We start from the raw sequence: 56285 nt of genomic DNA on the forward strand, positions 1-56285 counted from the left end.
TGACAGCGGTGCCGAGTGCGAGGCAGGGGTGAGGAAGGACGGCCTCTCGCTCGCACTCGAGTCCCTCGCCGCCGGTACCTCCGAGACCGACACCGAACTCTCACCCGAGACAGTCGACGGCCTCGTGCTCACACCCGATACCGTGGCTGATCGGGCAGGCGTCGTCGACGGGGCTGAGGTTGCAGACGTACTCGGGGAACTCGAGTAGCGCCGCGGTCGCTATTGGGCAGTCGTCTCGGCTGTCTCGCCCGTCCCGTGTGTCCCGCCTCTTTCGTCGGCCTCGGTCGTCTCCGTGGTCTCGGCGGCCCCGTCACCCTCGGCGGATTCGTTACCCTCGGTGGTCTCGGACACCGACGCTCGCTGCGTTTCGACCACGGTCAGTCGCTCGTCGACGTACAGCGCGAGTACGTCGTCCTCGAGTTCGACGACGACGCGGACGGCAAGCGGGTCTTCGGAGAGCACTGTCTCGGCCCACTCGTGGCCGATGTTCCAGAGGGGGCGCTCGCTAACAGCCTGCCCGTGTTCGTAGTAGAACGAGACGACGGCCGGATGCGAGAGCAGTGAGAGCGCGACGGGCGACCGGAGCGTTGTTCCACAGCACGAGCAGGTAAACTCGGCCTGAAGGTGTGTGGCGTGTTCTGCAGGGAGTAAATCGTCTGTCGCCGGCGACGGCCGCACGAGTCTGGCGTCGACCTCGCCGCTGCAGGCCGGGCAGACGCCGTCACGAACGAGTGAGAGTCGGTGTCTGTGGTAGCGGTCGAAGGCCGTGGGGAACGATTCGCCGTGGGACTCGAGTCCAGCCGGCGGGAGATCGAGTCGGAGCAGGCGGCGTTCACAGTGCCCGCAGGCGACGGTAACCCGGTTGTCGCTGGCCCGAGCTGTGAGCGAGTCGTGCTCGCAGAACGGGCAGTCGTCCTCGAGTGGGACCGGCGGGTGATCGACGCGCTGGGTGTACGTGCCGGTCGCGATGGCGCGTGCAATTTGCTCGCCGGCGTAGGTGAGTTCGTAGCCGTCGGCACCGGGATCGGCGTCAGCGTCGGCTGTCGACGCATCGTTCACCTTCCGGAGATACGGCCCCACGAGCTCATCCAGATGGTAGGCGAACCCGGCTGACGTGTCGACCGCCGAGGCTTCGAAGAGCATCGAGAACGACGGCGTTGCTCGATCGGATTCGACAGCGCCGTCCGTCCACTCGAGCATCGTCTCGAGTATCCCCATCCTGACCTCGTTGCCGAGCGCCTGGAAGGCGTCGCTTGGGTCGGAGACGCGGTCGCTCGGCTCGGGCGCGGCGACGGGCGGGTCCTCACCGTCCTCCGTGGACATGCCAGTCAATTCGTGTCGGACGAAAAAGTAGGTTTGGCTAGAGTTGGCGCTATGTCTGGCGCTTTTCCTTCTGCACCACGCGCACGTTCTCGATTCCTGTCTCGGGGTACTGACCCTCGTCGTCCTTCTCGACTGCCTTGACCATATCCCAGACGACGTTCAGACCGGTCGTGACGCCCTCGAGCGCCTCCATCTCGCAGCCGGTCTTCCCCGTCGTCTCGACCGCGACCTGGAACTCGACGCGATCCTCGGCCAGCGAGAAGTCGGTCTCGACGTTCGTGATCGGAATCTGGTGGCACATCGGGATCGTCTCCCAGGTGTGTTTGACGGCCTGCACCGCGCCGATGCGGGCGGTCGCGAGCACGTCGCCTTTGCCGATTTCGTCCTCGCGGATGGCGTCGACGGTCGACGCTTGTAAGCGGATCTCACCCGCTGCGACGGCCCGGCGTTTGCTGTCTGGCTTGTCCCCGACGTCGACCATCTGTACGTCGCCGTCGTCTGTGGTGTGGGTGAGGTCCTCGGCGGTGGCATCGGCGTCTGTCTCCGCTCCACTGTCGTCCCCGTTCCCCCCGTCCGTCGAAATCGGTGTCTCGCTCATTCGTTCTCACTCCCCTCACTCTCCCACAGTACCTTGGGGATTTCCTCGAGTACCTCGGAGGCGAGATAGCCGAATCCGTCGTCCGCCGCGAGCCGTTCGCCGGCGAGTCCGTTGACTTGCGCAGCCGCCGCGGCCGCGTCCAGCGGCTCGGCGTGCTCCAGTAAGGCGGCGACGATACCGGTGAGCACGTCGCCCGTTCCACCGACTTTCATACCCGCCGTCCCCGAGCGGCTGAGCCGTGTTCGCTCGCCGTCAGTGATCACGTCCGTCGCCCCCTTTGCGAGGAGGACATCGACGTGCTCCAGCTCCGCTGTGAACGCCTCGATCTCGTCTGCAGCCTCCTGCAGGTCGTCCACGTCGGGGCCGCCCATTCCTGCGAGCTCGCGCCGGTTCGGCGTACAGACCAGGGTCGCCTCCGTCTCGAGATCCGGCACCGTCTCGAGTGCGTCCGCATCGACGACCGCCGGGCCAGTATACGAGGTGAGAAACTGGCGGGCAGCCTCGAGTGTCTCGTCTGCAGTGCCGAGTCCGGGGCCGAGGATCACTACGTCGTCGTACCGTTCGGCGGTGTCGACGAGGTCGTCTACCTGGTCAGGTGTGAGGATCTCGCTCTCGTAGGGCTGGACGATCAGGTCCTGGGCGTAGCTCTGGATCTCGCCGGAAACGGTGTCGGGCGCGGCGACGAACGAGAGCTCCATGCCGGCTCGGAGGGCGGATTGGGCGGCAAGTGCCGGCGCGCCGGTGTAGGGGCCGCCGCCGATAACGAACGCCCGGCCGGTTCGGTCGTCGGGCCGTGCGAGTTGTACGTCACCGGGGCCGACGAACCGCTCGGCGGCAGCCGGAATCCCGATGTCGGCGACGGTTACGTCGGCGTCGAGGTCGTCGAGGCCGGGTTTGGTGTCGTGGAAGGTGACGATGCGGTCGGCCTCGATGGCGTTCGAGGCGAGCAGGTCACCGGGGTCGCCAGGGTCGTCACCGGCGGACGAACCGCCAGCGTTGGCGTCGAAACCGGATGGAACGTCCACCGAGACAACGGTCGCGTCGGCGTCGTTGATCGCCCGCGCCGCGGTGGCTGCAGGTTCGCGGAGGTCGCCGCTGATCCCCGTGCCGAGCATCGCGTCGACGATCACGTCGCAGTCGGGGAGAGCGAAGTTTTCGGAGTCGGTCACCTCGCGCGTTTCGTAGCCCGCGTGCTGGAGCGCGTCCCAGTTCTCGCGAGCGATTTCGGTGCCGATGGTTTCCGCGCGGCCGAGCAAGAGCGTCCGGACGTCGTAGTCGTCCAGAAAGCGTGCGGCGACGAACGCGTCCCCGCCGTTGTTTCCGCGGCCGGCGACAACGGCGACGGTTGCACCCGGCGCTGTGACCTCCCGGACCGTGCGGGCGATGGCGTTCCCACTCGACTCCATGAGTTGCTTTTGCGGGACGCCAAGTGCCGCGGCGTTCGCGTCGACGGCGGCCATCCGTTCGCCTGTAATCATACGCGAGCGTTCGACGGGCCAACCGTTGAAGATTGCGGACGATAACCTCAACAGCCTCGAACACCTATGCCCCTCGTGAACGTCTTCTGGCTCGACGAGGACCCGCGGCTCGCAGCGCGCTATCACTGCGACCAGCACGTCAACAAGCTGCTGTTAGAGGCCGCGCAGGTCCTCTGTACGGCGGCCCGGGAGAACGGCTACGAGGCCGAGTTTCTCTACCAGCCGACCCACGTCAGCCACCCCGTCACCGAGTGGGCCACCGAATCGCGAGCGAACTGGCTACGCCTGCGCGAGCACGCCGAGGCGCTCAACGCCGAGTTCACCGAGCGCTACGAGAAAGACGAGGACGAGACCCACGCGAGCTGGGAGGTCATCGACCAGATCGACCCTGACCTGATCGACTTTCCATCTGCGGAGCCGACGCCGCGGCCGCAGGCGATGCCCGACGAGTACCGGTGTCCGGACGATCCCGTCGCGGCCTACCGCGCCTACTACGCCGGCGAGAAGGCCGAGTTTGCGACGTGGGAGTATACCGAGGAGCCACCGTGGCTCGCGGAGTATCTGGTCGAAACCGTCTGAGGATTCTCGAAACAGCTCGCAGCCAGTCAGTACCGAATCTCGAACCCGCTCTCTCCCCCGGGCACCTCGAACTCGGCCTCGACGTTTTCGACCGCCGCCGCCGGACTCCCCGTGTGACACCACTCGATCATTGACTCGACGGCCTCGTCGGGGCCCTCGAAGACCGCTTCGACACGGCCGTCGTCGAGATTTCGCACCCAGCCGTCGATTCCCTTCTCCTGAGCCGTATCGCGGGTATTCGCCCGATAATAGACGCCCTGCACGGTTCCCGAAACGAACACGTGTGCACGCGTTCGGTCTGACTCGTCTGCCATACGCGAGCACTCGAGTGCGACCGGCAAAAATCCCGGCCTCGGCGCGCCAGCGTCCGTCACACTACCGGCTTACTCCCCACGCTCGAATCGCCGCGACCCAACGATCAGCCAGCCCGTGAGCGCGAACACCACGATCAGAAACCCGATCCAGGCAGCGTCGGTTGCTGCACCGTCTGCCGGCTGGGTGAACTCGAGTACCGCGAGCGCGAGCAACAGCCCAGCGATGACGAGGATGTTCGTGCCGACGAACGAGGCGAGTCCCGCCTCGTCGGTGACGGTGTCGGGGTCGTAGCCGGCGATGAGTTCGGTGTGTCCGAAGTATTTGATCGCGATACCGAGTCCGCCGACGAAGATGGCGCTGGAGAGCAGGATGGCAGCTGCGGGGCCGTTCATACGCATCTAGTGGCAGTAATACTACAAATAAGTGCCCGGCGAGTTCCGTTGGCTGGATCGATCATCACGAGCGGAGAGAGTGAGAGAGTGAGAGTCTGGACCGAACTCGAGTTCAGGCAGTCAGACGGCGACGGATCCACAGTTCGATCCAGGCACTCACCAGCATCAGTGCGAGTCCGGTCGGTGCCGTCACAAAGACGAACCCGATAAGTGGGTCACCAGGGCCTGGATCCGCCTCTGACCAGACCCAGACGCCGATAGTCAACACAGCGACGACTGCTGGCGTGAGCACTCGGTTCCGAACGAGAAGGAATGCCGGCAGCCCACCGAGAGCGAAAAAGACCGCACTCGGCAGCAACTGGACTGGGTGCTCGAACGCGATCAGCGGGTAGTTCAACCCGGCGGCGTACCACGAAAGCACCGCTGCGCTCACAGCACCGCCGAGGACGAACGCGCTGACGGCGGACCGACGGGCGGTTTCCATGACGTGATAGTTGCATGCACAAAAGTTTAATCTTTTGAACTGTGTTGACGGCCGATATAGGGGCCAGTACAGGAGCGTCGCTGCTGTCGCCGGGAACGTGGGAGACAGTGCTGGACTGAACGACGACTCGTTTCGACGGCCCGCCTCAGTCGCCAGTCCGCAGGTGATGAAAGACGTACGTCTGTGCATAGCCCGCGTACTCGTCGCCGAACTCCTTGCGGAGCGCTCGCGACGTTTCGGTGTACGAGCCACAGTCACAGTGGGGATAGTGCTCCTCGATCGCCGTCTTGAGCCAGGTGTCGAGGGGCACCGCCTCGTCGAACTCGAGTGCAAACAAGAGCACGCAGTCGGCCACCTTGTCACCGACGCCGACGAACTGACAGAGGTGCTCGCGGGCGGCTTCGTACTCGAGTGGCCGTGCGTCGTCAGGGTGGGCCTCGCCGCTGGCGACCATCTCGGCGGTTCGGACGACGTAGGGGGCGCGGTAGCCGAGGCCAAGGTCACGGAGTTCGGCTTCGGTTGCGCTCGCGAGTTGGTCGGGCGTCGGGAAGGCGTGATATGTGTCGCCGTTCAGGGAGACCTCGTTGCCATACTCCCGCGCGAGTGTCGAGACCATCGAGTGGATGCGGCTGACGCGCATCTGGGCCGAGCAGATGAACGAGATGAGCGTCCCAAACGAGGGGTCCGTGACGAGACGCATCCCACGGTGGGCCTCGTAGGCCTCGTCTAACAGCGGGTCGTCGGGTGCGGCGTCGACGATCGCCTCTAGATCGTCGTCCAGACGAAGGAGGCGTCGAATAGTCGACTCGGCGTCCGTCGTGGACTGCCACTCGAGTACCCCGTCGACTGTCCGCGCGCGGATCACGTCGCCGTCGACGACGGTGACGTACCACTCACCGGGGGCGGGCGTCCCGCTGTACATTTCGCCGTCTGCGCGCCGCCAGAGGTATGTCTGGCCGCTTTCGAGCGTCCGATACAGATCGAGCCCGCCGGAGAGGTCCTCGAGGCGGATCGTCCCCGTTTCCATTCGGTGATCCCTACGGGGGCGTCGGCTTGGGCCTTTCGGACTGGCGTCTCTGCCTCCTCAGGCCACCTCGCGCTGTGTGTTACCGGGGCGAACCTTCATACTGCATGCGACACAATGTGTGTGTATGAACTGCAGGGTTGTCGTCGAAGCTGCAGTGCCGGTATTCGACGTCGAGACAGAAGATGAGGCGATTCGCATCGCCATCTCGAAGACGGGCGAGATGCTGAACCCTGACCTAAATTACGTCGAGATCAACATGGGCGAACGGACGTCCCCGTCCGGTGAAGAGTTACCACCTGCGTTCATCGCAGCCGACGAGGCGCTCGTCGCACTCGAACTCGAGATGACCGTATTCAACGTCGAGCGCGAGGAACACGCCTCCCGGATCGCCCGAAAGGAGATCGGACAGCGACTCGAGAACATTCCACTTGAGGTCGAGCAGGTGGAGGTTATCGAGGATGAGGATGAGGGCGAGGAAGAAGCTGACGATGAAGCGACAGACGATGCGGCGGATGCTGACGCTGACGACACCACGGTCGACAATGACGACGCGGACGGACGTGACACGGAGCCGTCAGAAACGGACACAGAATCGGAGTCGTCCAGCAACGGAGACGAAACTGACGGGGGCGAAAACACGCGAGTCGACGACGACACAGACGAGCAAACCGACGAAGAAATTCTCCCTGAGTTTGAGGATCTAGTCGAGTAACAGATCCTTACGGACCTGGCCAGATGCTCTGTTCATGCTGATAGCCAGTGCAGCCAAATAGTGTGGCGCAGGTGCGCCGGAGCGAAGCCTGCCAGTGTGCTCCACTGGGTCGGTAAGCAGTTCCTATCACAACAGTCGATCACAGTTCAGGGCACTTTCGGCGTTCTCCCGGTTGCCGGAAACAGGACGCAAATCCGAATCTCGGGCGTCAAGAGGCGGCTGTCGAGGCAGTCATCCAGCGATCAGCGGTTGACAGTTCGTTCAGCCGAGTTCAAAACCGAGCGTCTGACTCCGAACAGAGCGAGATGAACTGAGGCAGATCCATGCTAACGAAGGGGGGACTCGAGTTCCACACCAGCGGAGGGCAGCTGGCCTGAGATCAAGTCTCGCCAGTAGCATGCTTGTGTACCTGAGAGGAGACTTCGTGCGACTTAGTCTGCGGTAGCGGCGACGGCTTCCTGTTCGCCCTCGCGCATGTTCATCGTGATTCCGCCGGCGAGTGCAAAAACAGCAGCCTTGTGATCGGTTTTCGATTTGTGAATTGATGTCGGTCGAATACCAAGCGATTCGTATTCGTCGAGGTCAATTTCGCAGTTATCCCACTCTGCGCACTGGTTCGATACCTCCGCAAGAAGGCCGTGAAGGTGAATGAGCTCCTGTTTCTTCATAACCATGCAATCCTATCCACTGCAGGGTTATATTATTATCTTGAGTCGCGTTACCATGGGTCCTGACTCAACAGACGTGAAAATCAGTTAGAGACACTATTCGAAAACAGCACCTAGGGAGCTGAAACAGTTCACAACATTTCGTTGGTTCGGCTGTGGCGTCCGAAAGCTGCTGTTACGGCTGCACTGTTCGGCCGACAGAATCATCTGTTCGTCGCATCTGAAGCGTTTTCGGTGGAAACGGATCACCCTAGCTGTTTGAGATTCTGAAGGTCACGATCGGTTCGCATAAACTCGGCCGTGCGTCGGGAGGCGTGACAGTTTGGACAGTGGAACATTTCCGTCGAGGAAGGAAGTGAGCCAGGTGAAGTCTGCCAATCTTTTGCACACTCAGGACACAATAGTTGCACGGTCGTCTCGTCCATGTCACGCTAGTACACACCATGTGTGAAAAAGCTTGTCTCGGCTGGTATGCAGTTGTTACTGGATTTGAGACACGTAATAGACGAGTCGGCAGGAATGACGCAGGCGAAGAACACGCACACAGTCGTGCATGCAGTTGTAAGCGACGTCGCCGGCGGCGTCATGGACGTCGTCGTCATCGCCACCGTTACCGTCGGTGAATCGCTTAGGCTTAGGCCGGTGCAGCGGTGTCCGAGGCTTCGAGCAGCTCCTTGTAGCGGTTTCGGATCGTGACCTCGGAGATGCTTGCAACCTCGCTGACCTCGTTCTGGGTCACCTTCTCGTTGGTCAGCAGTGCGGCCGCGTAGACGCCTGCTGCGGCGAGGCCGACCGGCGACTTGCCGCTGTGGACGCCTTCCTGGCGAGCCGACTCGAGTAGTTCGCGGGCCATCCGCTCGGTCTCGTCCGAGAGGTCGAGGTCGCTGACGAACCGGGGGACGTAGTGTTCCGGATCAGCGGGCTTGACCTCGAGTCCGAGTTCGCGGATGATGTAGCGGTACGTGCGGGTGAGCTCCATCTTGTCGACACGGCTGACGGCCGAGATTTCGTCGAGGCTGCGCGGCGTGCCGGCCTGCCGGGCCGCAGCGTACAGCGACGACGTCGCGACGCCCTCGATGGACCGCCCTGGAAGCAGGTCCTCCTCGAGTGCGCGGCGGTAGATGACCGACGCGGTTTCGCGGACGTTCTCCGGCAGTCCGAGCGCGGAGGCCATCCGGTCGATTTCACCGAGTGCCTGCTTCAGGTTGCGCTCCTTCGAGTCGCGGGTGCGGAAGCGCTCGTTCCAGGTGCGAAGACGCTGCATCTTCTGGCGCTGGCGGCTGGAAAGGGACTTGCCGTAGGCGTCCTTGTCCTGCCAGCCGATGTTTGTCGACAGGCCCTGGTCGTGCATCATGTTTGTCGTTGGTGCGCCGACGCGGGACTTCTGGTCTTTCTCGGCGGCGTCGAAGGCGCGCCACTCGGGGCCGCGGTCGATCTCGTCCTCTTCGACGACCAGACCACAGTCCTGACAGACCGTCTCTGCGTGTTCGTCGTCCGAGATGAGCCGACCACCACACTCCGGGCACTGCTCGCGCTCCTCGGAGCGGGCTGTCTCCTCCTGTTCGGTTTCCGTTCGCTCCTCGGTACGCTCGCTCGAGTAGGTTCGAAGGTTTGTATCAGTCATGGTGTATCGGGTTGGTTACTCGGGGCTCCCGGGTGGGGTAACCAGAAGAAACCCGGTCGCCTCGGCTAACATATAGTTAGGTCGTAAGGCATATAAATGTTTCGTCCGATTTATAAACTAATCGGGTTTCTGTTTATATGCGTTTCGGATATATACTCATTAATCATGTCCGTTAGCGTCGGTCCGCTGAGCTACACAAGTATCCAAGATGGCAACACATCCGAGTTCTCTCTACCCGGTGTCGATGTCGAGTTACGCACCCCTGTAGGAGGGGACTACATGGTCGAATACTTTTCGACGATGCGCGTAAATGATCGGCTATGACCGTTCGATTCAGTGCGCTCACCGTCGATTGGCTCGGTCTCGCAACCGTCCGCCTCGAGGGGCAAACGGGGACCGTGATCTACACCGATCCGGGGCCCGAACACTACGGAGTACTCGACACTTACGAGCCACGAGACGGTGATCTCGTGCTCGTCTCCCACGGCGACCACTACGACCCCGACTCGATTCGCCGCGTCGCCCACGAGGATGCGATCGTTATCGTCCACGAATCCGTCGACGCCGAGGTACTCGAGTGGACCGACGAACAGCCGGAAGCGCTGCCGTATGAGGTCGAACGTGTGGGGGCGAACGAGTCGTTTATTCTGGGGCCGCTTGATCTCTCGACGACGCCGGCGTACAACGAACCGGACGGGCCACACACCGACGAGCAGGGCCGACCCTATCACCCCGAGGGAGAGGGCTGTGGCTTTCTCGTCACCGTCGACGGCGTGACGGCCTTCTGGCCGGGCGATACTGACGCGCTGGCAGCGCACGAGGATCTCGTCGTTGACCTCTTCTTGCCACCAATCGGCGGCGGAACGACGATGGATCGCCACGAGGCCGCGACGCTGGCAGAGCGACTTACCCCGGATCTGGTTCTGCCGGTCCATTACGACACGTTCGACGCGATCGCGGCCGACGAAGAGGCGTTTGTCGTCGATGTCGCAACCCGTGGCGTCCCAGTCGTCACCGACCCTCAATAGTAGCCAATTCTGAACATTCAGGAACAAATCCGTACCTATAAGTGACGAGTCGCGAATCCTCTGACGAGAAACCGTGATGGGTATTGACAATCGTACATTTTGGGGTGAGTGGCGGTGACACCGAACACGACACAACAGTGTCGGACCGTAACACGTGGTGAGCGCTGTGAGTACTGAGACGGGACCGGATCCAGGACCAGGGCCGGGACAGGGATCGGGTTCAGCGACGGGTATGGATGTCGAGAGCGACGATCTCACCTATCCCTCGCGCAACTGGCGGGACTTCTTTACTGATCACTTCGGTCCGTCGATGCTCTGGGCGCTGATCAGCATTGGTGGCAGCCACATCGTCCTCGCACCGACGCTCGGCGGGACGTTCGGCCTCTTCGCTATCTGGATGTTCGCGATCATCTACCTCGCGAAGTATGGTGGCTGGGAGCTTGGTATCCGGTACAACTACGGCGTCGGGGGCAACCCGGTCGAAGCCTACGATCAGCTTCCGGGTCCGAAAAACTGGATGCAGTGGTTCACGGTGGGCGTCTTCACCATCATGTACACCGGAATCACCGCCGCAGTCGGGATGAGCACTGCCTCGTTCGTCCAGGCGATGACGCCGCTGTCGTTCCAGCAGGCGTTCGTCCTCTTCGTCGGTTTCGCCGGCGTACTCGTCTTGTTGACGCGCTACAGCTTACTCGAGAAGATCCTCATCGGCTTTACGGTCGCGCTGGGATTCCTCGTCGTCCTCGGCGTGCTCGTCGGTCCGCCGTCGGGTGAGGTCGTCGCCGCCACGACGTTCACCGCACCGGACATCACCGGACCGCTGTTCATCGGCCTGTTCGCCGCGGCGGCCGGCTTCGCACCGACTGGCTTCAGTACCAGCGTCCTCATCGGCAGCTGGAGCATGGCCAAGGGCGAGGGGGCTGGCGAACTCCGTGAGCGCGACCTCGACCCGAACGACGAGCGCTATCACGACTACATCCGTGCGTGGATCCAGACCGGTCGCCGTGACTTCAACATCGGCTACGCGTTCAGCTTCGCGCTGATCGTCGCGATGGTGATTCTCGCCTCGAACGTCCTCTATCCGAACCCGCCCGAGGACGCTGATCTCGCCGTCACGATCGGCAACATCCTGAGCCAGTCCTTCGGCGAGTGGTCCTACTACGCGATGATTCTCGGTGCGTTCGCCGCGCTCTACTCGACCGTCATCACGCTCCTCGACGGCGCAGCCCGTGCAACGGGCGACGTGCTCCCGATGGCACTCGAGCGCGACGACCTCGACAGCGAGCGGATTCGGAAACTCGTCGTGGTCGGTATCGTGGCCGTCAGCTGCGGGATCGTACTCACGCTCGGTGCCGTTCCGGTCACGTTCCTCATCTGGATCTCGGCGATCCTCGCAGTCACCGAGATCCTGTTCTACCCGGCGAACTGGTACGTCGTCAAAGAAAATCTGCCCGAGGAGTTCCAGCCCTCGCGGACGTGGGTCATCTACTACGTGGTCAGCCTCATCGCTGTCACCATCTTCGGCCTCATGGGTGCTGCCTACGAGTTCGGCTACATATAGACGGAGTTAGCTCGGACTAGACGCGATCTCCTCACTTCTCGTACTCTTCTTCCGCAACCGAGCAAGCCGACGCCCGAGCGGCGGCCGACTCTTGAACACGACCCAGCGGCCACCATCGACGAGTTCGAGGTTCTGTTCTTCGGCGGCGTACTCGAGTGCGCGGACGAGTTCGTCCCGCCCGACCACAGCCGCTGCGTAGTCGTCAGCGCGGTAGAACGCCCGCCGGGCGGCCCAGAGCGTGGGCAGGGCAAGCACCACGACGAGGAGGATAAAGAGAGTGACGAGCGTCCCGGAGCCGAAGAGTAACACACCGACGCCAAGTGCGAGATAGCCGAGTAGGGAATACACTGCGTAGCCGCGGTAGTGAGCCCGTCGCTTGCCGGCGTGAACCGCGAAGATCGCATCGAGTGTCTCGTCGTCGAACGCCTCCAGCACGCGTTCGGTGACGAATAGCTGTCGACGGCTGGGAACGCCGTAGACGTGGATTTCTGCCGTCTCGGGCATGTCGTCGAGGATCACGATGGACGAGGCCGAGAGGCCGCTGCGGTCACACCGTTCGCGGAGGCGTTCGCGCTCGGCCGGTGTTGGCTCGCGGGTGTCTCGAAAGACGTGGGCCAGTACCGGGTTGGCGAGTGCGAGCGCGACCATCGCCCCGAGCAGGAGCAGCCAGTACACCGTGGGGCCGCCCTCAGCGAGTGCCCGGATGAGAAGGGCGAGCACCGCCGCGAACAGGACACTGAGCGCGAGGGCGTACCGACCGAGGCTTCGAAGCGCGGTTCTCATCGGGAGGTCGATCTCCTGGACGTCTCGGATCGCCGGCACGAGCGTCGCGTAGACAGCGAGGGTCACGGCCGCAGTAGTGAGCGCGGCCGTAAGCTGGACGACGAACTCGGCGGCGAGTGAGCTGTCGGAGATCGGCGTCGCCGCTGCGAGTGTCGTTCGTACGACCAGCCCGTGGCCAAGCGTAAACAGGGTCGCGTACGTGAGCACGGCGACGCCCCACAGTGCGACGAGCAGTCGATGGATCCAGCGCGTCGGGGTCGACGAGTGCAACGCACGGCGAGATGCGAGCCAGAACGCCGGCGCGAACACCAGCAGGAGGGCAAGCACGGCGTTGGCGATAGTTACGGGTGACATATTTTCAATGTGTTCAGGAGAGGCACATATATTCCGCGATCTTCTCGGTACTCGAATTCGCCACTCCCCGTTCCCGGGTTGTTGGCAGACAATACAACGTTCTCAGAACACTGACTGACTAATCAGTCAGCTTAAGGCCGTCCAGCCGTTACCCTGATTCGGGAGGATGGAAACACAACGACCAACGCTGCGAGAAGACCTTGGACGAGCGAGAGAAGAGAGCGCGGTTCACCTCTGGGGAGCGATCGGGTCTGCAATCGTCTCGATGTTCATTCCGATTCTCGGGCTGATCACGGCCTACAGCGGCTACAAACTGACTGACGTAATGAGCCGGCGCTGGTTCGGACTTCTCTTCGCAGCGTTTGGACTGGCGAACGTGATCTCGTGGATTCTGTGGCTCGCAATGCTGGCTGGCTACATCTAAACGTCAAAGAAAGCCGGTGAGCGGTTCGAACCAGACGGCGGCCACGAGCACCGCCAGAAAGACGTACGAGCCGCGAATGAGGAGCATCGTTGCGAGATCTGGCGGTGCTCGTGCAGCGATCATGGCGACCACGGCGAACGCGAGTCCTGCAACCACTGCTGTCGGTGGAAAGTGTTGTGTGACGACGAATCCGACGACGACGAGCAGTGCTGTCGCCATCAACCCGTAGGCGACCGTGTACGCCCGCTGTGGGCCGAGGGTTACTGCGACAGTCCGCTTCTCGATCGACCGATCGTAGTCGTAGTCCTGTGCGTCGTCGATTACCTTGATTCCTGAGAGCAGCAGGAGGAAGACGAGCGCGAAGCCGAGGGGGACGGCCGCGATTGTCGTCGCCTGAACGTAGAAGCCCCCGAGCAGTGACAGCGCGATACCGAGCGGGTAGCCCGTCGTCGCCGTCACCGGGTTCATATCCAACTGGGGCGCGTGTTGGTAGGCGATGAGCCACGTCGGCACCGTCAGAGCGACGGCGATCCAGTTGACCAGCAACGCCAGCAGGAGACAGCAGAGAGCGAAAACCGTCGTCGAGAGGGCGAGACCGAACCGACAGCCCCGCTCGGTGAGCGGGTGGTCGTCGTCCTCGTCGCGAACGTAGAAGTCGACGTAGCCATCCTTGATGTGGGCTGTGTAGACCGCGGCGAACATCGCAACGACGTGGATCGCTGCGAGCACCGGGTCGACGGTCGTCGCGAGCAGCGCACCGAACAGCGACGCAGCCAGCGGCGGCAACATGAACACTGGGTGCACCTGCGACAGATACGCTCGCGTCGTCGCCTCGGCACCGGCACCGCGTCTCGCGAGGGCCATGGCATGAGGGACACCGAACGGCCCTATAATACCCGGCCCGGCGTCACACCGGCTGTGAGCGCACGCGTTGGATGAGATACATTGGCTGCGTAGAACGGGGATTGGCTGCGTAGAACGACGGAGGATGGGCAGGCAAGATGGGGAAGCAGACAAGATGGGCAAACTGGAAAGCACCGATAGATCAGCTAGTCTGCACTGTCAGAATCGCGAACTCCAATGTGCGGCACCGCGAGGCCGGAACGACCGGAACACACAGTTTGATGTGGCGTCCCGTACCACGAGCGACCATGACAGACACAACCAAGTACACCGGTTCCGACCTCTTCGTCGACGCCCTCGAACAGTACGGCGTCGACTACCTCTTTGGGAACCCCGGCACGACCGAACTGCCGCTCATGGACGCCGTCAGTCAGAGCGAACTCGAGTACATCCTCGGATTGCACGAGGACGTCGCTGTGGGGATGGCCGGCGGCTACGCCCAGACGCGGCGATACCATTCTCATCATGACGAGTCGATTCTGCCGGTCGGTGTAGTGAATCTGCACATCGCACCCGGGCTGGCCCACGGGCTGGGGAATCTCTATGCCGCGAGCATCACCGGCGCGCCGCTGGTCGTGACGGCGGGCAACCACAGCACGGACTTCCGACACGAGGAGCCGATTCTCTCGGGCGACCTGACCGAAATGGCCGACCAGTTCTGCAAGTGGTCCGACGAGGTGCTCGACGTCGAGGCACTGCCGACGATGCTTCGGCGGGCGTTCCGCGTTGCGATGACGCCGCCGACCGGCCCCGTCTTCCTCGGGCTACCGCTCGACGTGATGCTCGCCGAGACGGACGCCGAGCCCGAACGGCTGGGGCCGATCCCGAACGGTGGGAGCGGCGATCCGGCGCAACTCGAGCACGCCGCCGAGTTGCTGGCCGAGGCGGACGACCCGGTGCTGGTCGTCGGCGATCACATCGCGCGCTCGGGAGCGGACGCGGTCGCGGCGGCGGTCGACCTCGCGGAGACGACGGGGGCGCGCGTCCACGGGGAGATTCTGGCCTGCGAGGTCGACTTCCCGACAGATCACGAGCAGTGGGTGTCCTACATCCCGCCGAACGACAGCCTGGCGTCGATGCTGATGGACACGGATACGATCGCGTTCGTGGGCTGTTCGACGAACACGACGCTGACGCGCTACGAGGAGACGCTGGTCGATCCGGAGACGACATGTATCCACGTCGGCGACGATGCCTGGCAACTCGGGAAGAACCAGACAGCGGACGCGGCGGTTATCGGCGACCCCGGGCTGGCACTACAGGAACTCGACGAGCGCGTCTCGTCGAAGGTCTCCGAGGAGACAGTTTCGGAGCGACTCGAGTCGGTCGCCGCAGTCAAGGAGATGGTCGACGCCAAGATGGCCCAGATGGGCGACGGCGACGCGGAAGACGACCCGCGGGCGTCGAAGGCCGAACTGGTCGACGAGCTAGAGCGGGCGGCCGGTGACGCCTACATCGTCGACGAGGGAGTGACCTCGAAGTACGCCATGCTGACTCGCTGGGAGCTCGCGCCGGAGCAGTACATCTCGAACAAGGGCGGCGGGCTGGGCTACGGATTGCCTGCGGCCGTCGGGGCTGCTGTGGCGGAGGGCCAGCGCGATGAGCCACGGGAGGTCGTGGGCTTCATCGGCGATGGCTCGTACCTCTACTATCCGCACTCGATTTACAGCGCGGCGAGACACGACCTCGATCTGACGGTGGTGGTCTCGGACAACCGAAACTATCGGATTCTCAAGGACAACACGCTGGGACTGCTCGGCGGCGAAGAGGAGGAGTACGACTTCGTCGGGATGGACTTCGAGCCGCCGGTAGATATCGTCCGGAACGCCAAGAGCCACGGGGCGCGGGCGGAACTCGTGGAGACGCCCGACGAAATCGAGGACGCGGTGTCGGCGGCGATGGAGCGCGAGGGGACGGACGTGCTAGACGTGCTGGTGCACGACTGAGGATGAGGTGTCAAGCTTTTCGACGATGTTCTTACGAGCGCCGCAGCCGTTGATTCCAGAAGGTGTCTCGTCGTGAGTACGGAGATGTGGCGTCTTGAGGGTATGTGCGGGGATGTTAGTACGTGTCCTGGGGCCTCATTCTGCGCACTCTTCCACGACTTCGGTCTGGGCTGTTCTCAGTCCAACGTACAAGCACAACCCCAACACACAGTAGCAACACTCTTCTTACTATTCAACGGTAGAGATAAGTCACTACAAGTCAACAATTAGAGCGGAAGCCACAACGGGGTACGAAAGTGCCCCGGGTGCTGGCACACCCGAGACGTGGCTTCCAAACGCAGCTCGCGTTGAAGCCATGATTCCATACATCCGACTGGGATATAAACGTCCCGCACGACACCCGCCACGAAGCGTCCAACTACCCGCTGGACTGCGATTCTCTCACCGCCTCGGAGCTGATCTGCGTGAGTGACGACGATTCGAACGCCGGATCCGAGGCTGATGGTGGGAAGGACACTGACACTGTTTCTAACGCTGACACAGCCACCACCAACGGTGATCCCGCTACCGACGACGCCAGAAACGGCCACAACGTAGCCACCAACGAATCTGCTGACTCCAGCAACCAACTCAACACCACTCGCGACCTCAGAGTCGCCCTCGGCCTCGACCCCGACTACACCCCCGACCCAGACACCACCTCGCTGCCCAACTGTCCCCGCTGTGACCACCCCGTCACGCGAACCAGTATGACCAGCCCCACGGAAGCCATCGCCGGCCCCTGCGGCTGTCGCGTCTCGCCTGGCTTCGCTCGCCGAGCCCAAGACCGGCGACACACCACTCGAGAAGGCTCACAGTCCGATTCCAACTCTGAAGCCGGTGGCGGTTCTCCTAACAACACCAGTAACACCAGCACCGGCAACACCAACACCAGCAATACCAGCACCGGCACCACCAACACCACCGGCACCACCAGCACCCAAAACACCTCACAAACCCAATAATCTCCTCCACTCGAGTACCCACACATCTCCCACTCGACCCTCACAGTCGACCGACGCTAAAATCGAGCAACCCGACCCGACGTAACCCGGCGGGATTTGACGTCAGGTAACTCGAGGCGGGTCGATTCGAGTGGACGTGACTCGAGTTGCGGCGGGCCACTGGGTGGGTATGGGCGTGAGTGCTGGTGTGTGTCGGTGGCGACGTGCTGTCAGTGTGGCAGTCGCGGTGCTGGCAGTCTCGGGGTGGCGACACCTGGGGGTGGCGTTCCCGATTCGACTGTCATTGCCATTGCCATTGCCATCGCCATCACTGTCGCCGTCGCCGTCGCCGTCGATCTGACTGGCTACTCGGTGCGCCGTGGCGACCGACCACCGAAACCACCACCCACGCGCCAGACACCAACCGACGGCAACCACTCCGACTGGCACGCCCACCGTCTCACGCCGGACACTCACACCCCCACATCGCCCGCATGCCACCCAGTCCGAACCCGCAACTCGAGTACCGGCCCTCGTGACCTCGACATGGTGGATCTATTAATACTGACAATACCTCCTAAGACGGAGGGATGCCAACGAAAAATCAAGCAGAAGATGGCGAGAACCCATTTGATGACAAACTAACTGATCTCGTCGAAGCGCTCAACGACCACGGCTTCGATGATGTAAACATCATGCGAGACTGGCTCGAAGCTGCGGAAATCGAGCACATCATGGTCACGTTTGGGACGGAACTCGAGGGCCTACCCGATAGCACTGCCAAACGAGGCGGGTTCGAAGCGGGCGAACCTGCGGCAGCGGTCACGATACGAAGCAATTTCGACGAGTACGGTATCACGGTCGGGTACGGAACCGAACGCGGATACGAGATTACAGAACAGTACGCCGTTGCGGACTCGTTGGAAGAAACGATCGAGACCGCAACACACTGGTTCGAAAACGAAGCGTGATCGACGAGCACCACTCACTGTCGCGCTGTTCGTGGTAATACCCCGTGCTCTCGACCCACCGTCCAGCACGCCGATTGGACACCTCTGCAGCCACACGGGACGATTACGCGTTGCCACACGATTAACTGGATGCGTGACAGTCTCCCCCTATGCACACAGCCGAGTCAGTCTGGGAATTTGCGATTACAGATCGAATCAAATTCGGCACGGGAGCGCTCGACGAACTGGGTTCCGAACTGGAAGCGAGAGCGATCAACAGCCTCGTCGTCGTCACGGATACGGAACTCCGAGACGCCGGCATCGTCGACGACGCACTCGAGTCGGTGCCCGACACAATCACGGTCACCGTCTTCGACGGCGTCGAACCCGACCCCGACGTCGAGATCTACAGAGCTGCGATAGCCACGGTTGCCAGCCACGACCCCGACGCCGTGGTCGGAATCGGTGGCGGAAGCTCACTCGACGTCGCAAAAGCGGCCGGTGCACTCGCCGGTTCCGATCAGGACGTACTCGAGTACGTCGCCCCACCAATCGGTGAGGGAGAACCGGTCCCTGCGTCCGAGACGACCGTCATTGCCGTTCCGACGACCGCAGGGACTGGTTCCGAGAGTTCGCCAGCGGTCGTCGTCTCGCTCCCGGACCGGGAACTGAAGGTGGGCATCTCGAGCCGGCATCTCTACCCGGAGCTGGCAGTTGTCGATCCGCTAGTGACCGTCTCGCTCCCGCCGGCGATCACCGCAGCCTCGGGAATGGATGCACTCACTCACGCGATCGAAGCGTACACGACCCGGCGCTACGACGCAAAGGCTGACCCCGACAGCGCCGGGCAGCGGCCCGATTACGGCGGCCGGACGCCAGTGACCGATCTCTACGCCGAGAAAGCGATCGATCTGATCGGACAGAACTTGCGTCGGGCAGTCGACAACGGTGTCGACGTGGAGGCCCGGCGGGCGCTATCGCTCGGCAGTCTCCTCGCCGGCATCGCGTTCACCAACGCGGGTCTCGGGGCGACTCACGCGATGGCCTACCCTGTCGCCGGTGAGAATCACACACCACACGGCGTCACCGTCGCCGTCTTGCTCCCGCACGTGATGCGCTACAACGCCTCGAGTGCGTTCGAACGCTACGCACATATCGCCGAACTGCTCGGCGAGAACACCGACGGGATGAGTGACCGGGACGCTGCCGACCGGGCCGGGGCTGCCGTCGAAGCGCTCAGTTCCGATATCGGCCTTCCCGACGGACTCTCAGAACTCGGGGTGGCAGAAGACGACATCCCGCACCTGGCCGAGAAGACGACCGATATCGAACGATTACTCGTCGGAAACCCGCGCCGTGTCGATCAGGCTGCTCTCGAGGAAATTTTCGAAGCTGCGCTTTGAGTCGGTCGCCGCTACCACCAGTTGCGACTCCACGTGACGGCAGGGACGAGACGAAACTCGAGTACGGCCCGAACCGAACCAGGTCAGAGCCACGCCGAACGACACTCGGACTCCAGCCCCACCGTCGTACGATTGACAACGGAGCTGTGGCTGAGCGAGAGCAATCCCCTCCTCAGCGGCCGCCGTACTCCGCGTGAAACGTCTCAACGAGCGTCTTCGTCGCTCGCTTCTTCTCACCGTCGGGGACGAACACGAACGGAATCGGCGTGTCGAACGCCCGCTCCCCGTACAGTCCCCAGTCGCCCACCGAACGGGTCGTCCCGCCGTAGGCGATCGGAATATCCCGCAACTCTCCCGGCTCGTACTCCGGAACGTACGAACGCTCGATCCAGACCTCGTGGGTCGGCACGTCCAGTTCCGACGCGAGCAACGCCTCGAGTCGCGTCGCGTTCCCGACGAGCCACTGGCCGAACGCCTCCCGGTCTGCATCCACGCGGTCGGCGTAGGCGATCCGGTGCTTCCAGCAGGTTTTGTGAAATCGCCGCGCCCGGAAGCGATCGTACAGCGCCGCAAGCGTCGACTCCGGCTGTTCGCGAGCCGTCTTTCGGAGGCGCTCCATCAGCGTGTTGTCGTCGATTTCCTCGTCGATCACCTGGTCGATCGTCACCGGGCGTACCGCCGTGATCGAATCCAGTTCGGCCAACATCTCCCGAAGCAACACGTTCGCGTACACCGACTTGTGGTGCTGAGTGACCCACATGTACAGCGCGATCCGTCCCTCGAGATAGTTCCCGATGGTGCTCAGGGCCTTTTCCGAGAGCGCGAGCCCTTCCTCCGGGTGGGCGGTGTAGGCGTCGACCATCCGACTCGTATCGAAGCTCAGCACGTCTGCGCCGGTCATCCGATTGTCCCGCGTGATGTAGTCGAGCCGGTCGACGTCGATCGGCGAGTGCAACAGTTGCGCCCCGAGACCGTACTGCCAGGGGCCGCCACGTTCGAAGACGAGACTGTAGCCGAGCACGTAGCCACAGACCTCGTACGGATCCACGCCGAGTGCCTGTAGCGCCTCGCCGAACTCCTCGATGATGATGAGACAGCCGAGCAGTTCGTGCGAACTCGCCGTTCGAATCGCTCCCTCGTCGAGCCCCGCTTCCGCAAACGCACCGACGAGTCCCGCATCCTCGAGTCGGTCGTACAGCTCCTCCCGGTCGAGGAACTGCTCCGCCAGATGCGAAAACGGCGGGTGGCCGACGTCGTGGAGCAGGCAGGCGCACTCGAGTGTCCGCTGGATTTCGTCCAGACTGTCGGTGTCGGTGTTGCGGGTGAAGTACGACTGGCCGCGGAGCTTTTCGAAGACGGTGCGCCCGAGGTGGTAGACGCCGAGGCTGTGCTCGAAGCGGGTGTGATTCGCGCCGGGGTAGACGAGGTGAGTTGCCGAGAGCTGGCGGACGTAGCGCAGGCGCTGGAACGCGCGGGTGTCGACGATGCGGTCGACCAGCGGCTGGTCGAGTTCGATGTAGCCGTGGACTGGGTCTTTGATCTGTGTGGCCATAGGTGGTGAGCGTGCCGCTGGCGGGACAACGGCGAGAGATGTGGAGACAACGTGGGCGCCCTTTCTGGCACTTTCGGTCTGTGTCAGTACTGCGGTTGTGGTGTTGTGATGTGGCGGTGGTGGTGTTGTGATGTGGCGGTGGTGGTGTTGTGATGTGGCGGTGGTGGTGTTGTGATGTGGCGGTGGTGGTGTTGTGATGTGGCGGTGGTGGTGTTGTGATGTGGCGGTGGTGGTGTTGTGATGTGGCGGTGGTGGTGTTGTGTTGCTGCGGAGGTGGTGTTGTGATATGGCGGTGTGGTAGTGTCGTGGGGGAGGGTGATAGTGACGTGTTGTAGGGTGATAGTGTTGTGATGTTGTGATATCGTGACCAGACGTTACCGGTTGCCCTGTCGACCCAGGTGGTGGACCGTCGGGAGACTCCAGCTGTACGTCACCGCAGCCAACCGAGTCACGACGGTCACTGCCGCACAGGCCACGGCGGCTAGCCCTTCGGCACCACCGACCGTTCCGACGAGCCAGTAGGCGCTGCCGCCCAGAACCGCACAGCTCGCGTAGAAGTCCTCGAAGAGGATGAACGGGGCGCGATCGAGGAGAATATCCGCGAACGCGCCGCCGCCGACGGCGTTGATCGTTGCGATTGCGACGACGCCGAACGCAGAGACACCGGCCTCCGTCGCGACGATTGCACCGGTCGTCGCGAAGGCAGCCAGCCCGATCGCGTCGGAGACGATGGTGATTGGATGTTGTTCGGGCGACGACAGAACGACGCTCAGCGCGATTGCCAGCCCAACACCGAGCAGGCCCAGACCGATTTCTATCGGTGACTGGAGCGCCAGCGGGACGCGTGTGACGAGCAGGTCCCGGGTGACGCCACCGGCGAACGCCATCGCCAGGCCGACGATGGCGATTCCAAACACGTCGAACTCCTCACGGATCGCCTTCGACGAGCCGACGAGGGCGAACGCGACGAGTCCGATCGTGTTCATGACGGCGAACGGATCGCCGAACAGTACCGTGATGGCGTCCTGACTCACTGCGCTGGCTTATGGGGGAGAGTGTCTTGAGTGCTCCGTCTCTTGGCTTCACCGCGAGCAGTGTAGTCTCCAGAACGCCTACCGACCCGCTTCCTCGTCGCTCTCCGCTGGGAAAACCTTCCCAGGGTTCAGCGTCCCCGTCGGATCGAGTGCCCGCTTGACCCGACGCATTGCGTCTACCCCACCAGCTCCGTGCTCGGGCTCGAGATACGCCTGCTTGCCCTGGCCGATACCGTGCTCACCGGTCGCCGTACCGCCCATGTCCAGCGCGAGTTCCACGAGCTCTCGGTACGCCTCCTCCCCACGTTCGACGAACCCGGGGTCCTCGGGGTCGACGAGGACGGTATAGTGGAGGTTCCCGTCACCCGCGTGGCCGAAGCAGGGGATCAAGAGGTCCGTCTCTCCCGCGATCCGCTTGGCTTCGCGGACGATTTCGGGGTAGGAGCTGATCGGTACCGTCACGTCACCTGGATGGATCGGCGTCAGCTCCGGATCGTAGTTCACCTCGGCGTAGGCCAGTTCCCGGCGTACTTCCCAGAGCTCGGCCATCTCGGCGTCGTCCGAACTCAGCTCGAACTGCACCACGTCGTGGTCCTCGAAGATCATTTGACAGAGATCGATCTCCTCCTCGATGCCGTGATTCGCGTGGAACTCGAGAAAGACCATCGGCGCGTCGGGCAAGTCCGAGCCGAGATACTCGTTTGCCATGTGGGCACTCAACTCGTCGACGAGTTCGATCCGCGCCACGTCGACGTCCGTCCGAATCGCGTCGAAGATAGCTTCAGCCGCATCGTCAAGCGTCTCGAAGATGGCTCGCCCGCCGCGAATCTGCTGTGGCCGGCCGGCCAACTCGAGTGTGGCCTCGGTGATGACGGCGAGGGTGCCCTCGCTCCCGACGAGCAGGTCGGTGAGGTTGTAGCCGCTTGAGGTCTTGCTCGCCCGCGAGCCGGTCTGAATCACGGTGCCGTCGGCGAGGACGGCCTCGAGTGCGAGCACCCAGTCGGCTACCTCGCCGTACTTGACGGTCTGCATGCCGCTCGCGTCGGTCGCGATCATGCCGCCAATCGTCGAGATGTCGCCCGAGGAGGGCAGCGGCGGGAACCAGAGGCCGTCGCCCGCGACGTACTCGTCGACGGCGTCGCCGATGATGCCCGGCCCGACGTCGATCTGGAAGTCGTCCGGTCGGTAGTCGATCACGTCGTCCATTCGCGTCAGATCGAGGCTGATGCCGCCCTCGGCCGGAACGGCGTTGCCCTCGAGTCCCGTCCCCGCCGCGTAGGGTGTGACCGGGACGCCGTGTTCGGTGGCCGACTCGAGTACGGCGGCTACGTCAGCAGTCTCTTCCGCCCAGACGACCGCGTCCGGAACGACGCCCTCGTCGGTCTGCTGTGCGCCCCAGTCGGCTGCGTGCGTCTCTCGTCGTCCCGTCGCGAACGAAACCTGGTCGTCGGCCAGGGAGAGGTCCGCGAGAAACGAGCAGTCGTGTGTCATACGCTCGCATTAGCGACGAGCCGTATCAACGTTTCTTCCGCGGTGGCGCTTACGGGGTACCGCGGCGACCCTGTCGGGAACGCTGAATTTTATGCCAATCGGTCACGCGGTAGGTGGTGATGGGAGTACTCGTGCCACACGAACCGACTGAATCGATCGAACGACGAGCGCGGAGGGGACCAGCGTGACAGAACACGTAGACGCCGAACTCGACCTCCTGATCGGGCTCAACGACTACGAGCGGCCACAGGACGTGGCCGACCGCGCCGTCCAGGCCGAAGAACTCGGCTTCGACCGGATCACGACGGGCGAGACGACGGGCTGGAACATCGTCCCGCCGCTGACGCTCGCAGCCGACCGGACTGACGTACTTGGCCTCTCGAACGACGTAGTCTCGCCGTACGGGCGCTCGCCTGCGATGCTCGCCCAGACGGCGCTCACGCTTCACGACGCCTCGGACGGGCGCTTCCGCCTCGGAATCGGGCCGAGTTCGCCCGCGATTACCGAGCGCTGGCACGGAGCCGAGTTCGACCGCCCGCTGCGTCGTACCCGTGAGACCATCGAAATCATCCGCAACGTCTTCGAGACCGGCTCGCCCGCCTACGAGGGCGACATCTTCGACATTCCCGGCCTCGACTACGAGCGCGACGTTCCCGACACGCCGCCGGCGATCGATGTCGCCACTCTCGGCCCGAAGGCAACCGAGATGGCCGGCCGCTTCGGTGACGGCTGGGCACCGCAACTGTTCACCGCGGACGGCCTGCGAGACCGTCTCGAGGACTTACAGCGCGGCGCGGAACTCGCGGACACGAGTAAGAGTCTCGACGACCTCCGTGTTGCGCCGATCGTCCGCGGCGTCGCCTCCGAGGACCGCGAGCGGGCGCGCGACCTTGCCCGCAGCACGACGGCGTTCATGCTCGGGGCCTACGGCCCCTACTACGGCGATTCCGTCGCCGAACAGGGCTACGAGGACGTCGTAAGCGAAATCCGAGCCGCCTGGGAGGACCGCGACACGGACGCGATGGCCGCGGCGCTCCCAGACGACGTACTCGACGACCTCGCGCCGGCCGGCACCCCCGCGGAGGTCCGCGAGTGGGTCGAAGCGTACGCCGCCATCGACGGCGTCGACGCGGTCCGCGTCGGCTTCGTCAGGGGTGTCTCCGAGGAGGAGAAGGTGACGACGATGGAGTCAGTCACCGGCGCACTGTAGCTGAGCGCCGATATCTGATCGTACCACGTCGCGCCAACGTCCCGACCCCAATCCGAACGTTGATTGCCCACTGGTCGGAACCACGCCGCCATGGACATGGACATGGACATGGACATTGACATCTACTTCGCCGGCTCCATCCGCGGCGGCCGCGACGACGCGGCCCTCTATCGTGAGCTCATCGCACTACTGGAGTCTCACGGCACCGTTCTCACTGAACACGTTGGAACCGACGGCGTCGAAGCAAACGAAGCTGCTGCGAACCTCACCGACACCGACATCTACCAACAGGACCTGGCATGGTTGCGTCAGGCCGATGTCGTCGTCGCCGAAGTCACCACTCCCAGTCTCGGCGTCGGCTACGAACTCGGTCGCGCCGTCGCCCTCGAGAAACCCGTCTGCTGTCTCTACCGCCCGGACTCGCCCCACGAGCTTTCGGCCATGATCCGCGGCAACGACAGCATCCGGGTACTCGAGTACGATTCTCCCGACACAATCCGACCGGAACTCGAGGCGTTTCTGGAGCGCGAGGGCTGAAGCGAGCTACGGTGGTCCGGACCCGGAGTTTTATTCGCCACGCACGCCCAGTCAGAGCAGATGCGATTCGTCGAGGTGACCGTCGAGGGAGATGACTGGGGCGAGGAGAGTGCTGCTGAAGGCGACAACGAAAGCGGGGACAGTGAGGAGGACGAAACGACTCCCGCAGACACCCGCTCGTTCGACGCGCGGATCGCCGCCGAAGACGCCATCGTCCGGGAGGAACTGCTCAACTGGCGAATGAGTCGGAACGACGTGCTCAACCAGCTCCTGTTCGTCGTCGGCGACCGGACAGTGTACGAGGCGGCACTCGAGTCGGCTCCCGAAATCGTCGGCTACGAACTCAAAGCGGTCGACGACGAGCGGTTCTACGCGTACGTACAGGAGGACTCGCCCGACGCCGACCAGTCGTGGTGGGCCGCCTTCTTCGGCCACGACTTCATCCACGTGCCGCCCGTCGTCATTGAGGACGGCGTCGTTCGGCTGACGCTGCTCGGCGAGTTCGAGGCGCTGCGCGAGGTCGTCGACGACCTCTCGGCAACAGTCTCCGTCGAAATCGAGGAGATCGGTGACTACCGCGGTCGCGGGCCACGGGTTACGGATCAACTGACCGCCAGACAGTACCGGGCGCTTCGCCAGGCCGTCGACTGTGGCTACTACGAGATTCCGCGCGAGGGGAGTCTCGCCGATATCGCGGCGGCACTCGAGTGTACCGAGAGTACGGCCTCGGACCTGCTTCGACGGGCGGAGCGAGCGGTGATGCAGTCAGTGCTATCGTAGCGCCGGCAAGCGGTCGACGACAGCAGGGTGACAGCCGACACCATCTTCACAGTCCCTCAGCTCGCGAGGACAGCGATCACGACGTAAGCGTACAGATTATTGAGCAGGTGCAACAGCCACGCCCCCGCGAGGTTGTCAAACCGGAAGCGCAGAATTGTCGGAAAGATAGCCCAGCCCGCGATGGCGAAGACGCCCGCGACACCGAGCGCAAACACGTGGTAACCCGCGAAGAGGCCGACCGACACTGCTCCAGCGAGCACGACGGAGCCACGGGACTCGAGTACCGCGCCGACGAGTGCGCCCCGAAAGAGCAGTTCTTCGGCGAGCGGTGCGACGAGAACAGCACCGAGGACGACACCCAGCGCGGTCGTGGGGTCGGTCAGGTCGTACGCGTAGAACGTGGGGAGGTCGAAGCCGAGCAGCGCCGCGACCTGCTCGCCGGCGAGAAAGCCGCCGATACCGAGCGGCAGGAAGACGAGCGTCCAGCCGAGTTCGGCCCGACTGGGTCGCGAGAGCGGGAACGCAGCCCGCCGCTCTGCCGCATCGAACTGCCACCAGCAGAGCCCCACTCCGGCAAGTAAGCCGACCGCGCTCGCGCCGTAGATCAGACCCGGGGCCGGTTCGGCGGACGGACCGCCCGTTACACCTAGTGCGATGGTAGTCGCGATCAGCATCGACGTGACCACCACGACGAGCGCGCTCGCACCGAGAACGAGCCACAGTCGCTCGTCGAGTCCGGCCGTCGGCACGCGGACGTCCCATCTGGTTTCTGCGCTACTCGAGTGGCTGCCAGTGTCAGTCGCCATCAGTAGCACGTACGCCTCAGCCGTCGATGGCCGTTCGTACTGCACAGTTGGATCACTTATATACTCGCGAAAAGTGGACCGGACCGAACGGAAGCCAGCGTGTCGCTACCGAACTGCGCTCGTCGCGTCGTCCATGATCTCGAGTGCGTCCTTCAGGTCTTCCATGCTGGTTGCATACGAGAGACGGGCGTAGCCCGCGCCGTTCGCGCCGAAGGCGTCGCCGGGGACGACGACGACGCCGCGGTCGAGCACTTCCTCACACCAGCCGTCGGGGACCTTCGGCATGGCGTAGAACGCACCCGACGGCGTCGGGACCTCGAGACCGGCGTCCACGAGGCCGTCAACGACCACGTCACGGCGTTCTTCGAACGCAGCGACCATCTCGTCGACCGGATCCTGTGGCCCTGTCAGCGCCGCCTCAGCGGCGAACTGCGCCGGGGCGGAGGCACAGGCCTGGGCGTACTGGTGGATCCGAACCATGCGATCGATTCGGTCGCCGGAGCCGACGAGCCAGCCGAGTCGCCAGCCGGTCATCGAGTACGTCTTCGAGCAGGCGCTGACGACAATCACGTTGTCCGTCTCGGCGAATTTCAGCGGTGAGTGGTGCTCGCCCTCGAAGACGATGTGTTCGTAGACCTCGTCGGAGATGCAGAGCACGTCGTGTTCGTCGGCGATCCGCGCGAACTCCCGCATGTCGGCTTCGCTCTGGACGGCCCCCGTCGGGTTCGACGGACTGTTGACGATGAACGCCGCTGTCTCGTCGGTGATGGCCTCCTCGACGGCCGCCGGATCGAGAGTGAGGTCCTCGCGCAGTGAGAGCGGTTTCGGTGTGCCACCGGCGAACCGCGTCAGCGCGTCGTAGGAGACGAAGCCGGGATCTGGGAAGATAACCTCCTGGCCTGGATCGACGTGGGCTTCGAGTGCAAGGTGGAGTGCCTCGCTGCCGCCCGAGGTAGCCATCGTATGCTCAGGGTCGACCTCGATGCCGTAGTCGCGGTCGTACTTCGTTGCGATGGCTTCTCGAAGTTGGCTGATCCCCTTGTTCGACGTGTAGGCGTCCACCTGCCCCGATTCGATAGCCTCGATCGCCGCCTGGCGGACGTGATCCGGCGTCGGGAAATCGGGTTGGCCGATGCCGAGATTGATCGCGTCCTCGCCCGCGGCCTCGAACACTTCGCGGATGCCACTGATCGACACGTCCTCGACCCGGGTTGCAAACTCGGTCATACCTACATGGGTGCGGGCGACCCCGATAACTCTTGATGTGTTTCTCGGTCACACGATAGCGATCTTTCGACCGGGGCTAGCACTGGGTTCCACTAGCCACTATCCTGAATTATTCGAAACGCGGACTGAACGGTGATTCAGGGCCTCACACCGGACCACAACGACTATGGTGTTGGTTTCGAACACTGTGATGATGGCTGATTCGTCACCGAATCGTGACAGTCACTCGTCCAGTACGGACGTGACTCGCGATTCTACGCGCGCCTACGACGACAGAGCAGCGACAGTACGAGCAGAATCGTCGACGAGTACCCCTTCACGGCGGTCGCTACTCGCCGCAGGCGCCACCGCCTCGCTCGCACTGACCGCCGGCTGTCTCGACTTCGCGCTCGGCAACGGTCCACTCGAGTTCAGCGCCGACAGAGTCGCCCCCCACGACGACGCACTCGAGGAGACCGGCTACGCTGAGGAGTCCGTCGAGGAGCAGGCACTCGAGGAGTCCGTCGATGTCGGCGCGGGTATCGAGCGTGAGATCCGGGCCGGCTTCTGGCAGTCGACGTACGTGAAAGATGTCGACCTCGCTCCCGTCGGTGAGGAGGAAGCCGCGCTGTTTACGGCACTCTCGATGCCGGCAGTCGAGATTCTGGGTCGGTCGTTCAACCCGCTCGAGGATCTGGGGAACAACGAACTGGTCGAGCGCCTCCTCGAGGAGGTCGACAGCGAGGCGGGCCAGATCGAGGACATCGAGCACCGGGAGTCGTTCGGCCTGGAGATTCTCGGCGACGGCCGCGACGTGGACACGTTCGTCGGGGAGTCGACGTTCGACGGCGAGGAGATCGAGATCGAACTAACGCTGACCTCGTTCGTCAACGAGGACGACCTGCTCGTCTTGCTCGGAACACACCCCGAAATGCTGGCCGAGGAGTCGGCGAATATCGAGGAGTTACTCGAGTCGGTCGACCATCCGGTCTGAGTTGTTCGCGTTGTCGCTGTCTGTAGCGGTGTGCTGAATACAGCGCGCGGTATATCACATATCGCTAAGAAAACCGATCAAAGGGGTAGACTACTCCCTTTCTTCTACTCGCTCGGTGGTATCCATTCCGACCACCCCATTGATAGGGCACTTTTGCGTCGCCCCCGTCACCAGGAGAATAATTCCAAGGACGAGTGCCACAGCGCCGGCAATGGGACCAACGGCCCAGAATCCACCGAGAGCGGCTATGCCAGCGATAGCTAGAATAGCACCGATGAGAAGCCGCCCTTGACGATCGATACCGCCTACGTTCTTTTTCATGATTCTGTCACCCCATGTCATTCATTTGCACCCTACTACTGTTAATGATGGGGTCACAACTGTAGGATAGTCTTCATGAACAGAGAGGGCGAATTACAGATTTTCCTGTGAAACAGTTATCATGTTGATCGGCGTGCGTAGTGGTGCATGTCAATGAAAGCGTTCGTAATGGACGGGATCGGTGAGACTGGGCTAACGGAAAAAGATCGCCCCGAGTTCGGGCCCAGTGACGCGATCCTCAAGCCCACGAAGGGCCTCATCTGTACGTCAGACTGCCACACGGTTCACGGTGCAATCGGGGATCGGGAAAACCTCACTCTTGGGCACGAAGTAGTCGGTGTCGTTGATACAGTCGGCGAAGCTGTCTCTGATTTCGAACCGGGAGACCGCGTGGCTGTCGGTGCGATTACGCCGGATTGGAGCTCCGAAGCGGCACAAGACGGCCATCCATCCCAGTCAGAAGGCGCGTTGGGCGGGTGGAAGTTCGCAAATGTAAAAGACGGGACGTTCGCGGAGTACGTCCACGTGAACGACGCCGATGGGAACCTTGCACACATCCCTGATGAGGTAAGCGATCACGAGGCGTTGTACACGACGGACATGATGACCACCGGATTCGCAGCGGCGGAAAACGCAGCCATCCCAATCGGTGGGACAGTCGCGGTATTTGCGCAGGGGCCGGTTGGGTTAATGGCAACGAAAGGGGCGTCACTACAGGGAGCAGGAACGATCATCGCCGTCGAAACCGTTCCAAAACGACAAGAACTCGCTCGAGAGTACGGTGCCGACCACGTCGTTGATTTCGGAGAAACAGATGCGGTAGAAGAGATCATGGAGATGACTGATGGAGTGGGCGTCGATGCCGCTATTGAAGCACTCGGCAGCGATACAACGTTACAGGATGCGATCAAGGTCGTCAAACCAGGTGGCACTGTCTCAAACGTCGGCTACCATGGTGACGGTGAATATCGACATATTCCACGTGAGGAGTGGGGAGTTGGGATGGCCGAAATCGATATCGTGACCGATCTCTGTCCAGGAGGGCGATTGCGTATCAAGCGGCTTCTGCGACTTCTGGCAAACGACCGCGTTGACCCAACGAAGATGACGACACACGAGTTCGAGTTCGACGAGATTGAGGAGGCGTTCGAAATGATGGACGAAAAAGAGGACGATATAATCAAACCGTTAATTCACTTCGAGTAACCGCTGACCGCCGTGGGACGGAGGGCGGCTGACCGCAGTCGCAGTTAGTAGAACTCGCGGACGAGATCCATCGCGTCCTCAGGAGCGCCGTCCGGAATGTCGGACATGTCCTCGGTGACGCCGTGCTGTTCGTGGTACGGCACCGAGTTTTCGTCCTGATACATGACACCCTGGAACTCCTTATCGCCGTCGAGGATGACCTCCTTGGCGTCCTCGTAGTCGTGGCGGTCGTGGTCCTCGTCTTCTTTCAGGTCAACCAGCGAGTCGCGGAAGTAGTCGTAGGTGTCGACGTCGTTGAACGTGACACACGGGCTGAAGACGTTGACGAAGCCGAAGCCGTCGTGCTCGATGGCCTCCTGGATAATCTCCTGGTGGCGCAGTGCATCCGAGGCGAAGGACTGCGCGATGAAGGTCGCACCCGAGGCGAGTGCGAGCGCGAGCGGGTTGACCGGCGGCTGCTGTGGCCCCTCCGGCGTCGTCGAGGTCTCGAAGTCAGAGCGCGAGGTCGGCGACGCCTGGCCCTTCGTCAGGCCGTAGATGCGGTTGTCCATGACGACGTAGGACATGTCGACGTTCCGGCGAACGGCGTGAACGAAGTGACCGGCACCGATCGAGTAGCCGTCACCGTCACCGCCGGCGGCCATCACTTCGATGTCCGGGCGCGCCATCTTGACACCGGTTGCGACCGGCAGTGCGCGGCCGTGGACCCCGTGCAGCGCGTAGCTGTGCATGTAGGTCCCGATCTTACCGGAACAGCCGATCCCGGCGACCACGAACGTGTTGTCGGGGTCGTTGCCGGTCTCGGCGAGGGCTTTCATCATGCCGTTCATCGTCCCGAAGTCACCGCATCCGGGACACCAGGTTGGCTGCTTGTCGGACTTGAAGTCAGTGAATCGAACGTCGGATTGGGAACTCATTATGCTGGTACCTCCTGGGAGAGCTTCTCGGTAATTTCCTCGGCAAGTTCGTCCGCCTTGAAGCGAACGCCGGTGTACTTGTTGATGCGCTTGACGCGTTCGAGCACGTCGTGTTCGATCACGTCGGCGAACTGTCCGGTGGCGTTACACTCGACAACGATCGTCTCCTCGGCGGCCGCAATCTCGTCGCTCAGGTCGGGTCGTGGGAAGATGTACGGCACCGAAATGACGCGCACGTCGACACCATCGTCCTCGAGATAGTCGAGTGCTTCGACGAGTGCACCTTCGTTCGAACCCCACGAAATGATGAGGTTGTCGGCGTCTTCGTCGCCGAATTCGCGGTAGTCCCACTCTTCTTGTTCCTTTGCGGTCTCGACCTTTCGGTTTCGCTTGTCGACTTGCTGGACGCGGACGTCCTGCTCTTCGGTTCGGCGACCGAGTTCGTTGTGCTCGAGTCCGGTCGACATGTGTGCGCCGTCGGTCATGCCGGGGATCGCACGGGGGCTGACACCGTCCTCGGTGTTGGCGTGGGCACGGAAGCGGCCCTGCGAGTCGAGCCACTCTTCGACCTCGTCTTCGTCGACGAGTTTCCCACGGTCGATCTCGACAGCGTCCATGTCGAACGTGTCCGGTTCGAAGGTCTGTTCGGTGACCGACATTGCGAGGTCAGACACCAGGAAGACCGGCGTCTGGTACTTTTCGGCGAGGTTGAACGCCTCGATCGTCTTCCAGAAACACTCGTCGATCGAGGTCGGGGTGACGACGAAGCGTGGAATTTCGCCGTGGCCGCCGTACAGAGTCATGTTGAGGTCGCCCTGCTCCTGCTTGGTCGGCATCCCGGTCGAAGGACCAGAGCGCTGAACGTCGGTGATGACGAGCGGCGTCTCGCTCGTCGCGACCAGGCCGAACGTCTCGGTCATCAGGTCGATCCCGGCACCAGAGGTTGCCGTCATCGCTCGCGCACCAGCGCGCGCCCCACCGAGAGCCATGTTGATCGCCGAGAGTTCGTCCTCGGCCTGCACGACGTGACCACCGTACTCCTCGATACGACCCGTCAGGTACTCCATGATAGAGGTCGCTGGTGTGATCGGATAGCCAGCGTAGAATCGGCAGCCAGCAGCGATTGCCCCCATCCCGATCGCTTCGTTGCCGTTGAGCAGGACGTAGTCGTTGTCAGTCGTTTCGAGATCGGAGTCGAGATCGAGATCGTAGTTCTCTTCGACGTATTCCTGACCCAGACGGGCGGCTTCCTTGTTGTTCTCGACGATCTTCGAGCCCTTTCCACCGAAGCGCTTCTCGAGTGCTTCGTCGAGATACTCGACGTCGAAGCCGGTGATCTCACACGCGGCACCGAGTGCGACGATGTTGCGCATGATTGCGCCACCTGCGTCCTCGGCGAGCGATTTCAGGGGGACGTCGACGCCGGACATCTCCTCGGGGATATCAGCTTCCCAGGAGCGTTCGCCGTCGTAGATGATTGCACTCCCCTCGTGGAGTTCGTCGAGGTTCTCGTCGATGGTGCGCTGGGTGAGCGCGACGAGAATGTCGAGGCGGTCGACGACGCTCTGAATGTTGTCGACCGACGTGCGAATCTTGTAGGCTGTGTAGCCACCGCGGATTCGCGACGCGAAGTCTTTCGACGTGAATACATGCCGTCCGGCTCGGGATAACGCCTGGGCGAAGATCTTCCCAGTGGAGTCGATGCCATCGCCAGCCTCGCCCCCGACTGCCCAGTTGAGGTCCTCAGCCATGTTAAGGCGAACCTTGCTGCCAGCCAATAAAAAGGCTTCTGAAAGCATAATCCGGCCGTTCGAGGGGTGGGCAAATCTGTACGTTTGGTCGGTGTTTCCCGACTGGAGAGTCGGAACGGAACGCCTTTTCGACCACCGGCCGAACGTCCCGGTATGGAAGGTACGCCAGTCGCTGTCGAATCGGTACGTGAGGTTGGATCAGACACCGTCGCACTCGAGCTCGAAACACCCGAGGAATTCGACGCGCTCCCCGGCCAGTTCGTGCTCGTGCGAGCCGAACCAGACGGCGTCGACGAGGAACTCGCCCGCCACTACACGCTCTCCTCGCCGTCGGTCGAGGACACCTTCGAGATCACCGTCGGTATCGACCCCGACGGCGACCTCTCGCCGTGGCTCGCTGATCTCGAGTCCGGCGCGACGATCCACATCGACGGTCCGTTCGGGAACATTACCTACGAGGGCGACCAGGACATCGTCGCCATCGCCGGCGGGCCAGGTGTTGGCCCTGCTATTTCGATTGCCGAAGCGGCCCACGCTGCCGGGCAGGACGCCGTCGTCATCTACCAGGACGACGCGCCCGCCCACCGCGAGCGACTGGATGTACTCGAGAACGACGGCGCGCCAGTCACGGTCGTCGAGGACGATGCGGACGACGAGTTGGCGGCTGCAATCGAGGCGCAGTTGGACGAGGGACAGGTCTATGCCTTCGGCTTCGAGGAGTTCGTGACACTCGTCTCTGAGACGATCGAAGAGGCAGGCGGCGATTCGGACGAAGCGCTGATCGAGAACTTCGGGTAAGCGGTCTGTAATCGGAACCTGCTGTTACGCGCCGTCGTCGGTCTGCTCTGTGTCCTCGGATTCGGCTTCAGTAATGAGTGCTCCTGGATCGTCGGACTTCTCGAGTGGTGTGTCCGCTGGGTCTGATTCGGAGTCCTCCTCAAAGTCAGCGGTAGAGTCAGTGCTGTGGTCTGTCTCGGGGCTGGGTCCGGCTCCGGACTCTGAATCGGATGCAGACGCACTGTCCCCCTCGGATGCTGCCACGTCCTTTCGAACCGCGAGCTGCTCGCTCCCGCATGCGGGACACGTCTTCTGTGCCTGGTGGAACCGTTCGCCACAGTCACGACACAGATACGGCGCACTGTCGTCTCGTGCGTCTTCGGCCTCCTGTTTGAACTCTTCGACCTTCTCTCCGAGACGCTCGAACAGGCTCATACGCCACCTACTCGAACGATTCTGATAAGCATTTGTTACAGTTGCGAGCACGTGAGTCGCGACTCACCGCCGCGTCGCTCGCGGCCAGCAAAAAACGCGAAAAGCGAAGACCGGTCAGTTGTGCCAGCGTGCCAGTCCAAGCGCCGACAGCATCGCGACCAGCGCCGCAACGGCACCGAAGCCTGGCAGGCCGTCGTCCTCAGACTCCGTCTCGGAGTCCGTTGCGTCGGTACCGAGGAACTCAGTCACCTGTCCCATGTCGAGTCGTGGGTGCTCTTCGTCCCACTCACCGGGCATGTGGACAGTCGTTGCGTCGTCGACAATCGCGTGCTCGCGCACGTCGTCTTCGGTCGCATCAGCGTCAACCATCCCGGTTGCGTAGACGTACGCCGCTTCGTCGTCAGTGTCGGCGTAGACGTGCTCGACGGTGAGCCCGTGGTACGCATCGGAGAGGTGCGATTCGAACGCGCTAATGTCGTCGAACGTCGCTCCGGCTTCCATCGTAATCGTGCCGTCGTCCATATCGAGATCGAACTTCGCGAGTTCGAGTTCCGCCTCTTCGAACGCCGTTGCGAGCGCAACCGCCTCGTCATCCATCATCGGATCGTTCTGGAGGTCCTGCACCATCGCGTTGATCGCGGTCTCGAGGAACTCCTCCTGGGTGAACTCGAGTGCCATCTCGACACTGACTTCGTCGTCGTCAGTCGTCGCCGTGGCGTCGATGGCGAACGCAGGCGAGTCGATGTCGCGCTCTGCGAGTTCGTCCGTGTACTCCTCCCAGTTCTCTGCGTTGGAGGCGTAGTCGAAGGTGAGCGTCGCCTCGTTCGCGCCGGAGGCCTCGTATCGGAGGTCCCAGGTCGAGGTCTGCGTGAGGTCCGCTTCGACCTGTGCCTCGTACATCTCTGCGTAGTCGTCGAACTCGTCATCGAACCCCTCGTCCATCTCGTCGACGGCGTCGACGAGGTCGAGGACTGCCATTGCGGTCGTCTCGAAGTTACTGAACGCGATGTCCCACTCCGCGTCGACCGTGTTCTCACCGATCGCGTAGGAGAACTCGAACGCGTCGAGTTCGGCGGCGAGGATGTCAGCTGCGACCTCCTCGGCGTCGGACTGGCTGATGTCGAGTTCAGGGTCGTTCGTGAGTTCGTCCGCGATTAGCTGTTCGAGACCGTCTTTGACGTTCTCGAGTTCGATCGTATATTCGACGTCGATGTAGCCGCCACCGGCCGTGTCGGCGTCGAACTCGTGGTCGTGGATGGTGACCGTTGCGTCGCCGCCGAGTTCCTGTGCGATTGCGCCGTACTCGGCTTCGAGTGCTGCCTTCGCGTCGGCCTCAGTTTCCCACTGGTCGACCTCGAACGGCTGGAGGGTGTCCTGCTGACTGACATCGACTGCGTAGCTGCCGTCAGTCTCGGTGATCGTCAGGTCGAGACCAGTCTCGGAGCCCTCGGCGGGCATGATGTGTGAGACGCTGAGGTCGCCTTCCATGGCGAACTCGTCTGCACTCGAGACCATCTCACCGGAGGAGGTTGCCGACTGGACGAAGTCCGCTTCGGGGAACTCCTGGGTGTCGAGGACGAGTTCGAGATCCGCGTCGAGTTCGTTCGTCTCCTCGTTCTGCTCGCCGTCGGCGTTCATCGAGAAGTCGTTGATCGCGTCCGGCCGGTCGGCGACGAACGAGCCGTCAGATTCCATGCCGTCCTCACCGAGGGCGAACGAGAACGCCGCGTCGATGTCCTCTTCGATGTCGTCGGAAATCAGCGCGTAGACGACCGATTCACTCGCGTCGAGGCCGAACTCGGCACTCCCGTCGAGATCGTCGTCCTCGTCCTCGTCCTCGTAGAGGAGGACGGCGTCACCGTCGTCGGTAACGAACACTTCGTCCGCTGGGTCTGCCTGGTCGATACCCGTCTCAGAGCCGGCAACAGCAGTGCCAGCAATACCTGAGGTGATCAATACCACTGCCATAACAAGTGCCGCGAACCGCTGGAGGGACAGTTCGCGCGGAGGTTTCCTTCCCATCGTTCACGTATATTGAAATCTCCGCCATATGTAGGTTTCGAGAATGTAGCCGATCGTTAAATGGTGTTGCCGGCCCGTCGTTCGATACCACCTCTTGGTCTCAATTTACAGGCGCGAGCCGAACTCGAGTGCCTACTGATCCAAGAGAGTGGTTTCTTCAGGCCGCTGAGTCCCGATATGCTGGTGGCTTCGAATTTGTCGGCGTACACAGCCAGGTGTGTTCGCTCGACTGCCTTACGGAACGCTTATCAGTGTGACGCGCTTCTCTTGAAAAGCAATGGCGAAAGGAACTGTCGATTTCTTTAACGACACAGGCGGCTACGGATTCATCGAAACTGAGGATGCGGACGACGACGTGTTCTTCCACATGGAAGACGTTGGCGGCCCGGACCTCGAAGAAGGACAGGAGCTCGAGTTTGACATCGAGCAGGCCGACAAGGGCCCACGAGCAACCAACGTCACCCGACTGTAATACGGCTGACCGCGGCGTATTTCGATTTTTTCGGACGATAGCTGGTGAGTGACGACGTTCTGCTGTAGTCTCACTGCTGAGTGAGTGGAGCGACAGCACCTATAGTAGCCACTGCAAGTCAATGCACACCTGATCACCAGACAGTTCGGCGATCAGTGTGTGAATAGTTGCAGTTGTTACTATAACAGCCACGCACAGCTACACACTGACAGCGAGCAAGCCAAACAGTCACCAGCCAGCCTAATGCTCGACGAGCTCCAGCAAAATGCCACCAGTATCCGACGGGTGCAGGAACGCCACCGTATGGCCCCACGCACCCGGGCGCGGCTCTTCGTCGATCAGGCGCACGTCGTGTTCGCGGGCCGTCTCGAGTGCCCCCTCGATATCGTTGGTCCGGAGCGCGAGGTGATGGATACCCGGTCCGTTTTGCTCGAGGTACTGTGCGATAGTGCCGTCCTCGAGTGGCTCGAGGAGTTCGAAGTAGCCGTTCCCACAGTCGAGGAAGATGATTCGCATGCCGTCGAACTCCTCCTCGTGGACGTTCTCGATGCCGAAGAGGTCGGTGTACAAGTCGGCGAGTTCGCGCGCGTTCTCGGTCGCGATGCCGGCGTGTTCGAAGTGCATACGCGGAGTTGTCGGCCGGCAACGGCAAATATAGCGGGGGTTCGGGCGAATCTCTCGCCGTGACGTGTCGGTCGCGCTCGTCGAAACCGACCGCTCAGCGAAGTCCGAGCGCCGTTGCCAACTGCGACCAGACGCCGTCGCCAACGGCAGTCACCGCTTCCATGTCGTCCTCGGAAAGCTCGAAGTCGAAAATAGCTGCGTTGGCCGCGATGTGCTCGTGACTCGCCGCTTTCGGAATCGCCGCGACGGTCGGCTGCTGGACCAGCCACCGCAGGGCGACCTGCGCGGCCGACTTGCCGTAAGGCTCGCCGACCGCCCCGAGCCGGTCGTCACCCGGCACCGCACCCTCCGCGAGCGGGCTGTACGCAGTCAGGCAGATGTCGTGGTCGACGCAGTGCTCCAGCAACTCGTCCTGGTGATGATACGGGTGGTACTTCACCTGGTTCGTCACGATCGGCGTCTCGGAGTGCTCGCGGGCGGACTCGAGTTGCCCCACCGAAAAGTTGCTGACGCCGATGTGATCGACGACGCCCTCCTCCTGCAGTTCGTTCATCGCGCCAAGCGTTGCCGACAGCGGTGCCTCGTCGCTCGGTGCGTGAAGCAAGAGCAGGTCGACGGCGTCGAGGCCGAGCCGGTCGAGACTCGCCCGTGTCGTCTCGTGGACGGCTGCGGGTGCGGCGTTGTCGGGGTGGACTTTGGTGACGACGAAGATGTCGTCACGATCGACGGAACTTTCCGAAATCGCAGCACCAACGGCTGCCTCGTTGTCGTACATCTGTGCGGTGTCGATGTGCCGATAGCCAGCGTCGAGTGCGGCGTCGACGGCTCGCTGGCACTCCTCGCCGGTCATCCGTGCGGTGCCGAAGCCGAGGACGGGGATTTCAGCGCCGCCAGCGCGAATCGTCTCGGTTGGACGTTCAGGGTCCATGCGTCTGGCGTCATCAGCAACTGTCTTCAATCTCCTCCTGGCTTGGTGTCCACCGTCCGTTCTCACTTTCTCACTGTGCGTTCCCGCGCTACTCGCTTCGCTCGCATCCGACAAACAGGGCTGTGACGTGGTTCGTGTCGCGGGATGGTACTCGAGTACCAACGCCTATGTACCGACCGCGGGATGGTCGTGGTATGTCCCCGTCACGACGACGCTTCCTCCTCGGCGCGACCGGGCTCACCGGTGCGACTGCAGGCTGTCTCTCGTACGTCAGGCGCGTCAGTCCGGGTCTCTCTATCGCCAGTAGTTATCCGGACGAAATAGCACTCGAGATCGAAATCGCGCCCGACTACGGAGAGGACCCCGTCTTCACGGACCGAATCGTGATCGACGGCGAAGAGAGCCGAATCGAACGGGACGAGGTCGTCACCGGCTGGTACGGCGACGAGTTCTTCGTCTCCGTCGAGTCGGAACCAGCGCCTGAGTTGCTCGACGACGTGTTCCACACCTACTGGGAACTGACGTGCGTTGGAAACGGCCGCATCGAGGACCACCTGCGGATTCTCGTTACCGAGTGGAAGGAGATTCGGCTTCGGCCGAACCGCTGTAGCTAACGCAAACCTCGTTCACACCTTCCCAAACCGCTCAGCCCGCTCAAGCCGCTCAGACAGCTCAGACCGCACTCCCCGGCTGATACTCCCCGAACTCATCGCGCAACACGTTACAGATCTCGCCGACCGTCGCGTACGTCTTCACCGCCGCGATGATGTGTGGCATGAGATTCTCCTCACCCCGGGCCGCCTCGCGGAGGGACTCGAGTGCATCTGCCACAGCGTCCTCGTCGCGGTCGTCGCGGACGGACTGGACGTTCTTGATCTGGCGGCGTTCGTCCTCCTCGGTGATCTCCTCGACGTCCATCTCTGGGTCTTCGTCGACCTCGAACTCGTTGACGCCGACGATGATGCGTTCTTTGTCCTCGATTTCCTTCTGGCGGTCGAAGGCGGTGTCCTGGATCTGGCGCTGGACCCATTGTTGCTCCACCGCTTCGAGCATGCCGCCGCGGCTGTCGACCGCCTCTATGATCTCGTAGGCCTCTTCCTCGACGTCGTCGGTGAGTGACTCGACGTAGTAGCTGCCGGCGAGCGGGTCGATGGTGTCGGCCGCGCCGGACTCGTGGGCGAGGATCTGCTGGGTTCGCAGGGCAGTACGGACGGACTCCTCCGTGGGGAGGGCAAGCGCCTCGTCCTTCCCGTTGGTGTGGAGGCTCTGGGTGCCGCCGAGGACGGCGGCGAGCGCCTGGTAGGCCACGCGGACCACGTTGTTCTCGATCTGCTGGGCGGTGAGCATCGAGCCCGCGGTCTGGGTGTGGAACTTGAGCTGTTTCGACTTGGGATCGTCCGGGTCGAAGCGCTCGTCCATGATGTCGTGCCACATCCGGCGGGCCGCGCGGAACTTGGCGACCTCCTCGAAGATGTTGTTGTGGCCGTTGAAGAAGAACGAAAGCTGCGGGGCGAAGTCGTCGACATCGAGCCCGGCCTCGATGGCGGCTTCGACGTACTCGATGCCGTTTCCCAGCGTAAAGGCGAGTTCCTGCGCTGCCGTGGAGCCGGCCTCGCGGATGTGATAGCCCGAAATCGAGATGGTGTTGAACTTCGGCGTCTCCTCGGCACAGAACTCGAAGATGTCCGTGATGATCCGCATCGACGGCTCGGGCGGGTAGATGTAGGTGTTTCGAGCGATGTACTCCTTCAGAAGGTCGTTCTGGATCGTTCCCCGAAGCTCCGCGCGGTCGACGCCCTGCTGGTCGCCCACGGCGATGTACATCGCGAGCAAGACAGAGGCTGGTGCGTTGATCGTCATCGACGTCGACACCTCGTCCAGCGGGATGCCGTCGAAAACGATCTCCATGTCCGCGAGCGAGTCGATGGCGACGCCGGCCTTCCCGACCTCGCCGGCGGCCATGTCGGCGTCGGAGTCGTACCCCATCTGCGTCGGCAGGTCGAACGCCATCGAGAGCCCGGTCTGGCCCTGATCGAGCAGGTAGTGATAGCGTTCGTTCGTGTCCGCAGGCGTCGAGAAACCGGCGTACTGTCGCATGGTCCACAGCCGACCCCGGTAGCCGGTGGAGTAGACCCCGCGCGTGTACGGCGGCTCACCGGGATAGCCCAGGTCCTCCTGATAGTCGAGATTCGCTACGTCATCCGGCGTGTAGAGTCGGTCGACCTCCTGGCCACCCGTGTCGGTCGTGAACGTCTCCTGGCGCTCACCAAAGCGATCGAGCACCGGTTCGACGTCGTCGTCGTGCCAGTCCTCCCGGCCGGCACGGATCTCCTCGAGTTCGTCGGGGTCGAACATTATGAATACCGATGACCGGCCGGGGCTTGAAGGTTGATGAACGTGCCCGTGTTGCCACCGGCTGTCACTGGTACGTCCTGCGGTCGTACGGTGACTCCCCGCCATTGGAGATGATCAACCGCCCCTCCACGCCATTGGAGATGATCAACCACCCCTCCATCGGAGGCGACCCCGCATCCCACCATCCACGTATCCAACCATCAGGCGATCAAATCGTGTCGTCTGGATCGTGACGTGCCGCTACTCGAGTTGCTTCGCTCGCGTACCGGTCTTGTGTGACCTGGTCGTCGACCGTGCCGAGGTCGTCGTGCGAGACGATCAGACTCGCTTTCGTCTCGCGTTCCGGGCCCGTAAAGCTCGTGAGCGCGCGTTCGCGACGGTGGTAGTAGCGGCCGTCCGTCGTGGCGTACACGAGGATGATCAGGTTCAGTTCGTCGTCGCCGTATGTTCGTTCGACGAGCCAGACGCGGGTTTCGGCTTCATCGGTATCGGTATCGGTATCGGTATCAGTGGTATCCCCATTACCATCACTGACACCGTCACCAGCCATTTGTTCGACTGACGCGTCGAGCGTACTCGAGTCCTGGGCATCGCGGGCGTCGGGATTGTCGTTACACATTGTCGTTACACATTGTCATCACACATTGTCATCACACATTGTCGTCACACATTGTCATCACACATTGTCATCACACATTGTCGTCACACATTGTCATCACACATTGTCGTCACACATTGTCGTCACACATTGTCATCACACATTGTCGTCACACATTAGTGTGGATCAGGCCGCGGACAGAGAGTACCAAGTAACTAACGAGGGTATCCTGCACTCAGCGACCGGTATCGTACTTGTACGTCGCCGATTCGGTGTCGATGCCGAAATCCTCCGGACTATCCTCGTCGGCCACACCTGCGTCGCGGTCGGACGCCTGTTTGAACGCCTCTCGGAGCCGATCCGGCATCCGGAACCGATCGATCTCGAGTGCGTGGGCGACGGCGTCGGGGTCGGTTTGGTCGCGTTTCGCCTCGAGTCGGTGCTGGAGCGCTGGGGGCAGCTTCGATTCCTCGATTCGGCGGAAGCCAAACTGTGCGAGGTACTCGCCCTCGCTCGTCAGCGAGTAGACGGTGTCGAAGCCTTCGTCGCTCGCGTATTCGATGAGCCGTTCGATGATGTGTGCACCGACGCCCTGGCCGCGCCAGTTATCGAGGACGCCGATACTGGTGAGTTCGCAGACGTCGGTTTGCTGGTCGGCCGAGTCGTCGCCGTTCTCGCTGCCCTCACCAGCATCGCCACTGTCGCTTGCCTCACCACCGCTCCCACCATCCTTGTGGATTCGAATCCGACCGAATCCAGCCTTCTCGCCGGATTCCTCGTCGACTGCGATGACGTAGTCACGGGACCGGAACGCCGTGTCGTCGAGCTCCATCGACTCGATGTGGTCGAGTAACCAGACCTCCTCCCGGTTTTTCGCGTCCCGTACGTACATGATTCGATATTCGACCCGAACGGCCAAAAGGGTTTGTGGGGCGGTAGCGACTGCGTCCCGAGGACCACCCGAGGTTCGAATTCCCGAATACCTATAACATAGGCATGTGACATGTCTCCAATGGCCGCGACAGACGATCTCGATACCGAGACAGCGGACGTACTCGAGTCCCTCGCATCGCTTCCGACGATCGCGCATCCGACTATCTCACCCGACGGCTCGGAGATTGCGTTCTACTACGACGAGACGGGGCGCAACGAACTCCACGTACTCGACGTAGAGACGGGGACACTCGAGCAGTGGTCCGACGGCGACGTACCGCGAAATGCGCGCTGGTTCCTCCGCTGGGACGCGGACGGAGACCGCGTGTTCTTCCACCAGGACGAGGGTGGCGACGAGCAGAACGACATCTACGCGCTCTCGCGAGCGGGAGCGGTCGAATCCGTCGTCGAAATCGATGGCCAGGCGGTTCTGAACGACGTGAGCGACGACGGGGAGTCGCTGCTGTTTACCTCGAACCGCGACGGCCAGATGAACGCGTATCGGTACGACTGCACGAGCGAGGAGGTGACCAAACTTACCGACTACGAGCGCGCCGTTGGCGCGCTGTCGTTCTCGCCGGACGGGGAACGGATCGCCTATGCGACGAACGAGACGGACGACTTCGACAACATCGACGTCTACGTCGCGAACGCCGACGGCTCGGAGCCGCGAAATCTGTCGCTCGGCGAGGTGGGTGCGGAGTCGGCACCGATGGACTGGGGGCCCGACGGAGAGCGGTTACTGGTCACGGACAATACGACGGATCTCAGCCGCGCAGGTGTCGTCGATCTCGCTGCGCTGGACGAGATTGCCGTCGAGGCCGATGACGACACCGAAAGCGACGCTGGCGACACCGACGCCCGGGCAGCAGCCGACGACGCCGTCACCTGGTTCAGCGACAGCGATTTCGAGGAGTCCCCCACTGGATTCCTGCCCGGTGGCGAGCGCTTCTTCACACTGCGCGATCGTGCGGCCCAGTCCATCCCCGTCGTTTACGACATCGAAACCGGTGAGAGCCGCGAACTCGACGTTCCCGAGGGGATGACCACCGTCGGCCGAATGGGACCGAGCGACGTCGCCATCGACGAGAATCGCCTCCTGCTTCAGCACACGAGTCCGACGACCCGACCGGAACTGCTCGTCTACGATCTCGCAACCGACGAGTACGAGACGCTCCTCGAGGCTGAGTACGGCCCGTTCTCGCCCGAGGACTTCGCCGACGCGGAGTACCTCACAGTACAATCCGACGGCGTTCCGGAGACGCCCGCCGAAGCAGTCGACCACGAGCCAGCCGACGAACTCGAGATCGGTGCGCTACTGTACGACTCCGGTGAGCGCCCGTCACCGCTGCTCGTCAAAGTCCACGGGGGGCCGCGCGCTCGGGATACCAAGGGATTCAACCTCTACACGCAGATGCTGGTTATGCAGGGCTTTTCGGTTCTCGAGGTTAACTACCGCGGCTCGACCGGCCGCGGCCGCGAGTTCGTCGAGGAACTCCTCGAGGACTGGGGCGGCGCAGAGCAGGGCGACGTGGCGACGGCCGCCGAACACGTCCTCGAAACGCGCGACTGGCTCGACGAGGACCGCGTCGTCGTCTTCGGCGGCTCCTACGGCGGCTACTCGGCCTACTGGCAGACGGTACAGTACCCCGACCTGTACGACGCCGGTATCGCCTGGATCGGCCTCACGGACCTCGAAGAGCAGTACGAGACGACGATGCCCCACTACCGGATTGAACTCATGGAGAAGTACCTCGGCACGCCCGAGGAGAACCCGGACCTCTACGAGGAGCGCTCGCCGATCACGCACGCCAAGAACCTCACCGCGCCGCTGCTCATGGTTCACGGCGTCAACGACACCCGCGTCCCCGTCTCACAGGCCCGGCGCTATCGCGAGGCACTCGAGTCCCTCGGCTACGAGTTCGGCCCCGATGGCGATGTCGAGTACGAAGAACTTGGAGAGGAGGGCCACGCGTCGACCGACCAGCGCCAGCAACTGCGGACGTTCGAGTTGCTCGCGGACTTCCTCGACCGACGGGTTGACAACGAGCCTGCGGATGCTGCCGAGCACGCGGCAGACGACTAAGCGCTACCCGCCCGCCAGCGCCGCCTCCAACCGCGACTCGATCTCGGCTAGCTCCTCGCGCAGCGCCGCTCCCTCCTCGCCCTCGAGTGCATCGAGTTGATCGACGAGCCCCTGCAGCCGTGAGTATTTCTCCTCCTCATCGACGCCGGTCTTCTGGACGTAGACGCTCTCGTCGGTCTCGTAGACCTCGTCCTCGGTGAGATCCGTCACTGAGAGGACGACGTCCAGTTTCTCCCGGTCGACGCCAAGGACCCACTCGCGGGGCACGTCGTGCTCGTCTAACGCCTCGAAAATCGTCTCCTCGTCCATCGGTCGCCGCCGTTCGCGAACCGTCCGCCGAACGGTGCCGTACCGACCGTGCAGCTCCTGATCCGGGCCGAGCCGATCGAGCAGCGCGTTCCGCGCCGACTGACGAAGCCGGTCCGCACCGTGCTGGACGTCCGAGGCGAGGACGTAGAGATCCGTGAGGGAATCCGTCTCGAGTACCCCTGGTTCGGTCGCGTTCTCGAGTCCGTCGAGCAACGCGGCGAGCAATAGCCCATCGTCGTGGACGCGCTCGGGCTGGGTGCGCGCCTCGGCTGCGGAGACGAGGTACGGGCTCTCGCCGGCTACGGCCTCGTCATCGTGACGGATGGTGTTGTCCGTGACTGTGTACGTTCCAGAGAGCGTCAATAGCACTGCGTAGGGCTCGACACTCGGCTGGAGGGTTTCGACGCCGAGTCCGTCCTGGTCGTCATCCGCGAGTTGCGCTGTGAGTACGTCGAACTGCTCGCGCCAGAGGCTGTGCGTCTCCCCGCTGTCGGCGTATCGGACAACAATCCGGTCGTCCGCGGACCGCACGATATCGAATCGCCGCTCGGAGACTGGCGTCTCGAGGACGGCCCCGGACTCGAGTTCGGTACACGCTGTCCGAAGGTCGCTCCAGCGGTCGTCGTTCATGCCGGTCACTCCACGAGCGGCGGGCAAAAAGCGGTGGCAAGCAGGTGCGCGGATCGTCTTACTGTTTCCCACTGTTACCTGCCGTTCCTTGCCTCCGTTCTACTCCAAAATTATATTCCAAATCAACAAATTCATACACACGGTGACAGACTACCGCGTATGGAACGGCGAGCCCTCCTCACGTCGCTCTGTTTCCCACTGTTCGTTTCTGTCTCCGGCTGTCTGGCACGAGAGCAGTCTCCGCGTCTGTCCCGTGTGGCCGTCGCCAACTTCACTGCCGAACCGGTCCGCCTCGAAGTGCGCCTCACAGACGGCAGCGAAACCGCGTACGAAGACGCCGTCAGTCTCGACGCCAACACCGAAGACAGGGTCGTCCCATCGACGGTGATTGAAGACGAACTTCCCGAAGATCACGGCGCGTCCGTACTCGAGTACGGCCTGGCTGGATCGCCACTCGAGACGCTGGAGCTGTCGGATTATGTCGAGTCCGATTGCGGGAAAGTCAATCTCAATGTTCGGGAAGAGACAGTCGAGGCGTTCGTTTCCTCGGGGTGTTGATCGTTCGGCTTCGTGGTGTTGATCGTTCGGCACTCGAGTTGACTGTGACTGTGTAGTGAGTTGCCAGCGAGGTACAACCGTCGTTTGGGACACGGGGCCATCGACGCTACGAGTCGCTCGGATACGCAATCGTCGAGAGCAGCGCGTTCTCGGCCTGTCGCGAGTCCAGCCGGGTGTGCTGGCAGACGACCGGCACGTCGGATTCGATCACGCTGGCGAATGGCGTTCCCGTCGGGATTTCTTCCGGCTCTTCGAACTCGTTGAACCGCAGGTGTTTGGTCCGTTCGGCCGGCACCGTCTTCTCGAACGGCCCCACTGGTCCGCGGTCAGTGAAGTAGACCGTGATCTCGACGCTGGCGTCCTCGTCACTCGTATTCAAAATGCAGATTGATTCGTGACTCAGCATCTCAGGTTCGGGACCGTTGCTCCCTTCGGGGATGTATCCCTCAGGAATCGTCCAGGTGGTCTTCCCTGTGGCCATCGTGTCTTCTTCTGTGCCACGAATCGGCCTGAAACGAGGGCCTGTATGGGCAGGTATGTCCTCTCGATGGGGCCGAACGAGAGAGTGGACTCGGTTTGTACTCGAACTGTACTCGAGTACCCAGACGAACTGGCTCGGTGGCTTACAGCTAAGGCCCCGGACGAACAACTGTGGGCTATGCTTCACGCAAAGGGGCCGCTGCTGACCGTTGACGTCGGTGAGCGAACGGCCACTGAGACCGAAATCGACGACCTGCTCGCCGAAACCGTCGGCGGGCGGGCGACCGCGACCGCACTGGCACACGAGCGAATTCCGTTCGATGCGGAGCCGTTCGGACCCGAGAACCGCGCCTACCTCTCGACGGGGCCGCTCCAGCAGTCCCAGATGTCCTTTACGGGTCGGATGAACATGACCGGCCTCTCACCGTTGACAGAGGGACTCGTCTCGACGAACGCTGGCGGCTATCTCTCGCGCAACTTCGTGGAGGCTGGCATCAGCGTTTTCGAGGTCGTCGGCGAGAGCGACGAACTGCTCGCCATCCACGTCACCGACAGCGGCGTCGAGTTCGAAGAAGTACCGGAACTCGAGGGCGCGACGGTTCCCGAGACCTCCGACTACATGGCCGACCACCACGACCTCGGCCCCGAACACTGCATCGCCATCGGCCCGGCGGGCGAGAACCTCGTTCGCTTCGCGTCGGTGATGACGTTCGACTCGCGGGCGTTCGGCCGTGGTGGCCTCGGTGCAGTTCTCGGCTCGAAGAACGTCAAGTGCGTCACCTTCGAGGGTGACAGCGATGCAGCACCCGAGGTCGACGTCGAGATTCCGAACCCACCGGAGATGGACATCCACCGCGAGGCGGCCACCTCGGACGACCGGATGCGTCGCCAGGGGACCACCGGCGGGACGGAGTTCATCAACGACAACTTCTCGCTGCCGACGCGCTATTTCGAGGGATACGAGTTCGAGGACGCAGATCAGATCGGCGGCAACGCCGTTGAGGAGAAGAAGTACAAGAAAGGATCCTGTTCGGCCTGCGCCTACGCCTGCAAACTCCCGACGCGGGACGAAGAGCGCGGCGTCGAGACGGAGGGCCCGGAGTTCGAGACCGTCTACGCCTTCGGCTCGATGCACGGTGTCGGCGACATCGTCGACGTCATGCAGGCGAACGAACTCTGTGACAACTACGGGATGGACACCATCTCCGCGGGCGTCACCGTCGCGGCCTATCTCGCGAGCGAAGACGAGTTCGGGAACGCAGAACTTGCCCAGGAGATTACCGAGAAAATCGCCCGCCGCGAGGGCGTCGGCGACACGCTCGCGGAGGGGGTCGCTCGCTGTCACGACGACCTCGGCGTCGAGAACCTCACCGTGAAGGGCATGGAGTTCGCCGCCCACGACGGCCGTGTTCTCCACGGACAGGGCCTGTCCTACGCCGTCGCGAATCGCGGTGCGGACCACATGTACGCCGGCATGCTGAGTCTCGAGTACGCCGGCGAACTCGATCCGGAAGGTACCCTCGGCAAGGCCGACGTGCTGGTCGACCAGGAGAATCACAACGCCTTCCGCGACACGGGTATCGTCTGTGCCTTCGGCGGCGATTACGTCACCGAGGAGCGTCTGGGGACGCTGTTCGACGCCGACTACGAGGACCTCCTCGAGGTTGGCAAGCGAACGATCGAGCGCGAGCGACACTTCAACAATCAGCGCGGCCTCGACAGCGCGGACGACGTGCTCCCCTACGAGATTCCGGATCTCGAGGAAGCGGTCGCGGAGTACTACGAGGCTCGCGGCTGGAACGACGACGGAACGGTGCCGGAGACGACGGATGCGGTCGCGGCGGGCGAGACGGCGGTTCCGTCGGACGACTGAGTTGGCTGAATACGCGCTTTTCGGTGCCTTCGATTAGGCCAACACGAGCAGTGAGACTGCAATCACGAGTGCAACTGCCGGGAAAATCGCAAGGATCGCGAACAGGACGCCCATCCCGCCGTAGGTGAGCGCAATGCCGGCGATCGAAGCCCCCGCCGCGCCGATGCCGAAGACGCCGAGGTAGGTGTAGCCGAACGAGAGGCCGTGCACGTCGGCCGCGACGTACTTGCCGATCAGCGCCTGGTGAATCGGCGCTTCCATGTAGACGAAAAAGCCGAGCGCAGCACAGACCGCAAGCGTCGCCGTCAGGCCGGCCGAGGCTCCGATCGGGAAGAGTATCGAGACGACGACCAGCGCAGCGAGCGCGACGATGATCGCCCGTTCGGGCGAGCGCGTATCGCTCAGCTTTCCGCCCGTATACTGCCCGACCGCACCGATCAATAGCAAGCCGGCGTAGGCGTACTGGCTGGGATCGACCGTCTCGCCGGCGATCTCGACCGGTTCGAACACCGCCAGCCCGGCGAGTACGTCTGGCAGGAAGGTGAAAACACCCCGGTAGTACGTCCCGGCCAGCATCGCGATGGCGAACACGAGGACGAAACTACCCGTGAACAATAGTTTCGACTGTGAGGCGAACGCGGTGAGGCGCTCCCGCGGTGACGGCGCGCTGTCATCGGTCTGTGCGGCACCTGGATCGGTATCACTACCCGAGCCGTCCGTTTCGGGACGCGGTGAGTCGTCGGCTGCGTCAGTACTGTCCGTCGCTGCCAGTTCATCGAACTCGAGTCGGGTCGCTGCAACGACGCCAACGAGCGCGGGCACGACGAACAGCGCGGCGACGACGCGCCAGTCGAGAACGGTCAACATGATGGCCGCGACGAGTGGGCCGAGTGCGGTGCCGACGTTGCCGGCGACACCGTGGTAGGCCAGCACGGTTCCTTGCTTGTCTGCACCGCGGGTGATCAGTGAGAGCCCGGCCGGGTGGTACAGGCTGGCTGCGGCTCCCCAGAGGACGAGCGCCGCGGCGAGCAACCAGATGTTCGCAGCGAGGCTGATGAGTGCGAAGCCGCCGCCCATGCCGAGCATCGAGACGACGACGAGACGCGTCGAGCCGTAGCGGTCCGCGAGGATGCCACTGGGGAGTGCGCCGACACCGATGAGGGCGTAGCCGACCGCGACGACCGTTCCGAGAACCGCAGGTGATACATCGAAGGTGTCGAGCCAGAGCACGACGAACAGCGGAATCGTTAGCTCGTAAATGTGGAACGTCGTGTGGCCGAGCATCGTGAACTCGGCGATGTCGCGGTCGGTGCCCTCCATCGTGTGGCTCAGCCCCCGTAGACTGACGGAACGAGGCGGATCACGGCGCCCTCCCGGAGTTCGGTTGCCAATCCGTCGATGTGGGTCACGTTTTTCTTGTCCATCGTGACGACCGTATCCCCGGCCAGCGCTTTCGCGTCCTCGTCGACCAGTTCGCCCGACAGACCGGGGTACTCGTCCTCGAACTCCCGGAGCAGGTCGCCGACCGTTTCGGCGGTGGTCTCATGATGGATTGTCTTCTCGCCGACGGTGTCACGAAACGGCCCGAAGAGCACGCACTCGAGTTGCACGATGTGCGAGTGTTTCTCGTGGGATGTCTTGTAGGCGACGGTCGCGGCGATAGACGGCCGCTACACGACCGGTTCTCACTCGGAACGGAGGTCGGGCACGTCCGCGGGCGTATCGAAGTCGTGGAAGTGTTCGCCCTTCTCCTTGCTCAGAATGTTGAGCGCGGCCGATGCGCCGTCGCCGGCCGCGATGACGGCTTGCCACTCCTCCGCGCGGACCATCGCACCGGTCGCGTAGAGGTTCTCGACGCTGGTTTCCATATCGATGTCGACGTCGATGGCTCCCTCGTCATCGAACGCGATATCCAGTTCCGCGTCCTCGGCCAGCGAGCGATCCGCACCCGTCGCGAGGACGACGTACGTTGCCTCGTAGGATTCGTCCTCCGTCTCGACACGAAAGCCGTCGTCCGCCGACTCGACCGCCGTGACCGGCTCGCCGAGGTGTACGTTTGCACCGCGGTCCTCGACCTGCCCGCGGGCAATCGTCATGTACTCGTCACCGCCGAGGCTTCGAATCCCGAGGTAGTTGAACAGGTGTGCCTTGTGCATCCACGTCTCGTCGGTGTCGAAGACGTCCGTCTCAAGGCCGTTCTTCGCCGTAAACAGTGCCGCACTCAGACCGGCGGGGCCGCCGCCGACGATGATCACATCGGTCATACGCTACTTCGACCACGAACCAGCCGATAAACGATTTTGTCGTCAGCAGAGACGGTGTTCGGCGCGTGACTGTCCGCGACGCTGGAGCTCTGGCCGCAGAACCTGGGGCCAGCGGTTCGCGACTCGAGTACTCCCATCACGATGCCCATTCCAGCCGGTACTCGCGTTCGCCCGCCACCGATTCCATCGTCTCGAGAACAGTGCCAATCTCACCTGCAGGATAGTGACGGAGATCGCGTGGACCGGTCTCAGGCGGTCCGATCTGCCAGGGACAGTTCCGCTGGGTCGATCTGGTGTGTCGACTCGCTTGCTGTCGCATTCGAAATTGTGTACCGCGTGCCGTATTCGTCTCCCTCGGAACGCTTGACACGCTCTTGTGTATCGTCTTCGCCTGCGGTCCCATCGACAGACTCCGCCTCCAGCACTGTCACTGCTCCCACGAGCAGCGGCGCGAACACACCCGCTACCGCGACTTCGACAGCCGAGAGCGGCTCTCGAACCACAACGCGGTCACCCGCCTCAATCTCGTACTCGTCGATCAGAGTCCGAGCGGACTCGAGTACCTGTGCGTGCGAGACGGCAGCGCCGCCGTCGGTGAGCAGCCCGGTCTCGGGAGCCAGCGACTGTGGTGGGAACGATGGGTTCTCACTCCAGAGGCCGGCGTCGAAGTGCTTGATCGCCGGTGTCTCCGGCTTCTCGCCGTAGCCGAGCATGCTGGTCCCACGGGGAAGGTCGTAGCGGCCGGACTCGAGTTCGTCGACGGGTGCGACGAGTGCCTGCAGGTCGGTTGCGTCGGTGAGATCCGCTGGCGGGTTCGGATGGGTCGTCGCCCCGAGAAGTGTTGCACCGAAGCAGGCGAGCAGGGCCACCGGGCCGTTGCCGGCAACGCCGACGGTGACGCCCTCGCGGACGCCGGCGTGGCGCAGGAAGTTGCCGGCCTTCCAGGCCGAGGTACAGAGCCAGTGGGCGTCGTAGTCGCGGCCCGTCGCGTCGACGAGGACCGTCCGATCCTCGCGGCGGTCCCGGGCGAACAGCTCGTCGACTGTGCCAACGTGCGCGGTCATACTGGCTACTGTGTGCCGCGGTGAAAAAAGCGCGCCGAAACGGACGGCTGGCGTGGCTGCGATCAGAACGCCCGCTTGATTTTCTCGAAGAAGCCTTCGTTGACGTCGATCTCGTCGCCGCCCGCCTCTGCGAAGGCCTCGAGCGCTTCGCGCTGCTCCTCGTTGAGCGACTCCGGCGTGACGACCTGGACCTTCACGAAGAGATCTCCCTGCCCTCGACCACGCAACCGCGGCATGCCCTTGCCCCGGATGCGGAAGGTTTCGCCGCTCTGGGTCGCTCGCGGAACGTCGAACTCGACGGCCCCGTCGAGCGTCGGCACTTCGACGGTGTCGCCGAAGGTCGCCTGCGGGAACGAAATCGGAAGCCGGTAGCGCAGGTCATCGCCATCGCGCTCGAATTCCTCGTGCTCGCGGATTGCAACGTCGATCAGCAGATCACCGTGTGGCCCACCATCCGGGCTGGGTGCACCCTCCCCTTCCATGCGGAGGGTCTGTCCCTCCTGAATGCCCGCTGGAACCTCGACGGTGAGCGTCGCCTCGTTGCGGACGTAACCCTCGCCGCGACAGGAGTCACAGGTTTCGGAGTAGAGCGTTCCCTCCCCCTCACACTGTGGACACGTCGTCGTCTGCTGGACACGACCGAGCGGCGTCTGCTGGACCTGCGTCACCTGCCCGCGACCCTGACACTCCGAACAGGTCCGGGAGTCGGCGTCGGGCGGGTGGCCCTCGCCGCCGCAGTCGTCACACTCTTCGGGACGCTCGACGGTGAACTGTTTCTCGACGCCCTCGAAGGCTTCGTCGAGATCGATCTCGAGTTCGGTACGCAGATCCCGGCCCTTCTGGGGACGGCGACGACCGCGCCCGCGGCCGCCACCGCCGAAGACTTGCTCGAAGATATCGCCGAGGCCGCCACCGCCCATGCCGCCACCCATACCGCCGAAGGGGTCGCCACCCATGCCACCCATTCCGCCGCCCATACCGCCCTCGCTGGCGTCGAAACCGTGCTTTTCGGCCTGCTCGTAGCGGTCGTGGCCCATGCGGTCGTAGGCCTCACGTTTGTCCTCGTCGGTGAGTACCTGCTTTGCCTTCTGGATCCGCTTGAACTTCTCCTCGGCGTCCGGGTCGTCGCTGACGTCCGGATGGTACTCCGTGGCCTTCTTCCGGTACGCCTGTTTGATCTCCTCGGCGGAAGCGTCGCGGCTCACACCGAGTGCGTCGTAGAAGTCCTCGCTCATTCGTTGTTCCACCGATACTCGGTTGAGGCACTTGAAACGACCGTTCCCGCGGGACGGTGCAGATGTGGGTGTCTCCTCGTGATTACAGCAGTTACAGCACAGGTGTGGGTAACCCTCCGTAGCGCCGTGGCACCACCAGTTGCTGGTCGTCGGGAAACAGCAGTGATTCTCCGCCGGCTACAAACAAAACCGGCCGTCACTCGAGTACGTCTCCAATTGCCGCGCGGACTCGAGTACTCGTTGTGCGAACGAGGTAGCGATGCGAACAGCGGGCGCGGGGATTACTGCTCGTCGTCTTCCTCGTCGACGTCGAAGTCGACATCCTCGAAGTCGGCGTCGACGAACTCCTCGTCGTCGCCGCCTGCTGCGCCGCTTGGGCCTGGGTTCGGGCCGCCGCCCATACCGCCCATGTCGCCCATGCCGGCGCCGGCTGCGCCCGCTCCTGCACCTGCGCCGCCTGCTGCACCAGCACCGCCAGCGCCCGCTGCACCGGCATCCTGGTACATCTGCTTGCCGATCTCCTGCAGTTCGGTGCTCAGGTGCTCGGTCGCAGCTTCGATGTCCTCGGCCGTCGCCTCGCTGTCGTCGATCGTGGCCTCGAGGTCCTCGATGGCCGCCTCGATGTCACCGCGAAGGGCATCGTCGACTGCCTCCTCGTTCTCCTCGAGGAGGGTCTCGGCGCGCTGGATCGTGGCCTCGGCCGTGTTACGGGCTTCGATTCGCTGGCGCTTTTTCTCGTCCTCTTCGGCGTGCTTCTCGGCTTCCTGCTGCATCTCGTCGATTTCGGCATCGGAGAGACCCGCGCCGCCCTCGATGGTGATCTCCTCGGACTCGCCGCTACCCTTGTCCTCGGCGGAGACGTTGACGATGCCGTTCTCGTCGATCGAGAAGGTGACTTCGATCTGTGGAGTGCCCGCGGGTGCCGGTGGGATGCCGGTCAGGTGGAATTCGCCGAGCATCTCGTTTTTCTCGGCGAGTTCGCGTTCACCCTGGAAGACGCGGACCTGCACGGTTGTCTGGTTGTCCGCGGCGGTGGTGAAGATCTTCGACTCCTCGGTCGGGATTGTCGTGTTCTTCTCGATGAGGCGCTCGAAGAGACCGCCCTTGACCTCGATTCCGAGGCTGAGCGGGGTCACGTCGAGCAGGACGATGTCGTCGACCTCGCCGCCGAGGACGCCGCCCTGAATCGCCGCGCCGAGTGCGACGGCTTCGTCGGGGTTGACGTTCTTCTGGGGTTCCTTGCCGGTGAGTTCCTCGACCTTCTCGCCGACCTGTGGCATGCGGGTCGAACCGCCGACGAGGAGGACTTCGTCGATGTCGTCCTTGCTGTAGCCGGCGTCTTCGAGGGCTTGCTCGGTCGGGTCGACGGTGCGGTCGATCAGGTCCTGCGTGAGTGATTCGAACTTCGCACGCGTGAGAGACTCTTCGAGGTGGATCGGGCCGTCGTCGGTGGCCGTGATGAACGGCAGGTTGATCTCCGTCTCTTTCCGGCTGCTGAGTTCGATCTTGGCCTCTTCGGCGGCGTCCTTGAGCCGCTGGAGGGCCTGGCGGTCCTCGCGGAGGTCGATGCCGTGGTCGGCCTCGAACTCCTCGGCGAGGAAGTCGATGATGGCCTCGTCCCAGTCGTCACCACCGAGGTCGTTGTCTCCGTTGGTCGCGACGACCTCGTAGACACCGCCGCCGAGGTCGAGGATGGAAACGTCGAACGTACCCCCACCAAGGTCGTAGACGAGGACGGTCTGGTCGGAGTCGTCGTCGAGCCCGTAAGCCATCGAGGCGGCCGTCGGCTCGTTGATGATGCGCTCGACTTCGAAGCCGGCGATTTCGCCGGCGTCCTTGGTCGCCTGGCGCTGTCGGTCCGAGAAGTACGCGGGGACGGTGATGACTGCCTTCTCGACTTCGTCGCCGAGGTACTCCTCCGCGTCGCGCTTGATCTTCTGGAGGATCATCGCGGAGATTTCCTCGGGTGTGTACTCTTCGCCCTCAATGTCGACGGTGTAGTCGTCGTCGCCGATGTGGCGCTTGATGGAAGCGATCGTCTTTTCGGGGTTCTGGATCGCCTGGTTCTTCGCGGGTTTGCCGACGAGCCGCTCGTCGTCGTCGGTGAACGCGACGACGGAGGGGGTCGTCCGTTCGCCTTCGGCGTTGACGATAATCTCCGGATCGCCGCCTTCCATGACGGCGAACGCGCTGTTCGTCGTACCGAGGTCGATTCCGAGAATCTTGTTGCTCGCCATTGTGGAGGGTATTGTGCGCACTTTGTTTTAAGCGTTACTAGCCAGCGTCACGAGTCGAATAAAATTCTGGATACGCGGTTGTCACTGTGGAGTCGGGCGATTTTGCACGATAATTCGGTCGATTGGCCCACTCAAGCCGTTGGGAACGACTGCACAGGCGCTACGGTGCCAGAATCTGGAGCCCCTCTCCGCGAGCCAGAAGCAACGCGGACCCGGCACTGGCGAACGGTGCAGGCGAGGTTGGGTAGAAGTCGATCGTCCACCGCTGCTCACCGGTGGTGATGTCGATTCCGTGGAGGTCGAGGTCGGGCCCAGCGTACCAGACCGTCTCGCCGACGACGATCGGACTCCGTTCGGCCCAGCCGTCCGCGTTGAAATCGATGTCCGAGCCGTACGTCCACTGGGTATCCAGTTCGGTGTCGAGACAGTGGAGGACGCCACTCGCGTCGACGGCGTATATTCTGTTTTCGGCGTACGCGAGTGCGTGTTCAATCGGTTCGTCGAAGCGGTGGCTGTCGATGGTGTCTCCATCTGCTGGATCGAGCCGTTCGATGACTCCCTGTTCGTCAGCCGCCCCGCTCACGAGAATGCTGTCGCCGATTACCGGTGGGCCGGACGGTGACATATTGGTGTCCGTCGACCAGCGCTCATCGCCGGTTTCGAGTTCGAATCCCGAACACTGTCCATGCAGATCGACGTGAACACATAGCTCGTCCGTACAGGCTGGTTGGACGGGCGAAACGTCTACATCGTGGACGTCCCACTCTGTCTCGCCAGTTGCCGCGTTCGTCGCGACCATCTGTCCGGTGCCGGACTCCTGGCCAGTGAGTACAAGCCCATCAGCGTACACTGGCGGTGTCGAGGCTGGCAGCCCGTCCGTTTCCCACTGTGTTCCATCGTCGTCCAGCGGCCGCCGGTACAGTTCGTTGCCTGCGGTCACGAAGACCGCCTCATCCGTGGCTGTGATGTATTTCAGTACGTGCTGCGGGGAGTCAATGGCGTGCGTCCACACCTCCTCGAACGTTTTGAGGTCGAAGCCGACGATGTCCCCTGCTTCGTTGTCGA

57 protein-coding genes (2 of these 57 running past the window's edge) are annotated in these 56285 nt (G+C 62.8%); 21 read left to right on the plus strand and 36 right to left on the minus strand.

Translation table 11 applies throughout. The features are described 5' to 3' along the window. Positions 1-208, plus strand: partial view of an archaeal proteasome endopeptidase complex subunit alpha gene (locus NMAG_RS02410; RefSeq protein WP_004214097.1) — the 3' end only. It extends 635 nt beyond the left edge of the window; 208 of the gene's 843 nt are visible here — the last part of the coding sequence; the start codon falls outside the window, past its left edge; the stop codon is at positions 206-208. Positions 209-219: 11 nt separating this feature from the next. Here NMAG_RS02410 and NMAG_RS02415 read toward each other — a convergent pair whose 3' ends face one another. Genes NMAG_RS02415 through NMAG_RS02425 form a run of 3 tightly spaced genes read right to left on the minus strand, consistent with a single transcriptional unit; the run spans position 220 to position 3399 of the window. Then, positions 220-1323, minus strand: coding sequence for a DUF7351 domain-containing protein (locus tag NMAG_RS02415; protein ID WP_004214098.1), 1104 nt, complete (start codon positions 1321-1323; stop codon positions 220-222). Positions 1324-1372: 49 nt separating this feature from the next. Further along, positions 1373-1921, minus strand: coding sequence for a cyclic pyranopterin monophosphate synthase MoaC (moaC, locus tag NMAG_RS02420; RefSeq protein WP_004214099.1), 549 nt, complete (start codon positions 1919-1921; stop codon positions 1373-1375). Next, on the minus strand, positions 1918-3399 hold the full coding sequence (locus NMAG_RS02425) for a bifunctional ADP-dependent NAD(P)H-hydrate dehydratase/NAD(P)H-hydrate epimerase (RefSeq protein WP_004214100.1): 1482 nt from the start codon (positions 3397-3399) through the stop codon (positions 1918-1920). Before NMAG_RS02425 ends, moaC begins: the two co-directional genes overlap by 4 nt. 75 nt (positions 3400-3474) lie before the next feature. Between NMAG_RS02425 and NMAG_RS02430 the strand changes: the two genes are divergently transcribed. Then, entirely contained in the window at positions 3475-3978 is a 504-nt protein-coding gene (locus NMAG_RS02430; protein WP_049916125.1) for a hypothetical protein, read from the plus strand. Positions 3979-4004: 26 nt separating this feature from the next. Here the strand turns inward: NMAG_RS02430 and NMAG_RS02435 are convergent, their stop codons facing one another. The 4 genes from NMAG_RS02435 to NMAG_RS02450 form a co-directional block, all read right to left on the minus strand. After that, entirely contained in the window at positions 4005-4292 is a 288-nt protein-coding gene (locus tag NMAG_RS02435; RefSeq protein WP_004214102.1) for an acylphosphatase, read from the minus strand. A 69-nt stretch (positions 4293-4361) separates the two neighbouring features. Next, positions 4362-4685, minus strand: a complete 324-nt coding sequence (locus tag NMAG_RS02440; protein ID WP_004214103.1) for a DUF3784 domain-containing protein — start codon at positions 4683-4685, stop codon at positions 4362-4364. A 112-nt stretch (positions 4686-4797) separates the two neighbouring features. Beyond that, complete coding sequence (locus NMAG_RS02445; RefSeq protein ID WP_004214104.1) at positions 4798-5169, minus strand: hypothetical protein; 372 nt, start codon at positions 5167-5169, stop codon at positions 4798-4800. Between the two features lie 145 nt (positions 5170-5314). Continuing rightward, a complete protein-coding gene (locus tag NMAG_RS02450; RefSeq protein ID WP_004214105.1) occupies positions 5315-6196 on the minus strand; it encodes a DNA-3-methyladenine glycosylase family protein in 882 nt (293 codons plus the stop codon). A gap of 124 nt (positions 6197-6320) precedes the next feature. Between NMAG_RS02450 and NMAG_RS02455 the strand changes: the two genes are divergently transcribed. Continuing rightward, the gene (locus NMAG_RS02455; protein ID WP_004214106.1) at positions 6321-6908 is read left to right on the plus strand and encodes a DUF555 domain-containing protein; all 588 of its coding nucleotides are present in this window, start codon (positions 6321-6323) and stop codon (positions 6906-6908) included. A gap of 431 nt (positions 6909-7339) precedes the next feature. Here NMAG_RS02455 and NMAG_RS02460 read toward each other — a convergent pair whose 3' ends face one another. The 3 genes from NMAG_RS02460 to NMAG_RS02465 form a co-directional block, all read right to left on the minus strand. Next, a complete protein-coding gene (locus tag NMAG_RS02460; protein ID WP_004214107.1) occupies positions 7340-7576 on the minus strand; it encodes a UPF0058 family protein in 237 nt (78 codons plus the stop codon). Positions 7577-7821: 245 nt separating this feature from the next. Further along, positions 7822-8001 carry a DUF7836 family putative zinc-binding protein gene (locus NMAG_RS22360; RefSeq protein WP_012996368.1) on the minus strand — a complete coding sequence of 60 codons (180 nt, stop codon included), beginning with the start codon at positions 7999-8001 and terminating at the stop codon, positions 7822-7824. A 209-nt stretch (positions 8002-8210) separates the two neighbouring features. After that, the gene (locus NMAG_RS02465) at positions 8211-9200 is read right to left on the minus strand and encodes a transcription initiation factor IIB (RefSeq protein ID WP_004214109.1); all 990 of its coding nucleotides are present in this window, start codon (positions 9198-9200) and stop codon (positions 8211-8213) included. A 320-nt stretch (positions 9201-9520) separates the two neighbouring features. On the opposite strand from NMAG_RS02465, the gene NMAG_RS02475 reads away from it, so the two are divergent. Further along, on the plus strand, positions 9521-10228 hold the full coding sequence (locus tag NMAG_RS02475) for an MBL fold metallo-hydrolase (protein ID WP_004214110.1): 708 nt from the start codon (positions 9521-9523) through the stop codon (positions 10226-10228). Between the two features lie 232 nt (positions 10229-10460). Continuing rightward, the gene (locus NMAG_RS02480; protein ID WP_004214111.1) at positions 10461-11789 is read left to right on the plus strand and encodes an Nramp family divalent metal transporter; all 1329 of its coding nucleotides are present in this window, start codon (positions 10461-10463) and stop codon (positions 11787-11789) included. Positions 11790-11795: 6 nt separating this feature from the next. On the opposite strand, the gene NMAG_RS02485 is transcribed toward NMAG_RS02480, so the two are convergent. Beyond that, a complete protein-coding gene (locus NMAG_RS02485) occupies positions 11796-12926 on the minus strand; it encodes a M48 family metalloprotease (protein WP_004214112.1) in 1131 nt (376 codons plus the stop codon). Positions 12927-13092: 166 nt separating this feature from the next. Between NMAG_RS02485 and NMAG_RS02490 the strand changes: the two genes are divergently transcribed. Then, a complete protein-coding gene (locus tag NMAG_RS02490; RefSeq protein ID WP_004214113.1) occupies positions 13093-13350 on the plus strand; it encodes a hypothetical protein in 258 nt (85 codons plus the stop codon). 3 nt (positions 13351-13353) lie between these two features. Here the strand turns inward: NMAG_RS02490 and NMAG_RS02495 are convergent, their stop codons facing one another. After that, positions 13354-14214, minus strand: a complete 861-nt coding sequence (locus NMAG_RS02495) for a UbiA family prenyltransferase (protein WP_012996370.1) — start codon at positions 14212-14214, stop codon at positions 13354-13356. 287 nt (positions 14215-14501) lie between these two features. On the opposite strand from NMAG_RS02495, the gene NMAG_RS02500 reads away from it, so the two are divergent. From NMAG_RS02500 to NMAG_RS02515, 4 genes are all read left to right on the plus strand, one after another. Beyond that, positions 14502-16199 carry a thiamine pyrophosphate-binding protein gene (locus tag NMAG_RS02500; protein ID WP_004214120.1) on the plus strand — a complete coding sequence of 566 codons (1698 nt, stop codon included), beginning with the start codon at positions 14502-14504 and terminating at the stop codon, positions 16197-16199. A gap of 464 nt (positions 16200-16663) precedes the next feature. Further along, a complete protein-coding gene (locus tag NMAG_RS02505) occupies positions 16664-17203 on the plus strand; it encodes a hypothetical protein (RefSeq protein ID WP_004214121.1) in 540 nt (179 codons plus the stop codon). A 569-nt stretch (positions 17204-17772) separates the two neighbouring features. Further along, positions 17773-18153, plus strand: coding sequence for a hypothetical protein (locus tag NMAG_RS02510; protein WP_004214122.1), 381 nt, complete (start codon positions 17773-17775; stop codon positions 18151-18153). Between the two features lie 149 nt (positions 18154-18302). After that, a complete protein-coding gene (locus NMAG_RS02515; protein WP_004214123.1) occupies positions 18303-19535 on the plus strand; it encodes a hydroxyacid-oxoacid transhydrogenase in 1233 nt (410 codons plus the stop codon). Positions 19536-19707: 172 nt separating this feature from the next. On the opposite strand, the gene NMAG_RS02520 is transcribed toward NMAG_RS02515, so the two are convergent. The 3 genes from NMAG_RS02520 to NMAG_RS02530 form a co-directional block, all read right to left on the minus strand. After that, positions 19708-21087, minus strand: coding sequence for an HD domain-containing protein (locus NMAG_RS02520; RefSeq protein ID WP_004214124.1), 1380 nt, complete (start codon positions 21085-21087; stop codon positions 19708-19710). A 374-nt stretch (positions 21088-21461) separates the two neighbouring features. Beyond that, positions 21462-22121: a trimeric intracellular cation channel family protein gene (locus NMAG_RS02525; RefSeq protein ID WP_004214125.1), complete on the minus strand. Its 660-nt coding sequence runs from the start codon at positions 22119-22121 to the stop codon at positions 21462-21464. Between the two features lie 78 nt (positions 22122-22199). Next, on the minus strand, positions 22200-23612 hold the full coding sequence (locus tag NMAG_RS02530; protein ID WP_004214126.1) for an FAD-binding oxidoreductase: 1413 nt from the start codon (positions 23610-23612) through the stop codon (positions 22200-22202). A 184-nt stretch (positions 23613-23796) separates the two neighbouring features. Between NMAG_RS02530 and NMAG_RS02535 the strand changes: the two genes are divergently transcribed. From NMAG_RS02535 to NMAG_RS02545, 3 genes are all read left to right on the plus strand, one after another. Next, positions 23797-24822, plus strand: a complete 1026-nt coding sequence (locus NMAG_RS02535; protein ID WP_004214127.1) for a TIGR04024 family LLM class F420-dependent oxidoreductase — start codon at positions 23797-23799, stop codon at positions 24820-24822. A gap of 114 nt (positions 24823-24936) precedes the next feature. Further along, positions 24937-25359 (plus strand): nucleoside 2-deoxyribosyltransferase, encoded by a 423-nt coding sequence (locus NMAG_RS02540; protein WP_069673585.1) that lies wholly within the window; start codon positions 24937-24939, stop codon positions 25357-25359. A gap of 60 nt (positions 25360-25419) precedes the next feature. Next, a complete protein-coding gene (locus NMAG_RS02545; protein WP_004214131.1) occupies positions 25420-26139 on the plus strand; it encodes a helix-turn-helix domain-containing protein in 720 nt (239 codons plus the stop codon). A 56-nt stretch (positions 26140-26195) separates the two neighbouring features. Here NMAG_RS02545 and NMAG_RS02550 read toward each other — a convergent pair whose 3' ends face one another. Then, on the minus strand, positions 26196-26990 hold the full coding sequence (locus tag NMAG_RS02550) for a CPBP family intramembrane glutamic endopeptidase (RefSeq protein ID WP_004214133.1): 795 nt from the start codon (positions 26988-26990) through the stop codon (positions 26196-26198). Between the two features lie 60 nt (positions 26991-27050). Then, a complete protein-coding gene (locus tag NMAG_RS02555; RefSeq protein ID WP_004214135.1) occupies positions 27051-28172 on the minus strand; it encodes a pyridoxal phosphate-dependent aminotransferase in 1122 nt (373 codons plus the stop codon). Between the two features lie 166 nt (positions 28173-28338). Here NMAG_RS02555 and NMAG_RS02560 point away from each other — a divergent pair, with 166 nt between their 5' ends. Next, entirely contained in the window at positions 28339-29145 is an 807-nt protein-coding gene (locus NMAG_RS02560) for a DUF6517 family protein (protein ID WP_004214136.1), read from the plus strand. A gap of 90 nt (positions 29146-29235) precedes the next feature. Here the strand turns inward: NMAG_RS02560 and NMAG_RS02565 are convergent, their stop codons facing one another. After that, complete coding sequence (locus NMAG_RS02565; protein WP_012996371.1) at positions 29236-29466, minus strand: YgaP family membrane protein; 231 nt, start codon at positions 29464-29466, stop codon at positions 29236-29238. A 153-nt stretch (positions 29467-29619) separates the two neighbouring features. On the opposite strand from NMAG_RS02565, the gene NMAG_RS02570 reads away from it, so the two are divergent. Then, entirely contained in the window at positions 29620-30672 is a 1053-nt protein-coding gene (locus NMAG_RS02570) for an NAD(P)-dependent alcohol dehydrogenase (RefSeq protein WP_012996372.1), read from the plus strand. A 44-nt stretch (positions 30673-30716) separates the two neighbouring features. On the opposite strand, the gene NMAG_RS02575 is transcribed toward NMAG_RS02570, so the two are convergent. Together NMAG_RS02575 and NMAG_RS02580 are read right to left on the minus strand one after the other, a co-directional pair. Beyond that, complete coding sequence (locus NMAG_RS02575; protein WP_004214140.1) at positions 30717-31589, minus strand: 2-oxoacid:ferredoxin oxidoreductase subunit beta; 873 nt, start codon at positions 31587-31589, stop codon at positions 30717-30719. Beyond that, the gene (locus NMAG_RS02580; RefSeq protein ID WP_004214142.1) at positions 31589-33340 is read right to left on the minus strand and encodes a 2-oxoacid:acceptor oxidoreductase subunit alpha; all 1752 of its coding nucleotides are present in this window, start codon (positions 33338-33340) and stop codon (positions 31589-31591) included. The genes NMAG_RS02575 and NMAG_RS02580 overlap by 1 nt, the downstream gene beginning before the upstream one ends. 153 nt (positions 33341-33493) lie before the next feature. On the opposite strand from NMAG_RS02580, the gene NMAG_RS02585 reads away from it, so the two are divergent. Continuing rightward, complete coding sequence (locus tag NMAG_RS02585) at positions 33494-34138, plus strand: ferredoxin--NADP reductase (RefSeq protein WP_004214144.1); 645 nt, start codon at positions 33494-33496, stop codon at positions 34136-34138. Positions 34139-34162: 24 nt separating this feature from the next. Here NMAG_RS02585 and NMAG_RS02590 read toward each other — a convergent pair whose 3' ends face one another. Continuing rightward, entirely contained in the window at positions 34163-34552 is a 390-nt protein-coding gene (locus NMAG_RS02590; RefSeq protein WP_004214148.1) for a hypothetical protein, read from the minus strand. A 114-nt stretch (positions 34553-34666) separates the two neighbouring features. Then, positions 34667-36574, minus strand: coding sequence for a PGF-CTERM sorting domain-containing protein (locus NMAG_RS02595; protein WP_237076809.1), 1908 nt, complete (start codon positions 36572-36574; stop codon positions 34667-34669). A 277-nt stretch (positions 36575-36851) separates the two neighbouring features. On the opposite strand from NMAG_RS02595, the gene NMAG_RS02600 reads away from it, so the two are divergent. Continuing rightward, positions 36852-37046 carry a cold-shock protein gene (locus NMAG_RS02600; RefSeq protein WP_004214151.1) on the plus strand — a complete coding sequence of 65 codons (195 nt, stop codon included), beginning with the start codon at positions 36852-36854 and terminating at the stop codon, positions 37044-37046. A gap of 240 nt (positions 37047-37286) precedes the next feature. On the opposite strand, the gene mce is transcribed toward NMAG_RS02600, so the two are convergent. Both mce and NMAG_RS02610 read right to left on the minus strand, forming a co-directional pair. Further along, positions 37287-37670, minus strand: a complete 384-nt coding sequence (gene mce / locus NMAG_RS02605; protein ID WP_004214152.1) for a methylmalonyl-CoA epimerase — start codon at positions 37668-37670, stop codon at positions 37287-37289. Positions 37671-37764: 94 nt separating this feature from the next. Beyond that, complete coding sequence (locus NMAG_RS02610; RefSeq protein ID WP_004214153.1) at positions 37765-38598, minus strand: aldo/keto reductase; 834 nt, start codon at positions 38596-38598, stop codon at positions 37765-37767. 194 nt (positions 38599-38792) lie between these two features. On the opposite strand from NMAG_RS02610, the gene NMAG_RS02615 reads away from it, so the two are divergent. Beyond that, complete coding sequence (locus NMAG_RS02615) at positions 38793-39212, plus strand: hypothetical protein (RefSeq protein WP_004214154.1); 420 nt, start codon at positions 38793-38795, stop codon at positions 39210-39212. A gap of 58 nt (positions 39213-39270) precedes the next feature. Here the strand turns inward: NMAG_RS02615 and NMAG_RS02620 are convergent, their stop codons facing one another. The 3 genes from NMAG_RS02620 to NMAG_RS02630 all read right to left on the minus strand — a co-directional run bounded on the left by NMAG_RS02620 (position 39271) and on the right by NMAG_RS02630 (position 42443). Beyond that, positions 39271-40953, minus strand: coding sequence for an acyl-CoA mutase large subunit family protein (locus NMAG_RS02620; protein ID WP_004214156.1), 1683 nt, complete (start codon positions 40951-40953; stop codon positions 39271-39273). A gap of 208 nt (positions 40954-41161) precedes the next feature. Next, a complete protein-coding gene (locus NMAG_RS02625) occupies positions 41162-41572 on the minus strand; it encodes a hypothetical protein (RefSeq protein WP_004214157.1) in 411 nt (136 codons plus the stop codon). A 214-nt stretch (positions 41573-41786) separates the two neighbouring features. Then, on the minus strand, positions 41787-42443 hold the full coding sequence (locus NMAG_RS02630; protein ID WP_004214158.1) for a GNAT family N-acetyltransferase: 657 nt from the start codon (positions 42441-42443) through the stop codon (positions 41787-41789). A gap of 120 nt (positions 42444-42563) precedes the next feature. Between NMAG_RS02630 and NMAG_RS02635 the strand changes: the two genes are divergently transcribed. Beyond that, positions 42564-44570 (plus strand): S9 family peptidase, encoded by a 2007-nt coding sequence (locus NMAG_RS02635; protein ID WP_004214159.1) that lies wholly within the window; start codon positions 42564-42566, stop codon positions 44568-44570. A gap of 3 nt (positions 44571-44573) precedes the next feature. On the opposite strand, the gene NMAG_RS02640 is transcribed toward NMAG_RS02635, so the two are convergent. Continuing rightward, a complete protein-coding gene (locus NMAG_RS02640; RefSeq protein WP_004214160.1) occupies positions 44574-45509 on the minus strand; it encodes a hypothetical protein in 936 nt (311 codons plus the stop codon). A 159-nt stretch (positions 45510-45668) separates the two neighbouring features. On the opposite strand from NMAG_RS02640, the gene NMAG_RS20785 reads away from it, so the two are divergent. Then, a complete protein-coding gene (locus NMAG_RS20785) occupies positions 45669-46067 on the plus strand; it encodes a hypothetical protein (protein ID WP_012996373.1) in 399 nt (132 codons plus the stop codon). A 106-nt stretch (positions 46068-46173) separates the two neighbouring features. On the opposite strand, the gene NMAG_RS02650 is transcribed toward NMAG_RS20785, so the two are convergent. Further along, complete coding sequence (locus tag NMAG_RS02650) at positions 46174-46548, minus strand: sensory rhodopsin transducer (RefSeq protein WP_004214162.1); 375 nt, start codon at positions 46546-46548, stop codon at positions 46174-46176. Positions 46549-46725: 177 nt separating this feature from the next. Between NMAG_RS02650 and NMAG_RS02655 the strand changes: the two genes are divergently transcribed. Continuing rightward, positions 46726-48420, plus strand: a complete 1695-nt coding sequence (locus NMAG_RS02655) for an aldehyde ferredoxin oxidoreductase C-terminal domain-containing protein (RefSeq protein WP_004214163.1) — start codon at positions 46726-46728, stop codon at positions 48418-48420. A 33-nt stretch (positions 48421-48453) separates the two neighbouring features. Here the strand turns inward: NMAG_RS02655 and NMAG_RS02660 are convergent, their stop codons facing one another. The 7 genes from NMAG_RS02660 to NMAG_RS02690 form a co-directional block, all read right to left on the minus strand. Further along, complete coding sequence (locus NMAG_RS02660; RefSeq protein WP_004214164.1) at positions 48454-49740, minus strand: MFS transporter; 1287 nt, start codon at positions 49738-49740, stop codon at positions 48454-48456. A gap of 8 nt (positions 49741-49748) precedes the next feature. Then, entirely contained in the window at positions 49749-50030 is a 282-nt protein-coding gene (locus NMAG_RS02665) for a MoaD/ThiS family protein (RefSeq protein ID WP_004214166.1), read from the minus strand. A 75-nt stretch (positions 50031-50105) separates the two neighbouring features. Next, a complete protein-coding gene (locus NMAG_RS02670) occupies positions 50106-50684 on the minus strand; it encodes an FAD-dependent oxidoreductase (protein ID WP_004214167.1) in 579 nt (192 codons plus the stop codon). Between the two features lie 248 nt (positions 50685-50932). Next, complete coding sequence (locus NMAG_RS02675; protein WP_004214169.1) at positions 50933-51748, minus strand: acyl-CoA synthetase family protein; 816 nt, start codon at positions 51746-51748, stop codon at positions 50933-50935. 62 nt (positions 51749-51810) lie between these two features. Further along, positions 51811-52983 (minus strand): molecular chaperone DnaJ, encoded by a 1173-nt coding sequence (gene dnaJ, locus NMAG_RS02680; protein ID WP_004214170.1) that lies wholly within the window; start codon positions 52981-52983, stop codon positions 51811-51813. A gap of 281 nt (positions 52984-53264) precedes the next feature. Then, on the minus strand, positions 53265-55220 hold the full coding sequence (gene dnaK / locus NMAG_RS02685; protein ID WP_004214171.1) for a molecular chaperone DnaK: 1956 nt from the start codon (positions 55218-55220) through the stop codon (positions 53265-53267). A 160-nt stretch (positions 55221-55380) separates the two neighbouring features. Then, positions 55381-56285: the 3' portion of an outer membrane protein assembly factor BamB family protein gene (locus NMAG_RS02690; protein ID WP_004214173.1), read on the minus strand. 292 nt of this gene lie beyond the right edge of the window; only the last 905 of its 1197 coding nucleotides appear in the window; its start codon lies beyond the right edge, outside the window; its stop codon occupies positions 55381-55383.

Origin of the sequence: Natrialba magadii ATCC 43099 (genome assembly GCF_000025625.1) — an archaeon.
GTDB lineage: Archaea > Halobacteriota > Halobacteria > Halobacteriales > Natrialbaceae > Natrialba > Natrialba magadii.

Bases quoted from the DNA above. Each gene is read 5' to 3' on its own strand.
- NMAG_RS02415 (WP_004214098.1), bottom strand. From the start codon at position 1,323: ATGTCCACGGAGGACGGTGAGGACCCGCCCGTCGCCGCGCCCGAGCCG.
- moaC (WP_004214099.1), bottom strand. From the start codon at position 1,921: ATGAGCGAGACACCGATTTCGACGGACGGGGGGAACGGGGACGACAGT.
- NMAG_RS02425 (WP_004214100.1), bottom strand. From the start codon at position 3,399: ATGATTACAGGCGAACGGATGGCCGCCGTCGACGCGAACGCCGCGGCA.
- NMAG_RS02435 (WP_004214102.1), bottom strand. From the start codon at position 4,292: ATGGCAGACGAGTCAGACCGAACGCGTGCACACGTGTTCGTTTCGGGA.
- NMAG_RS02440 (WP_004214103.1), bottom strand. From the start codon at position 4,685: ATGAACGGCCCCGCAGCTGCCATCCTGCTCTCCAGCGCCATCTTCGTC.
- NMAG_RS02445 (WP_004214104.1), bottom strand. From the start codon at position 5,169: ATGGAAACCGCCCGTCGGTCCGCCGTCAGCGCGTTCGTCCTCGGCGGT.
- NMAG_RS02450 (WP_004214105.1), bottom strand. From the start codon at position 6,196: ATGGAAACGGGGACGATCCGCCTCGAGGACCTCTCCGGCGGGCTCGAT.
- NMAG_RS02455 (WP_004214106.1), top strand. From the start codon at position 6,321: ATGAACTGCAGGGTTGTCGTCGAAGCTGCAGTGCCGGTATTCGACGTC.
- NMAG_RS02460 (WP_004214107.1), bottom strand. From the start codon at position 7,576: ATGAAGAAACAGGAGCTCATTCACCTTCACGGCCTTCTTGCGGAGGTA.
- NMAG_RS22360 (WP_012996368.1), bottom strand. From the start codon at position 8,001: ATGGACGAGACGACCGTGCAACTATTGTGTCCTGAGTGTGCAAAAGAT.
- NMAG_RS02465 (WP_004214109.1), bottom strand. From the start codon at position 9,200: ATGACTGATACAAACCTTCGAACCTACTCGAGCGAGCGTACCGAGGAG.
- NMAG_RS02475 (WP_004214110.1), top strand. From the start codon at position 9,521: ATGACCGTTCGATTCAGTGCGCTCACCGTCGATTGGCTCGGTCTCGCA.
- NMAG_RS02480 (WP_004214111.1), top strand. From the start codon at position 10,461: ATGGATGTCGAGAGCGACGATCTCACCTATCCCTCGCGCAACTGGCGG.
- NMAG_RS02485 (WP_004214112.1), bottom strand. From the start codon at position 12,926: ATGTCACCCGTAACTATCGCCAACGCCGTGCTTGCCCTCCTGCTGGTG.
- NMAG_RS02490 (WP_004214113.1), top strand. From the start codon at position 13,093: ATGGAAACACAACGACCAACGCTGCGAGAAGACCTTGGACGAGCGAGA.
- NMAG_RS02495 (WP_012996370.1), bottom strand. From the start codon at position 14,214: ATGGCCCTCGCGAGACGCGGTGCCGGTGCCGAGGCGACGACGCGAGCG.
- NMAG_RS02500 (WP_004214120.1), top strand. From the start codon at position 14,502: ATGACAGACACAACCAAGTACACCGGTTCCGACCTCTTCGTCGACGCC.
- NMAG_RS02510 (WP_004214122.1), top strand. From the start codon at position 17,773: ATGCCAACGAAAAATCAAGCAGAAGATGGCGAGAACCCATTTGATGAC.
- NMAG_RS02515 (WP_004214123.1), top strand. From the start codon at position 18,303: ATGCACACAGCCGAGTCAGTCTGGGAATTTGCGATTACAGATCGAATC.
- NMAG_RS02520 (WP_004214124.1), bottom strand. From the start codon at position 21,087: ATGGCCACACAGATCAAAGACCCAGTCCACGGCTACATCGAACTCGAC.
- NMAG_RS02530 (WP_004214126.1), bottom strand. From the start codon at position 23,612: ATGACACACGACTGCTCGTTTCTCGCGGACCTCTCCCTGGCCGACGAC.
- NMAG_RS02545 (WP_004214131.1), top strand. From the start codon at position 25,420: ATGCGATTCGTCGAGGTGACCGTCGAGGGAGATGACTGGGGCGAGGAG.
- NMAG_RS02555 (WP_004214135.1), bottom strand. From the start codon at position 28,172: ATGACCGAGTTTGCAACCCGGGTCGAGGACGTGTCGATCAGTGGCATC.
- NMAG_RS02560 (WP_004214136.1), top strand. From the start codon at position 28,339: ATGGTGTTGGTTTCGAACACTGTGATGATGGCTGATTCGTCACCGAAT.
- NMAG_RS02565 (WP_012996371.1), bottom strand. From the start codon at position 29,466: ATGAAAAAGAACGTAGGCGGTATCGATCGTCAAGGGCGGCTTCTCATC.
- NMAG_RS02570 (WP_012996372.1), top strand. From the start codon at position 29,620: ATGAAAGCGTTCGTAATGGACGGGATCGGTGAGACTGGGCTAACGGAA.
- NMAG_RS02575 (WP_004214140.1), bottom strand. From the start codon at position 31,589: ATGAGTTCCCAATCCGACGTTCGATTCACTGACTTCAAGTCCGACAAG.
- NMAG_RS02580 (WP_004214142.1), bottom strand. From the start codon at position 33,340: ATGGCTGAGGACCTCAACTGGGCAGTCGGGGGCGAGGCTGGCGATGGC.
- NMAG_RS02585 (WP_004214144.1), top strand. From the start codon at position 33,494: ATGGAAGGTACGCCAGTCGCTGTCGAATCGGTACGTGAGGTTGGATCA.
- NMAG_RS02590 (WP_004214148.1), bottom strand. From the start codon at position 34,552: ATGAGCCTGTTCGAGCGTCTCGGAGAGAAGGTCGAAGAGTTCAAACAG.
- NMAG_RS02595 (WP_237076809.1), bottom strand. From the start codon at position 36,574: ATGGGAAGGAAACCTCCGCGCGAACTGTCCCTCCAGCGGTTCGCGGCA.
- NMAG_RS02600 (WP_004214151.1), top strand. From the start codon at position 36,852: ATGGCGAAAGGAACTGTCGATTTCTTTAACGACACAGGCGGCTACGGA.
- mce (WP_004214152.1), bottom strand. From the start codon at position 37,670: ATGCACTTCGAACACGCCGGCATCGCGACCGAGAACGCGCGCGAACTC.
- NMAG_RS02610 (WP_004214153.1), bottom strand. From the start codon at position 38,598: ATGGACCCTGAACGTCCAACCGAGACGATTCGCGCTGGCGGCGCTGAA.
- NMAG_RS02615 (WP_004214154.1), top strand. From the start codon at position 38,793: ATGTCCCCGTCACGACGACGCTTCCTCCTCGGCGCGACCGGGCTCACC.
- NMAG_RS02620 (WP_004214156.1), bottom strand. From the start codon at position 40,953: ATGTTCGACCCCGACGAACTCGAGGAGATCCGTGCCGGCCGGGAGGAC.
- NMAG_RS02625 (WP_004214157.1), bottom strand. From the start codon at position 41,572: ATGTGTAACGACAATCCCGACGCCCGCGATGCCCAGGACTCGAGTACG.
- NMAG_RS02630 (WP_004214158.1), bottom strand. From the start codon at position 42,443: ATGTACGTACGGGACGCGAAAAACCGGGAGGAGGTCTGGTTACTCGAC.
- NMAG_RS02635 (WP_004214159.1), top strand. From the start codon at position 42,564: ATGGCCGCGACAGACGATCTCGATACCGAGACAGCGGACGTACTCGAG.
- NMAG_RS02640 (WP_004214160.1), bottom strand. From the start codon at position 45,509: ATGAACGACGACCGCTGGAGCGACCTTCGGACAGCGTGTACCGAACTC.
- NMAG_RS20785 (WP_012996373.1), top strand. From the start codon at position 45,669: ATGGAACGGCGAGCCCTCCTCACGTCGCTCTGTTTCCCACTGTTCGTT.
- NMAG_RS02650 (WP_004214162.1), bottom strand. From the start codon at position 46,548: ATGGCCACAGGGAAGACCACCTGGACGATTCCTGAGGGATACATCCCC.
- NMAG_RS02655 (WP_004214163.1), top strand. From the start codon at position 46,726: ATGCTTCACGCAAAGGGGCCGCTGCTGACCGTTGACGTCGGTGAGCGA.
- NMAG_RS02660 (WP_004214164.1), bottom strand. From the start codon at position 49,740: ATGGAGGGCACCGACCGCGACATCGCCGAGTTCACGATGCTCGGCCAC.
- NMAG_RS02670 (WP_004214167.1), bottom strand. From the start codon at position 50,684: ATGACCGATGTGATCATCGTCGGCGGCGGCCCCGCCGGTCTGAGTGCG.
- NMAG_RS02675 (WP_004214169.1), bottom strand. From the start codon at position 51,748: ATGACCGCGCACGTTGGCACAGTCGACGAGCTGTTCGCCCGGGACCGC.
- dnaJ (WP_004214170.1), bottom strand. From the start codon at position 52,983: ATGAGCGAGGACTTCTACGACGCACTCGGTGTGAGCCGCGACGCTTCC.
- dnaK (WP_004214171.1), bottom strand. From the start codon at position 55,220: ATGGCGAGCAACAAGATTCTCGGAATCGACCTCGGTACGACGAACAGC.